48 protein-coding genes and 4 pseudogenes (2 of these 52 cut by a window edge) are annotated in these 57,113 nt (G+C 72.7%); 12 read left to right on the top strand and 40 right to left on the bottom strand.

The genetic code is table 11. The features are described 5' to 3' along the window. Positions 1-221, bottom strand: partial view of a hemolysin family protein gene (locus BBK14_RS24555; protein WP_071065604.1) — the 5' portion only. It extends 1,315 nt beyond the left edge of the window; only the first 221 of its 1,536 coding nucleotides appear in the window; it begins with the start codon at positions 219-221; its stop codon lies off the left edge, out of view. Positions 222-883: 662 nt separating this feature from the next. Between BBK14_RS24555 and BBK14_RS24550 the strand changes: the two genes are divergently transcribed. Further along, positions 884-1,675: a DUF4232 domain-containing protein gene (locus BBK14_RS24550; protein WP_241831816.1), complete on the top strand. Its 792-nt coding sequence runs from the start codon at positions 884-886 to the stop codon at positions 1,673-1,675. A 77-nt stretch (positions 1,676-1,752) separates the two neighbouring features. Here the strand turns inward: BBK14_RS24550 and BBK14_RS24545 are convergent, their stop codons facing one another. The 6 genes from BBK14_RS24545 to BBK14_RS24520 form a co-directional block, all read right to left on the bottom strand. Beyond that, positions 1,753-1,965: a hypothetical protein gene (locus BBK14_RS24545; RefSeq protein WP_020459561.1), complete on the bottom strand. Its 213-nt coding sequence runs from the start codon at positions 1,963-1,965 to the stop codon at positions 1,753-1,755. A gap of 167 nt (positions 1,966-2,132) precedes the next feature. Beyond that, the gene (locus BBK14_RS24540; RefSeq protein ID WP_083391216.1) at positions 2,133-2,927 is read right to left on the bottom strand and encodes a sulfite exporter TauE/SafE family protein; all 795 of its coding nucleotides are present in this window, start codon (positions 2,925-2,927) and stop codon (positions 2,133-2,135) included. A gap of 20 nt (positions 2,928-2,947) precedes the next feature. Further along, positions 2,948-3,709: a TetR/AcrR family transcriptional regulator gene (locus tag BBK14_RS24535; protein WP_083391215.1), complete on the bottom strand. Its 762-nt coding sequence runs from the start codon at positions 3,707-3,709 to the stop codon at positions 2,948-2,950. Continuing rightward, complete coding sequence (locus tag BBK14_RS24530) at positions 3,682-4,791, bottom strand: CaiB/BaiF CoA transferase family protein (protein ID WP_071065603.1); 1,110 nt, start codon at positions 4,789-4,791, stop codon at positions 3,682-3,684. The genes BBK14_RS24535 and BBK14_RS24530 overlap by 28 nt, the downstream gene beginning before the upstream one ends. A gap of 82 nt (positions 4,792-4,873) precedes the next feature. Next, positions 4,874-6,067 carry a thiolase family protein gene (locus BBK14_RS24525; RefSeq protein WP_071065602.1) on the bottom strand — a complete coding sequence of 398 codons (1,194 nt, stop codon included), beginning with the start codon at positions 6,065-6,067 and terminating at the stop codon, positions 4,874-4,876. Between the two features lie 145 nt (positions 6,068-6,212). Beyond that, complete coding sequence (locus tag BBK14_RS24520) at positions 6,213-6,800, bottom strand: pyridoxamine 5'-phosphate oxidase family protein (RefSeq protein ID WP_198541421.1); 588 nt, start codon at positions 6,798-6,800, stop codon at positions 6,213-6,215. Positions 6,801-6,879: 79 nt separating this feature from the next. On the opposite strand from BBK14_RS24520, the gene BBK14_RS24515 reads away from it, so the two are divergent. Both BBK14_RS24515 and BBK14_RS24510 read left to right on the top strand, forming a co-directional pair. After that, positions 6,880-7,728 carry a helix-turn-helix transcriptional regulator gene (locus BBK14_RS24515; RefSeq protein WP_198541420.1) on the top strand — a complete coding sequence of 283 codons (849 nt, stop codon included), beginning with the start codon at positions 6,880-6,882 and terminating at the stop codon, positions 7,726-7,728. 84 nt (positions 7,729-7,812) lie between these two features. Beyond that, entirely contained in the window at positions 7,813-8,175 is a 363-nt protein-coding gene (locus BBK14_RS24510) for a hypothetical protein (protein ID WP_071065600.1), read from the top strand. A 292-nt stretch (positions 8,176-8,467) separates the two neighbouring features. Here the strand turns inward: BBK14_RS24510 and BBK14_RS24505 are convergent, their stop codons facing one another. The 6 genes and pseudogenes from BBK14_RS24505 to BBK14_RS24480 form a co-directional block, all read right to left on the bottom strand. After that, complete coding sequence (locus tag BBK14_RS24505) at positions 8,468-8,755, bottom strand: FDXHR family putative zinc-binding protein (RefSeq protein ID WP_018503211.1); 288 nt, start codon at positions 8,753-8,755, stop codon at positions 8,468-8,470. A 269-nt stretch (positions 8,756-9,024) separates the two neighbouring features. After that, a complete protein-coding gene (locus BBK14_RS24500) occupies positions 9,025-9,582 on the bottom strand; it encodes an NUDIX hydrolase (RefSeq protein ID WP_071065599.1) in 558 nt (185 codons plus the stop codon). A 367-nt stretch (positions 9,583-9,949) separates the two neighbouring features. Next, positions 9,950-10,861, bottom strand: coding sequence for an ABC transporter permease (locus tag BBK14_RS24495; RefSeq protein WP_198541419.1), 912 nt, complete (start codon positions 10,859-10,861; stop codon positions 9,950-9,952). Continuing rightward, entirely contained in the window at positions 10,858-11,394 is a 537-nt protein-coding gene (locus tag BBK14_RS24490) for an ATP-binding cassette domain-containing protein (protein WP_083391214.1), read from the bottom strand. Before BBK14_RS24490 ends, BBK14_RS24495 begins: the two co-directional genes overlap by 4 nt. A 33-nt stretch (positions 11,395-11,427) precedes the next feature. Then, positions 11,428-12,845: pseudogene (gene tnpB, locus BBK14_RS24485) on the bottom strand (IS607 family element RNA-guided endonuclease TnpB). Next, positions 12,842-13,398 (bottom strand): annotated as a pseudogene (locus BBK14_RS24480) (IS607 family transposase). Before BBK14_RS24480 ends, tnpB begins: the two co-directional pseudogenes overlap by 4 nt. Before the next feature lie 675 nt (positions 13,399-14,073). Here BBK14_RS24480 and BBK14_RS24475 point away from each other — a divergent pair. Further along, a complete protein-coding gene (locus tag BBK14_RS24475; protein ID WP_420849190.1) occupies positions 14,074-15,780 on the top strand; it encodes a sensor histidine kinase in 1,707 nt (568 codons plus the stop codon). Between the two features lie 241 nt (positions 15,781-16,021). Then, a complete protein-coding gene (locus BBK14_RS24470; RefSeq protein ID WP_071065597.1) occupies positions 16,022-17,611 on the top strand; it encodes a bifunctional aminoglycoside phosphotransferase/ATP-binding protein in 1,590 nt (529 codons plus the stop codon). 43 nt (positions 17,612-17,654) lie between these two features. On the opposite strand, the gene BBK14_RS24465 is transcribed toward BBK14_RS24470, so the two are convergent. Then, complete coding sequence (locus tag BBK14_RS24465; protein ID WP_071065596.1) at positions 17,655-18,308, bottom strand: response regulator; 654 nt, start codon at positions 18,306-18,308, stop codon at positions 17,655-17,657. Between the two features lie 194 nt (positions 18,309-18,502). Between BBK14_RS24465 and BBK14_RS24460 the strand changes: the two genes are divergently transcribed. Continuing rightward, positions 18,503-19,567, top strand: coding sequence for an Acg family FMN-binding oxidoreductase (locus BBK14_RS24460; RefSeq protein WP_071065595.1), 1,065 nt, complete (start codon positions 18,503-18,505; stop codon positions 19,565-19,567). Positions 19,568-19,595: 28 nt separating this feature from the next. Next, positions 19,596-19,940, top strand: coding sequence for a GNAT family N-acetyltransferase (locus BBK14_RS24455; RefSeq protein ID WP_071065594.1), 345 nt, complete (start codon positions 19,596-19,598; stop codon positions 19,938-19,940). 151 nt (positions 19,941-20,091) lie between these two features. Here the strand turns inward: BBK14_RS24455 and BBK14_RS24450 are convergent, their stop codons facing one another. From BBK14_RS24450 to BBK14_RS40590, 5 genes are all read right to left on the bottom strand, one after another. Beyond that, positions 20,092-21,336, bottom strand: coding sequence for a DUF1501 domain-containing protein (locus tag BBK14_RS24450; protein WP_071065593.1), 1,245 nt, complete (start codon positions 21,334-21,336; stop codon positions 20,092-20,094). 11 nt (positions 21,337-21,347) lie between these two features. After that, complete coding sequence (locus tag BBK14_RS24445; RefSeq protein ID WP_071065649.1) at positions 21,348-23,303, bottom strand: DUF1800 domain-containing protein; 1,956 nt, start codon at positions 23,301-23,303, stop codon at positions 21,348-21,350. A gap of 484 nt (positions 23,304-23,787) precedes the next feature. Further along, complete coding sequence (locus BBK14_RS37315) at positions 23,788-24,906, bottom strand: hypothetical protein (RefSeq protein ID WP_071065592.1); 1,119 nt, start codon at positions 24,904-24,906, stop codon at positions 23,788-23,790. 639 nt (positions 24,907-25,545) lie between these two features. Next, a complete protein-coding gene (locus tag BBK14_RS24435) occupies positions 25,546-26,625 on the bottom strand; it encodes a class I SAM-dependent methyltransferase (RefSeq protein WP_071065591.1) in 1,080 nt (359 codons plus the stop codon). A 751-nt stretch (positions 26,626-27,376) separates the two neighbouring features. Then, complete coding sequence (locus BBK14_RS40590) at positions 27,377-27,838, bottom strand: hypothetical protein (protein WP_241831815.1); 462 nt, start codon at positions 27,836-27,838, stop codon at positions 27,377-27,379. A gap of 13 nt (positions 27,839-27,851) precedes the next feature. Between BBK14_RS40590 and BBK14_RS40585 the strand changes: the two genes are divergently transcribed. Continuing rightward, positions 27,852-28,538 carry a glycoside hydrolase family protein gene (locus BBK14_RS40585; RefSeq protein WP_235013872.1) on the top strand — a complete coding sequence of 229 codons (687 nt, stop codon included), beginning with the start codon at positions 27,852-27,854 and terminating at the stop codon, positions 28,536-28,538. 27 nt (positions 28,539-28,565) lie between these two features. Here BBK14_RS40585 and BBK14_RS24420 read toward each other — a convergent pair whose 3' ends face one another. Further along, the gene (locus tag BBK14_RS24420; RefSeq protein WP_071065648.1) at positions 28,566-29,330 is read right to left on the bottom strand and encodes a pirin family protein; all 765 of its coding nucleotides are present in this window, start codon (positions 29,328-29,330) and stop codon (positions 28,566-28,568) included. A 54-nt stretch (positions 29,331-29,384) separates the two neighbouring features. On the opposite strand from BBK14_RS24420, the gene BBK14_RS24415 reads away from it, so the two are divergent. Beyond that, positions 29,385-29,939: a MarR family winged helix-turn-helix transcriptional regulator gene (locus BBK14_RS24415; RefSeq protein ID WP_235013873.1), complete on the top strand. Its 555-nt coding sequence runs from the start codon at positions 29,385-29,387 to the stop codon at positions 29,937-29,939. 34 nt (positions 29,940-29,973) lie between these two features. Here BBK14_RS24415 and BBK14_RS40580 read toward each other — a convergent pair whose 3' ends face one another. The 18 genes and pseudogenes from BBK14_RS40580 to BBK14_RS24330 all read right to left on the bottom strand — a co-directional run bounded on the left by BBK14_RS40580 (position 29,974) and on the right by BBK14_RS24330 (position 49,297). Continuing rightward, a complete protein-coding gene (locus tag BBK14_RS40580; protein WP_071065588.1) occupies positions 29,974-30,213 on the bottom strand; it encodes an HNH endonuclease signature motif containing protein in 240 nt (79 codons plus the stop codon). Positions 30,214-30,286: 73 nt separating this feature from the next. Further along, positions 30,287-31,036 (bottom strand): annotated as a pseudogene (locus BBK14_RS35850) (DUF222 domain-containing protein); the annotation flags it as partial. Between the two features lie 483 nt (positions 31,037-31,519). Beyond that, positions 31,520-32,815 (bottom strand): FAD-dependent oxidoreductase, encoded by a 1,296-nt coding sequence (locus tag BBK14_RS24400; protein WP_071065586.1) that lies wholly within the window; start codon positions 32,813-32,815, stop codon positions 31,520-31,522. Next, on the bottom strand, positions 32,805-34,844 hold the full coding sequence (gene ftsH, locus BBK14_RS24395; protein WP_241831814.1) for an ATP-dependent zinc metalloprotease FtsH: 2,040 nt from the start codon (positions 34,842-34,844) through the stop codon (positions 32,805-32,807). The genes BBK14_RS24400 and ftsH overlap by 11 nt, the downstream gene beginning before the upstream one ends. A gap of 147 nt (positions 34,845-34,991) precedes the next feature. Further along, positions 34,992-35,888 carry a KPN_02809 family neutral zinc metallopeptidase gene (gene ypfJ / locus BBK14_RS24390; protein ID WP_071065585.1) on the bottom strand — a complete coding sequence of 299 codons (897 nt, stop codon included), beginning with the start codon at positions 35,886-35,888 and terminating at the stop codon, positions 34,992-34,994. 102 nt (positions 35,889-35,990) lie between these two features. Then, positions 35,991-36,254 carry a DUF2277 domain-containing protein gene (locus BBK14_RS24385; RefSeq protein ID WP_071065584.1) on the bottom strand — a complete coding sequence of 88 codons (264 nt, stop codon included), beginning with the start codon at positions 36,252-36,254 and terminating at the stop codon, positions 35,991-35,993. Positions 36,255-36,377: 123 nt separating this feature from the next. Beyond that, positions 36,378-37,208, bottom strand: coding sequence for a PhzF family phenazine biosynthesis protein (locus BBK14_RS24380; protein ID WP_071065583.1), 831 nt, complete (start codon positions 37,206-37,208; stop codon positions 36,378-36,380). Positions 37,209-37,214: 6 nt separating this feature from the next. Beyond that, positions 37,215-38,078 (bottom strand): prephenate dehydratase, encoded by an 864-nt coding sequence (locus BBK14_RS24375; protein ID WP_071065582.1) that lies wholly within the window; start codon positions 38,076-38,078, stop codon positions 37,215-37,217. A gap of 192 nt (positions 38,079-38,270) precedes the next feature. Beyond that, positions 38,271-42,323, bottom strand: coding sequence for an AAA family ATPase (locus BBK14_RS41410; protein ID WP_071065581.1), 4,053 nt, complete (start codon positions 42,321-42,323; stop codon positions 38,271-38,273). Further along, the gene (locus tag BBK14_RS24365) at positions 42,323-43,600 is read right to left on the bottom strand and encodes a metallophosphoesterase family protein (RefSeq protein ID WP_071065580.1); all 1,278 of its coding nucleotides are present in this window, start codon (positions 43,598-43,600) and stop codon (positions 42,323-42,325) included. Before BBK14_RS24365 ends, BBK14_RS41410 begins: the two co-directional genes overlap by 1 nt. A 258-nt stretch (positions 43,601-43,858) precedes the next feature. After that, on the bottom strand, positions 43,859-44,068 hold the full coding sequence (locus tag BBK14_RS24360) for a hypothetical protein (protein ID WP_071065579.1): 210 nt from the start codon (positions 44,066-44,068) through the stop codon (positions 43,859-43,861). A 177-nt stretch (positions 44,069-44,245) separates the two neighbouring features. Then, positions 44,246-45,034: an SDR family oxidoreductase gene (locus tag BBK14_RS24355; RefSeq protein WP_071065578.1), complete on the bottom strand. Its 789-nt coding sequence runs from the start codon at positions 45,032-45,034 to the stop codon at positions 44,246-44,248. Positions 45,035-45,252: 218 nt separating this feature from the next. Continuing rightward, complete coding sequence (locus BBK14_RS42400) at positions 45,253-45,603, bottom strand: amidohydrolase family protein (protein WP_368672065.1); 351 nt, start codon at positions 45,601-45,603, stop codon at positions 45,253-45,255. After that, entirely contained in the window at positions 45,533-45,886 is a 354-nt protein-coding gene (locus BBK14_RS35845) for an amidohydrolase family protein (protein WP_241831813.1), read from the bottom strand. Before BBK14_RS35845 ends, BBK14_RS42400 begins: the two co-directional genes overlap by 71 nt. A gap of 347 nt (positions 45,887-46,233) precedes the next feature. After that, on the bottom strand, positions 46,234-47,040 hold the full coding sequence (locus BBK14_RS24345) for a FadR/GntR family transcriptional regulator (RefSeq protein ID WP_071065576.1): 807 nt from the start codon (positions 47,038-47,040) through the stop codon (positions 46,234-46,236). A 77-nt stretch (positions 47,041-47,117) separates the two neighbouring features. After that, positions 47,118-47,792 (bottom strand): hypothetical protein, encoded by a 675-nt coding sequence (locus tag BBK14_RS40560; RefSeq protein ID WP_071065575.1) that lies wholly within the window; start codon positions 47,790-47,792, stop codon positions 47,118-47,120. Between the two features lie 253 nt (positions 47,793-48,045). Then, positions 48,046-48,279: pseudogene (locus BBK14_RS42395) on the bottom strand (DUF4180 domain-containing protein); the annotation flags it as partial. A 289-nt stretch (positions 48,280-48,568) separates the two neighbouring features. Beyond that, entirely contained in the window at positions 48,569-49,297 is a 729-nt protein-coding gene (locus BBK14_RS24330) for a TetR/AcrR family transcriptional regulator (RefSeq protein WP_071065573.1), read from the bottom strand. A 55-nt stretch (positions 49,298-49,352) separates the two neighbouring features. Here BBK14_RS24330 and BBK14_RS24325 point away from each other — a divergent pair, with 55 nt between their 5' ends. Both BBK14_RS24325 and BBK14_RS24320 read left to right on the top strand, forming a co-directional pair. Further along, positions 49,353-50,219 (top strand): alpha/beta hydrolase, encoded by an 867-nt coding sequence (locus BBK14_RS24325; protein WP_071065572.1) that lies wholly within the window; start codon positions 49,353-49,355, stop codon positions 50,217-50,219. A 5-nt stretch (positions 50,220-50,224) separates the two neighbouring features. Then, positions 50,225-51,214 (top strand): hypothetical protein, encoded by a 990-nt coding sequence (locus tag BBK14_RS24320; RefSeq protein ID WP_131802407.1) that lies wholly within the window; start codon positions 50,225-50,227, stop codon positions 51,212-51,214. A 156-nt stretch (positions 51,215-51,370) separates the two neighbouring features. Here BBK14_RS24320 and BBK14_RS24315 read toward each other — a convergent pair whose 3' ends face one another. Then, on the bottom strand, positions 51,371-54,133 hold the full coding sequence (locus BBK14_RS24315; RefSeq protein ID WP_071065570.1) for an acetate--CoA ligase family protein: 2,763 nt from the start codon (positions 54,131-54,133) through the stop codon (positions 51,371-51,373). Positions 54,134-54,375: 242 nt separating this feature from the next. Between BBK14_RS24315 and BBK14_RS24310 the strand changes: the two genes are divergently transcribed. After that, the gene (locus BBK14_RS24310) at positions 54,376-56,955 is read left to right on the top strand and encodes a helicase-associated domain-containing protein (protein ID WP_071065569.1); all 2,580 of its coding nucleotides are present in this window, start codon (positions 54,376-54,378) and stop codon (positions 56,953-56,955) included. A 5-nt stretch (positions 56,956-56,960) separates the two neighbouring features. Here BBK14_RS24310 and BBK14_RS24305 read toward each other — a convergent pair whose 3' ends face one another. Then, positions 56,961-57,113: the end of a serine/threonine-protein kinase gene (locus BBK14_RS24305; RefSeq protein ID WP_071065568.1), read on the bottom strand. The gene runs 1,602 nt beyond the window's last position; the window shows 153 of its 1,755 coding nt (coding positions 1,603-1,755); its start codon lies beyond the right edge, outside the window; its stop codon occupies positions 56,961-56,963.

Raw genomic sequence — 57,113 nt, 5'->3', positions numbered from 1 at the left:
ATCGCCAGGTTGGTGATGGTGATGCCCAGCTGTGCGCCGGAGAGCTGGGTGGAGAGGCTTCGCAGTGCGGTGAGGACGCCCGCCGAGCGGCTGTCGCCGTCCGCCGCGGAGCGCTCGACCGTGGGCCGGTCCACCGTCACGAACGCGAACTCGGCCGCGACGAAGATGCCACATGCGATGACTAGCGCAAAGCTGAGAAGCAGGAGGAGCGCCTCTGTCACCGATCGACCCCCGCGGGCGCTTCCCTACGCGTGGGTCGGCCGGAACTACATCCGGCGTCGTCGGAGCTTTTCATGATCCCTTCCGTCGGGTAAGGCGGCCGCCGGTCTTCGGTGGCCGCCCTGCGGACCTGCCTACCCCCGTCGAGCTGGTTCAACGCGCGCCGGAAGCGGACCGTTTCACCATGGCCTGTGGGATGTGTGTCGGTCCAGGGGCTACGCCGTGGTACGGCGTCGGGCGGGCGGGTGGGCAGTCCGGCGACGGCCGCCCGTCGGCCGCGACCGGGCCCACCTTCGGGGGCAGCGAAGCCCGGTTCGGACGGTTCCGCCCCGGCGCGGCGCGGCCGGGACCCCACCGGACGGGTGTGGCGCGGCCTCCGGCGGGGAACATGATCGGCACGCGGCGGCATGCCGGTGCGGAGCCCACAGATCGGGGGATCCGGGAGGGCGTCATGCGTCTTTCTTCATCCACCCACGGCCGTTTGGCGATGTGCCGGGCGGGGATCACCCCTCGACGGCTCCGGGCGGTTCTCCCGGCCCGGCCCACCGGATTTCCCGAGGCGACGGAATTCGCTGCGACCGGCGGATTCTCCGAGACCGGGGGATTCGCTGAGAAGGCCGGATTCGCCGCGGTGTCGGAATACGGGCCGGAAAAGGAATGCTCCGTGTCGGATCGGCCCGTCCGTGCCGCGATGTCGTCGAGACTGGTCGAATGTCGTCGGGTCACTTCCGGGTGCGCGGTCACCGGTGTGCTCGTCACCGGGCTCGCGGTCGGCCTCGCCGTCGGGCTCGGCGCTCCTGCCGCGGCGCTGGCCGTGGCTGCGGCCCGCCCGGTCGAAGCCGTGCCGGCCGACACCGGGCCCGCCGATGCCGGGCCGATCGAGGCCTGCTCACCGGGGGATCTGCTCGCGGAGCTGACCGGCGCGCAGGGCGGCGCGGGCCAGGTGTACGCGGACCTCGTGCTGGCCAACCAGGGCAACAGGGCATGCGCCCTCGCCGGGTATCCGGCGGTCTTCCAGGTGGATGCGACCGGCGCCGCCGTGGGGGCGCCGGCGGTGGCCGACGGGCCGCGTGGCCCGTCAGTGATCCTTTGGCCAGGGCAGCGGGCCGCCGCGGGCCTCAGCGGGACCAGCGCGGGTCTCGTGGCGGGCCGGTCGGCCGGGGCGGAGGCCGCCGGCATGTCGGTCATCCCGCCTGGCGGGGACGGTGTGCTCAAGGTCGCCGGGTTCACCGAGGCCGGCGGGTTCTCCGCGGGGGAGTGGGCCGCACTGCGCGTCACAGCGCTCCGGCCGTTCCCCGGCGACCCGATCCCTGACAACCCGATCCCCGACCACACGCTCACCGGGGCTCACCCCGTCCACCTGACGTCGTGCCCGGCCACCGGTCCGGCCTGCGATCGGGTGCGCGCGGGTGCGGCGACGGCGACGTCCGCGGGGTCACCACTCTGCTCGTGGTGACCCCGCGGACCTCCCACGGCCCTGGGTCGAACGTCCGCGGAGCCGCGGGCGGCCTCGTGCCGCCCGGACTCCCGGAATCACCGCGGGGTCAGGCCGAAGGTGTAGAAGATGGACAGCGGCCAGGCGAGCGTCGCCACCGCCGCGGTGAAGAAATGACGCAGCGTCGCGCCGTCCCAGTCGGTCACGTCCCAGTAGTCCTGGCTGATGGTGATGATGAGGCCGATGGCCAGGTAGACGAGAAATCCGAGACTCACGCTGCTGTAGGCACGGGTGCGGACCCGGGTTGCCATCGGGGGCTCCTTCTTCGGTGGGGCTGGTTGTCCGTTGCGCTGGCGAATACCCGGCCGCGTCCGCTCTAATCCTCATGTCCCGGTTGACGTCACCTGAGGCAGTTCCGTCGCGCATTCGCGTGATGGGCGGTTCCGGGTGAGCCGGGTCGCACGTCCGGCCGGTGCGTTCAGGTGTAGGCGTCGAGTGCCAGGGAGACGGCGAGTCCGGTCGCGGCCGCGGCGACGATCCAGCGCATCAGCGGCGCCGGCAGGACCCGGACGATCCGGGGCCCGATCGCTCCGCCGACCAGCAGCCCGGCGGCCAGCGGCACGGCGGCTCCCCACACGACCGATCCGAGCGCGGCGAAGAGGACGGCGGCCACCGCGTTCGAGAAGCCTGACGCGACGTTCTTCACAGCGTTGACCCGGGCGAGCGACTCCGGGATCGCGATCGCCATGATCGCCAGCAGCGCGACGCCCGCGCCCGCGCCGAAGTAACCGGTGTAGACCGCGACACCGAACACGGCGAGCAGCATTGCCGGGCGCTCGCCCCGGGCCGGGCCGCCGGCACCGCCATCCACGCCGGCACCGCCATCCACGCCGGCACCCACGGCCGTGCCGGCACCGCCGCCGGCCGCGCTCATGATGCGCGGCGAGAGCAGGAGGAGCACGGCCGCGCCGAGGATCAGCCAGGGCACGACGAGCTCGAAGGCCCGCGCGGGGGTGGTCAGCAGCAGGATCGCCCCGGCAGCCCCGCCCGCCAGCGTCGCCGCGCCGTAGCGGGCGACCCGCCGCGCCTGCCCGGCGAGCTCGGGACGTGAACCCGCGGCAGCGCCCAGCGCGACGCAGATGAGCGCGGCAGAGTTCGTCATGTTCGCGGCCTGCGGCTCGAGTCCCACCGCGAGCAGCGCCGGATAGGAGACGAGCGACGCCAGGCCCGCCACCGTGCTGGTGATCCCGGCGAGGACACCGGCCCCGAGCAACAGCGCGACGTCGGCCCCGGTCAGCGCGGCACCGCACCCACGGTCTGCAGCGCGATGCCGACATAGCGGGTGGCGATCTGCGTGGGGGACAGCTCGCCGGCCGGGTTGTACCAGCCGGCGATGGCCTGACACATCCCCAGCAGCGCGCGGGCAGTGTCCCGGGGGCTGTCGACCGTCATCTGACCGGTCGCCTTCCCGTCCGCGAGGATCTCGACGAGCAGGCTCTCGAGCTTCTTGCGCAGCGTCGCGTACCGGCGGCGGTTCACCGGCTCCAGGTAGCGCAGCTCGGTGTCCAGGTAGGCGAGGGCGAACCGGTTCGACATGAACAGGACGACGGCCTCGATGAGCCGCGCGAACCTGGGCACCGGCCCGTCGTCGGCCTCGGCGACGGCCGCGCCGGCCCGCTCGTTGACCTCGGTGACGGTGATCTCGAGGAGCGCGACGAGGATGCCCTGCTTGTTCGCGTAGTGGTAGTACAGCGCGGGGACGGTCACCCCGGCCCGGCGGGCGATGTCGCGCACGGTGGTCCCGTGATAGCCGTGCTCGTAGAAGGCGGCCAGCGCGCCGGCGAGGATGGGGTGCAGGTCCGGCGGGTCGTAACTGCGCCAGTCCACCGGCGATCCGTCGGCATGCTCCCGCCCCGGCGGGACCAGCTTGCGGGTACTTCCGCGGGCCGGCGCGGCCAGCGCGGCCTCGGCGAGCTCGGGACGCGCCCCCGCGCCCCGCCCCCCGGCTGCGTCCGGCCCGGCCCGGTTCAGCCCGCTGACGGTGGCTTCGCCCATTCGTCCAGGATCGCTGCCGGGTCGCCGACGACCGCGCGGCCCGGTAGCGCGGTGGCGCTGCGCGAGAAGCGCGGCGCGGGTGCCGCCTGGGCCATCCCGTCGGTGTGCACGACGGCGCCGCGGTCGGCCATGTGCGGGTGGTCCTGCACCTCGGCGAAGCTCAGCACCGGCGTGACGCAGGCGTCGGTGTCCGTGAAGATCTCCGTCCACTCGTCGCGGGTGCGGGCGGCGAAGGCCTTGGTGAAGGCGTCCCGCAGCACCGGCCACCCGGTCGGGTCGAACTGGTCGGGCAGGCCCGCGTCGGCGAGACCGAGCACCTCCAGCAGCCGGGCGTAGAACTGCGGCTCCAGCGGCCCGACGGCCACGAAACGGCCGTCGGCGCAGGTGTAGGTGTCGTAGAACGGCCGGCTGCCGTCGAGCAGGTTCACCCCGCGCTCATCGGACCAGTCCCCGAACCCGTGCCAGTCGCCCATGCCACGCCAGGCCCACATCATCTGCACCAGGACGTTGGTGCCGTCCACGATCGCCGCGTCGATCACCTGGCCCTCGCCGGACCGCTCGCGTTCCAGCAGCGCGGAGAGGATCCCCACCAGAAGGAACATCGAGCCGCCGCCGTAGTCCCCGACGAGGTTCAGCGGCACCGGCGGGCGCTGCCCGGCCTCGCCCATGGCATGCAGCGCACCGGTCAGCGAGATGTAGTTGATGTCGTGACCGGCGCGGTTGGCCAGCGGGCCGGTCTGCCCCCACCCGGTCATCCGCGCGTAGACCAGGCGGGGGTTGCGGGCCTGGCAGTCCGCCGGGCCGAGGCCGAGCCGCTCGGTCACGCCCGGCCGATAGCCCTCGATGAGCACGTCGGCCCGCTCGACCAGGCCCAGCACCTGCTCCCGTCCGTCGGCGGAGCGCAGGTCCACCCGGACGATGCGCCGGCCGCGCAGCTGGAGGTCGTCGGGCCCGTCGTCCAGCTCGGGACGTTGGATCCGCACGACGTCCGCGCCGAGGTCGGCGAGGATCATCGCGCCGTGCGGGCCGGGGCCGATGCCGGCGAGCTCGACAACCCGCAATCCGCTCAGCGGACCGGTCACGCTTCCTCCAGAGATGCCTGCGGAGATGCCTGCTGCGGGACGGCCGACACCGACGCCGACACCGACGCCAGTGTCAGCGTTGTCAGAGGCGTTCGATGATGGTGGCGTTGGCCATGCCGCCACCCTCACACATGGTCTGCAGGCCGTAGCGCCCGCCGGTGGCCTCCAGGTAGTTGACCATCGTCGCCATCAGGCGGACGCCCGAGCCGCCCAGCGGGTGGCCCAGCGCGATCGCACCACCGCGCGGGTTGAGCCTGGCCGGGTCGGCGTCGAACTCCTTCGCCCAGAACAGCGGGACGGACGCGAACGCCTCGTTGACCTCGTAGGCGTCGATGTCGTCGATCCGCAGGCCGGACCGGGCGAGGATCTTGCGGGTGGCCGGGGCCGGGCCGGTCAGCATGATCAGCGGCTCGCTACCGGCGAGGGCGAAGGCGTGGAAGCGGGCCCGCGGGCGCAGCCCGAGCTCGACGGCCTTCGACTCGCTCATGATCAGAGCGGCGGACGCGCCGTCGGTCAGCGGGGAGGAGTTGCCCGGGGTGATGTGCCAGCCGATCTCCGGGAACCGCTGCGCGAACTGCTCGGTGTAGAAGGACGGCTTGAGGGCCGCGAGACCCTCGGCCGTGGTGGTCGGCCGGACGGTCTGGTCGACGGTGTGCGTGAACGTGCTGCCGTCCGGCGCGAGCGCCTCGACGGGGACGATCTCGTTGTCGAAGCCGCCGGCCTCGGCCGTCGCCGCGGCCCGCTGGTGCGACAGCGCGGAGAACTCGTCGAGCTCCTCGCGGGTCAGCTTCCAGCGGGCGGCGATCAGCTCGGCGCCGATGCCCTGGTTGGCCAGGCCCTCGGGGTAGCGGGCGATCATGCCCGGCCCGCGCGGGTCCTTCCCCGCCGCCGCGAAGCGCATCGGGATCCGGCTCATCGACTCGACGCCGCAGGCCACCACGACGTCGTAGGCGCCGGCCATCACGCCCTGCGCGGCGAAGTGCAGCGCCTGCTGGCTGGAGCCGCACTGCCGGTCGACGGTGGTCGCCGGCACCGACTCGGGGTAGCCGGCGGAGAGCACCGCACTGCGGCCGATGTTCGCCGACTGCTCACCGGCCTGGCCGACGCACCCGGCGATGACGTCGTCGATGAGCGCCGGGTCGAAGTCGTTCCGGCTGGTCAGCGCCTTCAGTGTCGTGGCGAGAAGCTCCACGGGGTGGGTCTCGGACAGCGCGCCGCCCGGCTTGCCCCGCCCTGAGGGGGTGCGCACGACGTCGACGATGACTGCGTTCTCCATGGGACTCCCTCACCGGCCGCCGGCACGATGCTTCTCTAGCGCTCGCTCAGTGGGACTTCTCGGACGTTACGAGCGCCCCGTCTCCAGGGTCAAGGAGTACGCCAGCGGGCCGCCGACCACGTGGGGTGCGCGGCGTCGTCACCGCTCACGGGCCGGACTGCTCGCGGACCGGAGTGTCGTTGCCCCGGCGCAGCACCCGCAGGCCGCGGCCGTCGGGCCGCCAGGTCTCGATGACCATCTCCTGGTCGTCCATCCAGATACGGACGATCTCGGTGATCCGTACGCGGAACAGGTCGAACGGGGTCGGCGGATCAACCTCCTCGACGAAGCGCAGGCGCGTGTCCGGATCGTCCACCCACTCGGCCCGGCCGGCGATCCGGACGTCCCCGCCGTGCATGTCGGTTCCGGGGCCGGGGTTCGCGTGCAGCGCGAACCGCTGGTCGCGGAGCAGGTCGTCCGACTTGCGCGCGCCCGGCATCCCGCCCAGCCACAGCTCGCCCAGGCGGAACTCGGCCTCGAGCCCGCTGACCCGGGGCGAGCCGTCGGCCCGCAGTGTCGCCAGCACGTGATGACGGAAGGTTCCGAACCGCTCGCGTACCGTCCGGGTGAACTCGGGCTCGGTGGCCTCCACCTCGCCCCAGCTCACGCCCGCCGCATCCGTTCCCGGGCCGGCCGGCCGCTCCGTCGTCGTGCTCGTGCTCGGCTTCGTGGTTGTGCTCGTGTCCGTCGTCATGGGCCCATCGTCGCCGCGGACCCTGACATCTTCTGTCCGGGTCCGCGGTTACCTTCGGTCAATGCGCTCCAGCCGGCTGATGGCTCTGCTGCTCCATCTGCAGGCGCATGGCCGGGCCACGGCGGGGGAGCTCGCCGCCCAGTTCGAGGTGTCCGTCCGTACCGTGCGCCGGGACGTGGCCGCGCTCGCCGAAGCGGGTGTCCCACTGTGGTCTGAGCCCGGCCCGCACGGCRGGATCCGTCTCGTCGAGGGCTGGCGGACGAACCTGGACAGGCTGACCGGCGACGAGGCGTCCGCGCTGCTCCTCGCCGGGGCGGGCGGGGACGTGCTCGGCGGCCTCGGCCTCGAGACGGTCGCCGCGGCCGCGCAGACCAAGATCCTCGCGACGCTGCCGCCGGAGCTGCGGGCACGGGCGGGCCGGGTCCGGGAACGCTTCCACCTCGACGCGCCGGGCTGGTTCGGCTCCGAGGAGCCCGTGCCGCACCTCGTGGCCCGCGGCGGGTCCGCCGTCCGCAGCTACCGGATCGGCCGGATCATCGAGGCTGCGGTCCGAAGCGGGCCGGAGGGCCGCTTCACCCGGCCCGCCGACTTCCACCTGGCGCGGTGGTGGGCGTCGTCGAACGAGGACTTCGCGCGCTCGCTGCTGCGCTGGCCGGCGCGGCTGTCGCTGTCCCCGCGAGGCCTGCGGAGCCTGCCCGGAGTGCTCGGCCCGCTGGCCGGCCAGCGGGCGCTGGCCACGGCCGGCGAGCCCGACGCGGATGGCTGGCGGGAGGTGGAGGTCTGGTTCGAGGGCCCCGATGTCGCCGAGAGCCAGCTCTGGGCATTCGGCCCGCACGTGCGGGTACTCGCCCCCGACTCCCTGCGCGAGGCCCTCGCGCGGACGGCACAGCAGGCGGCGGCGAACAACGGCGCTCCGAAGTCCGGCTGAGCCGCCCGCCGCACCGGCCCCGCTCCGCGCCCGCGCTGCCCGGTCGCGCCGCGCTGCTCGCCCGCGCTGCACCTGCGGCCCGGGGTGCGGGAGTGGTACCTCGGCTGGCTCGGGGAGCATCACCCCGACCTCCTCCCGCTGTACCGATCCCTCTACGGCGGGGGCTCCTACGCGCCGCGGGCCTACAGCGAGCGGATCTCCGCCCTGGTCCGGGACCTGGCCCGCCGGTACGGCATCGCCGGTGCCGCCGCGCCGGCCGCCTCACCGGCCTCCTCTCGGTGGGCGCCGGCGGAGGCACGTGGGGTGCGTGGGACGAATGGGGTGCGGGGTGGGCGTGCGGCGGTCATCCGCCGTGGTCCGACACGTGCCGTTACGGCGGTGTCCGCAGCGGTGGCCGGCCGGGCGCCGCTGGAGGAGCAGCTCCTCCTGCCCGGCTTCGGTTCCTGACCGGGCCGCTCGTTCCCCACCGCGCGGGCTCGGGCCGCCCGCGTTCCACGCTGCGTGATTCTTCTGTCGAACTGCGGGTGCGGCACGTAATGCGGTGTCAGGCCTTACCCGCGCCGAATCCTGGCTTATGACTGATCGTCCTGCGCAACCGGTGGGGAATCACCTCTTGTGGGCAGGGATCGGCAGGAAACCCGGCCGGTGAGTGCCGAGAACCGACGTCCGAAGGTTCGGCGCCGGGGGTCGGCGGCGGCTGCCGGGCGGCTGGCACCAGCGTCGCCAGCACCTGCGAGGGTCACGCGGGACGGGCGACCGTGTCGGTCGTGACCTGGCGCGGGATCGTGACAAGTCGGCCCGGGGATCGCTCGTCCTCCCTGCGCCAGTAGCCGCCGTCCGAGCGCAAGCCGGCCTCGCCGGGAGCCAGGCATCGTCCGCTGTCGCGGTGCGCGTCGAAGCCGGCGTACCCGACGAAGGTCTCGTGGCAGGTCGGGCAGTGCGCCGCGGTCAGCGCCGTCCAACGCACATCGCAGCGACCGCATCCGATGAGCGTCGGACGGTCGTAGTCGATGTCGCGGCCGGCCAAGAGCCACCCCCCCTCGTGTTTGCGGACGAATCCGCACTTCGCGCGGCCCGTCGCCGTCGAGCCGATTCTTTACGCTTGCCCAGTACTCCGGGCCGCATATGCGGGATCGACCGTAACGATTTCGTCGGCCGGGCAACCATGCGGGGGGCTACCAGCGGGCGAGTCTGCCAAGAATGTTACCCTTCGTATCCGCATGGATCCAAATAGTGTGTGGTGTCGAGAGGGTCGCCGCGGGCCCGCCGCCGTGGCCGCGGCGCGCGTCGTGGGGGTCAGCGGGCGCGCAGCGCGTCGAGGGGCGAGAGCCCCCCGGGCGTCGGCGGTCGGACAGGATGCCACCCGGGTTCGGAGTACCGCTCGCCGCGCCGCCAGTGGACGAGCGCGGTGCGGTCGAGCGGGTCCAGGTCGATCTGGAGCTCGCCCAGCGGCCGCCAGCAGGTCTGGATCGCCTCCGGCACGCCCTCGCCGGACTCGCCCGCCGGCGCGGCCCCGGCCGCGCCCGGGCCGACGGCATCGTCCCAGCAGTGCGCGGTGAAGTACAGGGACACCCGCTCCTCGCCGGCGAGCCGGTGGTGCGCGGCATGGGCGAGGGTCAGCTCCGCCTCGTCGGCCCGGAGGCCGGCGACCTCCGCGGCCAGGCGCACGGCCGTCTCCCGTGCGGGTTCGCCCAGTCGTAGCGGCGCGCCGGGCAGGCGCCACACCAGCGCCGGCGGCTCCGGCCGGCGTGTGCCCGCCGACGACCGCGGCTGCCGGGGCGTGGTGTCACGGGCCGTCGTCGCGTCACACGCGGTCCTGGCGTCGCGGGTGGTGAGGAGCACCGCGTCGTCCATGACGATGATCAGGTGTAGGTCGACCGGGAGACAGAGAGAACGCGACGGATACAAGGCCAACTACCGGCGCGCACCGTGCCGGCCCCGCGAGTGGCGTACATGTCGGGCCCTCGCTGCCGGTCGTCCTTCAGCCGTGGCGGCTGCCCCGTGAACGGCGGCCTGCCCGCGGCGAACGACGGGCTGATCAAGGGTCAACACTGCCTCCACGGACGATCTCGCTCGGTTTCCAGCACTTCAGGCTGAGAACAGATCATCGAGGTCTGAACGTGCAGTTGCAAGACCGCGGATGCAAAAACCGATGCAAGGGGCCACTGCACGTGCGTCCGGGCACCTTCGTCCGGGCTGATCAGGCTGTCTCGGGAGCCGGTCAACTCCGGCCGCGATACATCCGCATCGTCAGGGGGCCGAACACGATGAGCAGAAGCGCGCACGACAGCGCGACCCATCCGAGCTGCTCAGCCGTGGCGACGCCGTGCATCAGCCCGCGGGAGGCGTTCGTCGTGTGGGTGATCGGGTTGACGTCGACGAAGGCCTGGAGCCACCCGGGCAGCGTCTCCTGCCGCACGAAGATGTTGCTGACGAAGGTCAGTGGAAAAAGAATCATCATGCTCACGCCCATCACCGAGTTCGGGGTGCGCAGCACCATCGCCAGCACCGTCCACACCCAGGTGAGGCTGAACGAGAAGGCGATGACGACGGCCACCGCGGCCAGGACGCCGAGCGCGCCCCCCTCCGGCCGGAAACCGATCGCCAGCCCCAGCGCGAGGATGAGGACGGCGGCGATCGAATAGCGGAACACGTCGCCCAGCAGCGCTCCGACGAATGCGGACGGCTGCCAGATCGGCAGTGACCGCAACCGGTCGAAGACGCCCTTGGTGATGTCGGTGTTGACGGTCACCCCGGTGTAGACCGTGATCATCACGATCGCCTGGACGAGGATTCCGGGCAGCAGGAACTGCACGTACTCCTGCGTCGACCCGGCGAGCGCGCCGCCGAACAGATAGGTGAACATCAGGGTCAACATGATCGGGAAGACGGTCACGTCGAAGAGCTGCTCGGGCACATGTCTGATCTTCAGCAGGGCCCGCCAGCCGAAGGTGAGCGAGGCCGCCAGCGGGGTGGGCCGCGCCGGGCGGGCACCGGTCGCGAGCACCGCGCGCAGATCCGGCGGCACGGCCGCCCCGGCCGCCGGCGGCCTTGTGCCCGCACCGGAGCCCGTGCCCGTGGCGCCTGTTCCGGCGGCGTCTGTTCCGGCGGTGGTCGTCTCGGCGGCGGTCATGCGACCCTCGCTCCGTTCGTGTCGGTGGTGGTCTCGGTGGGGGTGGGCGCGAACTCGGTCAGCTCGATGCCCGCGCGGTTCAGCCCCGCCAGCGCCTCCGCCACGGGCTCGCCGTCCGAGACCCGGGCGGAGAGCGCCACCTGGTCCGACTCGTACCGGACGGGGACGCCCAGTGCGCCGGTGAGCAGGCGCTCGGCGTCCGCCCGCCGCTCGGGCAGGCGGACGCGCACACGGAGGGTGCCCGAACCGACCGAGGACTTCAGTTCGCCCGGAGTGCCCTCGGCGATCACTCTTCCGTGGTCGATCACCGCGATCCGGTCGGCGAGCTGGTCGGCCTCGTCCAGGTACTGGGTGGTGAGGATGACGGTCGTGCCACCGGCGACCAGCGCCCGGACGATGTCCCACACCTGGGCACGGCTGCGCGGGTCGAGGCCGGTGGTCGGCTCGTCGAGGAACATCAGGTCGGGGGTGACGACGAGGCTCGCGGCGATGTCCAGCCGGCGGCGCATCCCGCCCGAGTAGGTCTTGGCCATGCGCCGTTGCACGAGAGCGCCGGGTAGCGCCGCTCATGCCGTCTCACCTTTCGGTGAGGCACCCCGGGTCTGACCAGCCTTGGCCGTGCCCGGTTCCCGCTTCACAGCCACCCGCCGCCGCGCCAGTGGTGCTGGCGCGTTGGTCTTACGGTCGGCTCCACGGGCTGTTTTAACGTCGCCGATGTACTCGCGGTCGACGAGCCGAGCCAGGTTGACCGCCGCGTTCTCGTCGCGGTCGATCACCAGCCCGCAGGACTTGCAGCGCAACGAGCGCTCCGACAGCGTCAGGCTTGGGTTTCGCCAGCCACAGCCGGAACAGGTCTTCGAGCTTGGGTACCAACGGTCCGCGACGTGCAGGTGCGCGCCATGCCAGCCGGGCACGTACACGTCCGTCCTGGTCTTCGGATCGCGAACCCACCGGCCGCACTTGTACTCCAACTGGCGGCGCAGTTCGCCCATGCCGACGTCGCAGACCGCCTTCGCCAGGCTGCGGTTGCGCACCATGCCGGCGACGTGCAGATCCTCGATGACCACCGTGTGGTGGGTCCGGGCGAGTTCGGTGGTGACCTTGTGCAGCCCGTCGCGCCGCTGGTTGGCGGTGTGGGCATGCTGTTTCGCCAGGTCGGCGGCGAGCTTCTGCCTGCCGCTGCTGCCCGGCCGCGACCTGGCGTAGGCGCGGGAGGTCTTGCGGAGCTTCTTCTCGGCCCGCGCGACGTGCTTGGGGTTCGGGACCTTCTCACCGGTCGACAGGACGGCGAGGTGCTTCACGCCCAGGTCGACACCGATCACGCCACCAGCACTCTGCCGGGCGGACGGCCCGTCGGGGATCTCCCGCTCGACCTGCACGGTGAACGACACGAACCAGCGCCCAGCCGTGCGGGACACGGCCGCACCGAGGAGGCGGGCACGGCCGTCGCCGAGCAGGGCGGTGAGCGTGCCCATCGGCTCGTGGACCTTCACCCGGCCGATCCGGGGCAGTTTCACATGCCGGTCCCCGTCCGGACCGTAGGAGCCGGTGGTGTACCGGAACGAGTCACGGGCCTTCCCGCGCTTCCTGAACCGGGGGAAACCGGCCGTGCGGCCTTTCCGCTTGCCCTTGCGGGAGTCGGAGAAGTTCTTCAACCCGGCGGCCAACTGCGCCAGCCCGGCGGAGAACGCCTCCTTCGAGCACTCCGCCCACCACGGCGCGATGTCGTTCTTCACCGTGTTCCAGGCCAGGCCAGGCCAGGCCAGGCCAGGCGCAGCGCGGGCAGCGTCCACGGAACCGCGGTGAGCAGGTCACCGGCCAGCCCGTGGGACTCCTCGGCCTCACGCTGCGCCAGCGCGGCCTTCACCCGAGCCAGGCCCCAGTTGAACGCGAACCTGCACGCGCCCGCGTGCCGGCGTAAGCCGGCACGCTGGACGTTGTTCGGGTCGAGCGCGAACCGGTACGCCTGCAGCGTTGTCTTCACGTGGCTGCCTCGGTGGCGGCCGCGACGGCGCGAGCGGCCCGGTTCGCGGTGCCGCGGCGGCCATAGAGCCGGGCGCACATCGACGTCAGGATCTCGGTGATGTCCCGTACCAGGTCGTCGTCGACCTCCGAGGGATCGACGACCAGCAGCCGCCGGCCGTTCGCGGCAAGTGCGGCCTCGACATACTCGGCGCCGAACCGGGCGAAGTGGTCCCAGTGCTCGACGACGATCGTCGTCACCTCCGGGTCACCCAGCAACGCGAGGAACTTCCGGCGGTGCCCGTTCAACGCGGAGCCGACCTCGGTCACGACCTTGCCGACGGCCAGGTTCTGACCGGCGGTCCAGACGACGATCCGGGCGACCTGCCGGTCAAGGTCCGGCTCCTGGTCGGCGGACGAGACACAGGCGTAGACCGCCACCGTCCCCGACGGGACCGATCGCGCGGGCTCGTCAACGAGGATCAGCCCGCCGACCCGACGGGCAGGGACCGGAAGCCTGCGTCAAGGAACCACTGGCGGGCGGTGGAGTTGCCGGCACCGTTCGGCCTGAGCACCCCGTAGACGCTGCCGGCCGCGACGTGCAGGTCGAGCCCGTCGACGGCGCGGGTGCCGCCGAAGGTCTTCACCAGGCCCACGGCCTCGACGGCGGGCGGGGAATGTGTGTTCATCACGCCTCCGGAACGTGTCGTCTGGCCGCAGCCGCAGCCGCAGCCGCAGCCGCAGCCGCAGCCGCAGCCGCAGCCGCCGAGCGACGGGCGGGCGCCAGGCGGCCACCGGCCAACTTGCTGAGCACGGTAGGCGCGACCTCCGACAGTTCGGCTCGGCCGCCGCCGGGGGTGCCGAAAGGCCCCACGCGGTGAGCCTGTGCGGTATCCGTCTCCGTGCTGGTCGTGGCCCGGTCGGCAGCGCGCCCACCTGGGACGGGACGCCTGGGCCCGGTCCGTCCGGCCGTCCCGGGGGCGAGCGATCGGGGCTGGCGGTGCGCTGGTATTCGATAGCGTCTGTAGACCATGGACCCGTGGCCCGAGGGTGTCGGCGGCGATCACCGTCTCGGCGGCGATTCCGGCGCCGCCGCCGGTGCCGCTGGTGCAGGCGGCGGTGCCGGCACCGGCGCCGGAATCGACGAGATCCGGGAGATCCACGAAATTCAGCAGATCCGGGAAATACGCGAGATCCAGGAGATCCTGACGGCTCGGGATGTCGAGGAGACCACTGAGAGCCTCAAGATCATGGACGTCCCGGACGCGTTCGACGAGTTCGGCGCGGAGCGCCCCGGCCGGCTCGAGCTGGACGAGCTGATGGCGCAGCTCGTCGAGCGCGCGCATGAGGTGATGACCACCCAGGGCCGGCTGCGCGGCCTGCTGCGGGCGCACCGCGCGGTCGCCGCCGACCTGAGCCTGGAGGTCGTCCTCCGGCGGATCGCGGAGGCCGCCTGCGAGCTGGTCGACGCCCGCTACGGCGCGCTCGGCGTGATCGCCCGCGACGGCCGGCTCGAACAGTTCATCCACGTCGGGATGGACGCCGATCTGGTCGGCCGGATCGGCCACCTGCCTCGCGGCGAGGGGGTGCTCGGGCTGCTGACCGCCGAGCCCCGGGCCGTCCGCCTCGACGACATCGCCGCGCACGAGCACGCGGTCGGCTTCCCGCCCGGCCACCCGCCGATGCGCACGTTCCTCGGCGTCCCGATCAAGGTCCGCAGCGAGGTCTTCGGGAACCTCTACCTGACCGAGAAGCGCGGCGGGCGTCGTTTCACCGCGCAGGACGAGGAGCTCGTCCTGGCCCTCGCCGCGAGCGCCGGCGTGGCGATCGAGAACGCCCGGCTGTTCGGTGCGGCGCAGCGCCGCCAGCAGTGGCTGCAGGCATCCGCGGACATCATGCGCCACCTGCTGGCGGACGGGCCGGAGCCGCTCACGCTGATCGTCGCGCGGGCCCGCGAGGTCGCCGACGCCGATCTGGCGTGCGTCCTGCTCGCCGCCGGGGCGACCGAGGAGCTGCTCGTCGACGCGGCCGACGGCCCGCAGGCCGACCGCCTCCTGGGCGAGTCCGTGCCGACGGCCGGAACCCTCGCCGGCCGGGCGGTCGCGGCCGGGCGGCCCCTGCTGGTCGACGACGCCGCGGCCGAGCCGGGCGTCACCGGCTTCGGCGGCCTCGACATCGGCCCGCTGATGGTCATCCCCCTGGTCGGGGCGCAGGTCGGGACGGGCGCGGTCGTGCTGGCCCGGGGGCCCGCGGGCCGGCCGTTCGCCGACGGCGATCTGGACATGGCGGCGACGTTCGCCGGGCATGTGCAGGTCGCCCTCGGCCTGGCCGCGTCCCGGGCCACCCGTGACCGGCTGCTCGTCCTGGAGGACCGCGACCGGATCGCCCGTGACCTGCACGACCACGTCATGCAGCGGCTCTACGCCGTCGCGCTGGGCCTGCAGGGGATGGCGGCCGCCGAGGACCGCCCGCAGTCCGCCGGCCGGCTCGCCACCTACGTCGACGACCTCGACGCGACCATCCGGGAGATCCGCTCGACGGTCTTCGAGCTGCGCGGGCGGCGCAGCACCGGCGGGCCGGGCGTGCGGGCCCGCCTCGGCGAGATCGTCGAGGAGGTCGCCGAGGCGCTCGGCTTCAGCCCGCGCCTGCGGGTGGACGGCCCGCTCGACACCGCGCTGGAGGGGAACATCGCCGACCATCTCCTCGCCGTCGCGCGGGAGAGCCTGTCGAACGTGGCGCGCCACGCCCGCGCCAGCCGGGTGGAGCTGTCGGTCACCGTCGGCCAGGGCTGGCTGTGCGCCGAGGTCACCGATGACGGGGTCGGGCTGGGCGACACCGGCCGGCGCAGCGGCCTGCACAACCTGCGCAGCCGCGCCGAGGAGCTCGGTGGGACCTTCGACATCGTCCCCGGCCCGTCCGGCGGCACCCAGCTGCGCTGGGCGGTCCCGCTGCCGTAGCCCGCCGGCCGCTCGAACCGGGCCCCGCGGTGGACGTCCGGCGCCGGACGTCCGGGCTGTCGTCGACGGGTCCGAGGACCATCGCGGGGGGTGCAAAGGACCTCCCGGTCCGTGCCCTCGGAGGGACCAACAGGGGGGTCGCGCGCGGCACGATGGTTCCCGGTGAGACGGACCATCGACAGGACAGCGGCGATCGGATCCCGGCGGCGGGGGCGGCGGTGTCCGGTGTGCAGGAGGTGCCATGCCGGCTGACCAGAAGACCGCGGCGTCAGTCCCGGCCGATCTGTGGTCTCGCCCGACCGGCGAGACGCGGGTCGTCGAGACGGGGAGCGCGGTCCTCTGCCTGCACGGTGATCGTGTCTACAAACGGAAGAAACCCGTTGAGCCGGGGCTCCTCGACCTGCGGAGCCGGGCGGCCCGGCTGGCGGCCTGCCGCGCCGAGGTGGAGCTGAACCGGCGGCTCGCTTCCGACGTGTACCTGGGGGTCGCCGACGTCCTCGGCGACGGCGGCGAGGTGTGCGACCATGCCGTCGTCCTGCGGCGAATGCCCGCCGGCCGCCGGCTCTCCGCGCTGGTGCGCCACTCGGACCGCGTCGACGACCAGCTCCGCGCCGTCGCGCGGGCGGTCGCCGCGTTCCACGAGCGGTGCGGGACGTCCGAGGTGATCGGCCGTTCCGGCGACGCCGAGGCTGTCGCGGGGCAGTGGAAGGAGGCGCTCGGCGGCCTCGAGCCCTTCCAGGGGAAGGTCATCGACGCCGACGTCGTCGACGAGATCGGGCGGCTGGCGCTGCGGTACCTGGCCGGCCGCGGCCCGCTGCTGGCCGAGCGCCGGCGCGCCGGGCGGATCCGCGACGGCCACGGCGACCTGCGGGCCGAGAACATCCACTGCCTCGACGACGGCCCGCGCATCCTGAACCGGGTCGAGTCCGACCCGCGGCTGCGGGCCGGGGACGTCCTCGGCGACGTCGCCGTTCTGGTGATGGACCTGGAGCGGCTCGGCTCGCCCGAGGACGCCGAGCGCCTGATGCGCTGGTACCGCGACTTCTCCGCGCAGGCCCATCCGCCTTCGCTCGAGCACTTCTACATCGCCTACCGGGCCTTCACCGAGGCCCGGGTGACCTGCCTGCGGTACCGGCGGATCCTGGCCGAGGCGGGGGCGGAGGCCGGCCCGGGCCCGGGCGCCGAGGCCGGCGAACGGGCCCGGCGGCTCGCCGACATCGCCTACCGGCACCTGCGCCGGGCCCGGGTACGGCTGGTCCTGGTCGGCGGCCTGCCTGGCACCGGGAAATCGACCCTCGCCCGTCGGCTCGCCGACGCGGACGACGGCCGCCTGCTGCTGCGCTCCGACGCCGTGCGGGCGGAGCTCGCCGCCGACGGCCACGCCGATCCGGACACTCCCGGTAGCGGGCCTGCCATCCCGGAGCGGCCCGCCGTGCCCGCGGACCTCGGCGCGTCCTTCATCTGGCCGTTGTCCTCGGAGATCACCGCGCGGACCTACACGGTGCTGCTGTCCCGTGCCCGCCGGGCACTGGAACGCGGCGAGACGGTGATCATCGACGCCTCCTGGTCGGACGGCCGCCACCGCGCGGCGGCCGCGCGGCTGGCGCGCGAGACGGCCGCGGAGTTCCTCGAGCTGCGCTGCGTGACCTCACCGGAGGTCGCGGCCACGCGGCTGACCCGCCGGGACTCCGCCAGCGACCCAGCTGGCGCCACGTCCGCGGTACACCGCGCGATGAGCTCGTGGGCGGAGCCGTGGCCGACCGCCAGGGTGATCCAGACGACCGTGCCGGTCGCCGAGGTGTTCCACGCCGCCGAGCGCTGCATTGCCTGACGGGCGTCCGGCGGGCCTGACGGCCGCTTTCTAGGCGCTGCCGTCAGGCGTGGCGACGCGCGGCGTACACGGCGGCCTGCGTGCGGCTGCTCAGGCCCAGCTTGTCGAGGATCGACGAGACGTAGTTCTTCACGGTCTTCTCGGAGAGGTGCAGCCGGCCGGCGATCTGGCGGTTGGTCAGGCCCTCGGCGATCAGGACCAGGATCTCCCGCTCCCGGGTGCCCAACACCGCCGAGGCCCGGCCCACGTCGCTTCCCTCCCGGAGCCGGGCGAGGACCCTGGCGGTCACGGCCGGGTCGAGCAGGGAGCCGCCGGCCGCGATGGTCCGGATCGCGCCAACGAGGTCGGTGCCGCGGATCTGCTTGAGCAGGTAGCCCGCCGCCCCTGCCATGATCGCGGCGAAGAGCGCGTCATCGTCGTCGTAGGACGTGAGGATCAGACAGCCGACCTCGGGGCAGGCCGCGCGGATGTCCCGGCAGACGTCGATGCCGCTGCCGTCCTCCAGCCGGGCGTCGAGCAGCGCGACGTCCGGCCGCAGGCGGGGGACGAGGGCGGCCGCCTCGGCCCCGGTCGACGCCTCGCCCACGACCTCGATGCCGCCGGCGTCACTGAGCACCTCGCGGACCCCACGGCGGACGATCTCGTGGTCGTCAAGGAGGAAGACCCGTACCGTGGGTAGCTCTCGTACTGCGTCCATCTCTCGTGCCGTGTGAATCCCCCGTACCGTGTGCGTCCCCGCAGCGTCCATTCGGGCAACAATAGCCGCGGTGCGGCGCTTTCCGGTCACCGAGCGACGGCGGACCGCAACGAGACACGCGTCCGCCCCGGGGCCGGGGGAGCCGGCGCCCGGGCAGGCATAAGGATGCTCGGAGCAGACAGACGGGAGAGGTCATGGTCGACACCGCGGTACGCCTGACGGAGGACGACGCCCGCGCGATCGTGGCGCAGGCCACGCTCGCGCCGTCGATCCACAACACCCAGCCCTGGCGGTGGCGCTTCGACGCCGACGGTCTGCACCTGTTCGCCGATCCCGAGCGGTTGCTGCACGTCGCCGACCCGGAGGGACGCCAGCTCCTGGTCAGCTGCGGGGCCGCCCTGACCTTCGCCCGGCTCGCCGCGCGCTCGCGAGGCCTGCTCCCCGTCGTGGCCCTCGGCCCGCTCGACGACGGCGCCCCGCCGTCCGCGGACGTCCCGCTGGCCACGATCGCCGTAGCGGACCGCCGCCCGCCCGCGCCGGCCGAGGCGGAGCTGGCGGCTGCGATGTCCAACCGGCACACCGACCGCCGTCCGTTCCTGACAGGGGAGCGGGGGCGGCTCGGGGCCGACGACCTCGCCGCGCTGCGCCGCGCTGCCGAGGCGGAGTCGGCCTGGGTGCGGTTCGTGGAGAGCGCGGACGCCCGGGTCGAGACGTCGGTCCTGCTCTCCCGCGCGGACTGGCAGGAGGCCCACGATCCCGCCTACACCGAGGAACTGAGGCACTGGAGCCGCACCTCGCCGCAGGCACGCGACGGCATCCCCCGCGAGGCCGTCGTCGGTGGCGCGGCGACGCGCCAGTCCGAGTTCGTCCTGCGGGACTTCGACGTGGTCGGCGGCCTCGAACCGGCCGGCGCGGCCGGTTCGTCCGAGCCGGCGGTGGAGCAGCCGGCGGTGGAGCGGCTGGAGGTGGAGCGGCCGACGGTCGTCGCCATCGGCACCGACTCGGATCGGCCCACCGACCGGCTGCTCGCCGGCGGCGCGACGGGCCGGGTGCTGCTCACGGCGACGGCGCGCGGGCTCGCCGCCTCACCGCTGGGGCAGGTGCTGGACGTCTCCGCCATCCGCGAGCTGATGCGTTCGGCGACCGGGGGCATCGGTCACGTGCAGATGCTGCTGCGGCTGGGCCGCCCCGACCCCGAGCAGCCGCCGCTGGCGGCCACCCCCCGGCGGCCGGTCGAGGAGATCCTCGACATCGCCTGATCCGCGCGGACCGGCAAGGATGGGCGCCATGGACGTGACAGTCGTCGACAACCCCCCGGCCGGCCGGTTCGAGGCCAGAACTCCGACCGGGGAGGTCGCGGGGTTCGCCGAGTACACGCGGTCGAGCTCGCGAATCATCTTCACCCACACCGAGGTCGATCCGGCCTACAAGGGCACCGGCGTGGGCTCCGCGTTGGCTGCTGGGGCGCTCGATTCGGCGCGCGCCCAGGGCTTGGCCGTCATCCCCCGGTGCCCGTTCATCAAGGCCTACATAGATCGGCATCCCGCGTACGCGGACCTGGTACGACGGCCCTCCACCTCCTCACCCGCCCACGAGCCGGCACCAGGAGCCGGGCCGACAGCGGGGCCCTGACCAGCGCTGAGGCCCTGACCAGCGCTGAGGGGCTGACCAGCATCGGGCGTCGGGCCAGCGCCGGGGCCCCGGCGGACACCGGGGCCCCAGCTGCCTTCTCGAGGAGGGGACGTCCACCGCGCGTCGGGGATACAGCGCGCAGGAGATCGCGTCAGGCCGAGGTGACCCCGACCGGGGCGTGGGTCAGCCCGGGGAAGACCGTCCCGAGCTGCTCCTGGGACATCCCGAGCCAGCGGATCACGTCGCCCAGGACGTTGCGGTAGTCGTTCAGGACGGGCACCGCGCCGTCGTCCAGCTGGTCGGGCGCGAGGCCCGTCCACTTGCCGTGCACCCCGCCGACCGCGCCGCCGCCGATCACGAACATGACGCCGCCGCCGCCGTGGTCGGTCCCGCCGTTTCCGTTGGTGTCCGCGCGCCGGCCGAACTCCTGGATGGTGACCAGGGTGACGTCGGCGGCCTGCGGGCCGAGGTCGGCGAAGAACGCCGCGATCGAGTCGCCCTGCCGCTTCTGCAGCGTCGCCAGGCTGCCGGTCACCCCGCCCTGGCCGACATGGGTGTCGTAGCCCCCGGTCTCCATCGCCGCGACCCGGAGCCCGGTCCCGGATTTGATCAGGCGGGCGACGTCCCGTAGCGCTCGGCCCAGGCCCTCGTCGGGGTAGGTCACGCCGTCGGCCGGGGTGTAGGGCTTGGCCGCGATCTGCTTGCCCTCGGCTAGCGCGGCCAGGGTCGTCGCGACGCCGCGGGCGTAGGGGCGGCCGGCGTCGGGGCCGGCGAAGAGCGCGCCGAGCGCGGTGGCCGTCGCGGTCTCCTCGGCACCCTGGCCCCAGCCGTTCGCCTTGAAGTTGTCGATGCCGTTGAGGGTCAGGGCCTCGGCGGAGCCGAGGTAGGAGGTCGGCAGCGAGCCGCCCTCCTGGATCCCGCGGAACGCCGAACCCGGGCTCAGGACGCTCAGCAGGCGGGCAAGATAACCGCTGTTCTGGCCGGCACCGCCGATCTCGAGGTTGAACGTGTCCTGAAAGTGGCTGCGTGAGTTGTCGAGCAGCCCCGCGGCGGGAACCGCCGCCACCTTCCCGGCATCCAGCAGCGGCTTCAGCGACGCGTACGCGGGATGCAGGCCGAACGTCCGATCCATCGGGATGAGCTGGCCCGTCGGGATGGCGATGTCGGCGCGCAGGCCCGCGTAGTTCGGGTCCGCGCCCGGCACCAGTGCGTTCAGGCCGTCCATCCCGCCGCGCAGCGAGATCACGACCAGGGTTCGGCCGGGGGCGTCGGCGAAGGCCACGCGGATCGGCAGCACGGAGGCGACGCCGGCCGTGATGCCGACGGCGCCGGCCGCCGCGAGAACTCCGCGCCGGCTGAGCGTGCACTGGTCGGCCGCAGGCAGATTCTTTACCATCGGTCGGCCGCCTATCCGTAGACGTGGTAGGGGGAATCGAGAATGAGCGAGCCGAGCTGGCCGACGAGATACTCGTTTTCCGCCGGCTTCCGCGACCCGCGGTCACCGAGGAATGTCGCCAGTGCCGCGCCGTGCTCGGGCGCGAGCGGCTGGAACACGAGCCGCCGGGCCAGCACGTCCACCACCTCGGCCATGGCGGCCGGTGGCGCGTCCCCGAGCAGGCTGTTCACCGCCGGGGTTCCCAGACCCTTCGGATACCACCCGTTGAGAAGGTTCCGGTGCATGTTCCACCGGCCGATCGTGGCTGACGCCGAAACCCATCGCTCCGCCCGCAGTGGATATCCGTCCGGAGCCGGCCACGCCAGCGGTGCCATTCCCATGTCGTTGGCCATCCAGTACAGCGCGACGACGGGTTCGGTGCCCGAGGCCGGCGGRCCGATCCCGAGAACGCGCAGCGTGGCGACGATGTCCTCCAGCGGCCGGCGGGTGCGCAGGCCCACTGCCTGGCCGAACTCGGCGGAGGTGAACAACGCCTTCAGTACCGGTGCGATCGCGGTGTCGTTCGCCAGGTAGGTCTGCGCCAGCATGTCGCAGAGGGACTGCGGCGGATCGTCCGCGACGAAATAGGTCGCCAGCTTGCGGGTGAGGTACGCGGCGGTCGCCGGGTGATGCGCCAGATGGTCCAGGTAGGCCTTCATCACGGCCTCCCCACCCTCGGCGGAGCCGTTCGGCGAGGAGAAGTCCAGCACCTGGACCGGGCCGACGTAGTGGTCTTTCGACTTGAACGCGTACTTCTTCGACTCGGCTTCGATGGAGATCCCGGTCAGGATGCGGGCGCTGTTCAGGACCCCGTCCTGGCCGTAACCGGCACCCACGCCGACGGTGTGCAGTTCGAGCAGTTCCCGTCCGAGATTCTCGTTGAGCGCCCGCACGGTGGACCGGTCGGCGTTCAGCCGACGGATCATCGCCGGGCTCGTCGTCTCCGCGAGCAGCAGATCCGCGAACCGGCCCAGTGCGTTCGGTCGGATGACCTCCCGGTCGTCCGGGAACGAGTCCCGCCACAGGTTGTCGTTCGGGTAGCCCTTGTTGAACACGTGTGACTGCCAGAAGTCGACCATCCGCTCCAGCAGTTGGCGGTTCGACCAGGTCATTCGCGCGATCGAGGCCACCGCGAGCCCGATCACGTCCTTGTAGTCGATGTCGCCCTCGATGGCGTGGAGCTCGCGGCCGGTCTTGGCCAGGAACGGGAAACGACCGAGGACCGCGTCGACCGTCCCGTCGCCAATCGAGGCCGGATCGAGCTGTCGGTCCAGCCATGCTCCGACACCCGCAGCCTTCACCTCTGCCACCAGCTCCGGTGTCGGCCCGAACGTGGCCCGGTTCAGCAGGTGCACCACCGGGTCGCGCCCGCGCAGGAAGGCCGGTGTCGCGGCACCGGCACCGCCCCCGGCGGGCGGGGGAGGCGATGCCGTCGGGGACGGACCGGGTGTGCCCGGTGCACCCGGCGTGCCCGGTGTCGTAGGCATGGTGGTCGGCGTGCCGGTGGCCGTCGGCGCCGTGGTGGGCCCGCCGGTCATCGGAGGTCGCGTGGTCGGTGCGACGGCCGTCGCCGTGGCCGTCGGTATCGCTCCGCCGCCACCGCCGGGGCCGCCGAACGAGCAGCCTGCGGCGGTCAGCCCGAAGGCCGCCAGCGAGCCGAACAGTCCGCGTCGGCTCGCTGTGCCGGCCGTCGTCCGAGATCCGTCGTGCGGGGCTGCGTCGTGCGGAGTGCGCGGGTCCACGTCGTGAGGGGCGGCGTCCTGCGGGTTGCGTTGGTCCGTGTCGTGCGGGGTGCGTGGGGTGTTCGGGTTGCGTGGGCCGTTCGGTTTGTGCGGCCGGGCGCGGTACCGGAGTCCCGTGAGTCCCGCGACGCCGCCCCGCGGCGGTGAGCCGACCGGCGTCCGGTCGGCTTCGTGCCTGCCTGCCATGCAGACCATCCCTGTTGGAGTCGAGCCCTGAGACCCCCCCAAGGGCCCGTTCGGTTACTCGACGGCGTCACAGTAATGCGGCGCCCGGACCCTGCCCGGGGAGGTCCGTCTCGTTTTTCAGGGTTTGACGTGGTGTAGCGCAACGATCCGGCGATGGGAGTTCGTCGGGAGCCGGTTACCGCGGGTGGTCTCCTCAAATGATCGCCAGGATGGTGGAGATGTGCTGTGCTACAGGCGATGTCGGGTGCTGGTCGGGAGCGCCCCAGGTGGGGGCCATGCATTCGTCTCGCCGGTGGAACCCTTGGAATGCCATGGGAAGACCTATGGACGACCTTGTTGCGGCTGGGCCGATGGCCAGGAGTGCACGTTCGGTGCCCGGAAAGACACGTGGCGAAGTGTCCTGTGGGTCACTCCGGCGCTCGGTCGGCGACGCCCATGGAGCGCCCGTAGTGCTGGTTGTGGACCGTCGCGGCGGCCGGCCTGCTTACGGCCGGCCGTACTCCCGGCTGTGCTGCCGGACGTCGTCGAGCGCGGGGAACTGATCCGGCCCGGTCGCGGCGGCGGGCACGAGCGCGAGATCGGATCGGCGGCTTCGCTCCTGAAACGACCGGCGCCTCAGCCCGCCGGCGAGGGGAGCGCCTGCCAGCCCGGCCACCGCGAGGCCGACTGCCAGCGTGTTCATCCCGGTGAGCAACGCCTGCTCCGCACCGGAGCGCGGCACCGCCATACGCGTACCTGGCCGTGGCCCTGCTCTACCGCCCGTGCTTCCGCCGGTGGCACTGTCACCGGCAGTGCTGTCATCGGTGATGCTGCCTCCGGTGCCGGCACGGACGGAGCCGGGACCATCGCCGCCCGCCGGCCCGTTCGCCACGCCACCGCTCGTCGCGGAGCCGGCCGAGGTGCCGTCGGGGGGAGCGTCGCCGGTCGGTGCTCCGCCGGCCGCGGTGCCCTGTTGGACGGGGGCGTCGCCTCCCGGGCTGGCACCGTCCGTTCCGGTCCCGCCTCCCGTGCCGGCGCCGATGCTGCCTGCCGTGTCCGTCCCGCTTCCTGCGCCCGTGCCGGTTCCTGCCGGTGAACCGGGACCGGAGCTCGTTGTCCCGCCGCTGGACCCCGTCCCGGCGGCGGGCGCGGGCCGCTGCCGGGTTACCGGCGGACCAGGCGGAGCCTGCGTAGGTGCGGGTGCCGAGTTGCCGCGGGCCGCGGCCTGGCGGGAGAACTCGGCGATCGCCTCCGCCGCCTCCTGGAATCGGCGGATGCTCTCGGACTCCTCGTCGGGCCCCAGATCAACGTCGACGTCGATCTGCCCGAGCACGTCCTCGGCCTCGAACGCGATGAGGGCGGCCCGAGCCGGTGCGGTGACCTCCCGGCTCGGCGTGCCGGCCTGCGCTGCGGCGGTCGGCATGAGGAGAGCCACGGTGAGTACCGAGGGCAGCGCCGAGATCAGCAGCGTGCCCGGCAGCAGGCGACCGCGTGCCGTCGACGGTGTCGCACGGCTCCCACCGGAAGCCGCTCGCGTCCGGTGGGAATCGGCTCCCGGACGCTGGGGATTCGAGCCCGGCCACCACGCCGACCGCCGCGTCGACGTCCCCCGCACCGTACGCATATTCAGTCCTTTCGCTTCCGCCAGTCCGATTCTGGCGGTTTACCGCGGGTCGACGGCGGTTTGCCGGGCGTCTCATTCGCGACAACGTGGCACTTTGTCGTTGTTTGCGGCCCTACGTCCGGTCCGGGTCGGGTCGCCGGCCGACCGCAGCGCGCTGCGGGCACCCCGATGAGCGCCATGAGAGTGCTATGAGCCATACGAGACCTACGTGCCCCACGAGACCGTCGGGCACGTGCGACGAGCCGCCGGTGTCCGGGGCGGCTCCAGGTGCGGTGCCCCGGGCGAGTACCGGCAGAAGACGTCCAGGTCCTGGCGCCTACCGGCTCGGTGGGCACGTGGCGGCGGTCCCCTGTGGGGTGGCCGTCACGGCAGTCTCCGGCGCGGCGCTCCGGCGGGCAACGCCCCACGCCGGACGGGCGACGGCAGGGTTCGAGGGGCCGCCGCCGAACGCCCGTACGCCGCAGAACATGAAATGGCAGCTAAAAATTAGCTCGGTATCCGCGGGCGCGAAAACGTTTTCGCGGACGGTGCGGCGCAGCCGTTGCGGGAATCATCCCCGACGGACGTCGAAACCGCCGGAATCCTCGCCTGCTGGAATTTTCGGCCGGCGCTCGTCAGGCCGGCGGATCTACCTCGCGCCTATTCGTGCGCCGGCACGCGGCAGTGCCACGTGAAGTACATGTAGCCCGGGCTGATCCCGAGCCGGTGCTCGGCCGCTCGGTCGGCGATTACCTTCAGGTCCGCGGCGATCACCCCGTCGAGCATTCCGGGGACGTCGAACTCCCGGGACCAGTCGGGCCACAGGTTCTCCCCGGTCAGCGCGGCCTCGAGCATCGACGCGGTGCACAGCAGGTCCGCCTCGAACCCGGATTTGCGTAGCCGCTCGGTCAGATCGAACCCGAAGCGCCAGAAGACCGGGGTCCAGTCCATGTGGAACTCGGGTTCCGTCGGCGGCGCGGTCACCCCCTGGCCGACCGGGACCTGCAGGATGAGGTGCCCGCCCGGGGCGATCACCCGGCGAAGCTCCGCCAGCGCACTGTCCGTGTCCGGAACGTGCTCGAGCACGTGCGAGCACAGCATGACGTCCAGCGACGCGTCCGGCAGGTCAATCGCCTGCAGATCGAGCCGGATGCTGCCGCGGTGCGCGCGCATGTCCAGATCGGACGTCCGGTAGAAGAACCAACTGGACATCGCCGAACGGTAGTCCTCGCCGAGACGCGGACTGCACTCGATGACCCGGAGCGCGGGGTTGAGATCCACCGACTGGGCCAGGCACCAGTGCATGAACCGGTCACGCCCGTTGGCACCACAGGACGGGCACAGCGACATCTCGACATGGCCGGCAAGATCGAACTCCTCGCCGTGCCACCGGCAGATGTTACAGATCACCGGGCCCTCGTCGCCGAGCGGAACCCACGGTGGGACCTCCGGGTCCGGCGCCGGGCGGCGCTCGCCGCCGAGGTCGTCCGAGCCGTCGAGACCGTCGGTTCCGGCTTCCGGCGCGGCCGTGTCCGTCAGCACCTCGCCGAGGTCCTGTGTCTCCGGCGGACGCAGCGCGGCTCGTCCGGCCCGGCCGGCCACCCGGTAGGCCGCGCCGGCCGCGCGTCGCATAACCGCCCGCGGGTCCTCTGCGAGCAGGCCGTTCACGCGCCTGGCCACGAAGTCCGCCGGTCCCCGGCCGCTGCCGGCCCGGTACATGCCGGCCACCCCATGTTCCATGTCCGTGTGCCCCCTGTCGGCGTTGCCGCTGCGTCTCCGTCCGGGCAGGCGACGGCCCCCTCACCCTCGAGGGGATGCCATGTCCCGCGCCGCCCGCCCCGGAATCCGCGTGCGCCCGGTCGAGACCCGGCGGCCCGATCGGCGCCCGTCCACACGCCGGCGCCTCCCTCGGCCTCCACCTGCTGTTTTCCCTGGTCACTGTCAGTGGGGAACGTGGGGGAGGAGTGGGGGTCACGCGGACATGTGTTCCGGGTTGGCGGCAAGACACCCACATCATCGCTCTTTGGGTCGAGACCCCTCGAAACTGGTCGGCGTCCTGGCCCGAATGTGTCATCCGCGTAGTCGGGACGATCGCCGTCCGCGGGACGTCCGACGGGATGCCCGCGGGCTGTCTACGGGCTGTCTACGGGGTGTCCGGTGGCCATTCGCCGAGCCTTCGCCGGTTGTCTGCTGGCCGTTCGCTGGTCTGTTCGCCAGCTGTGGTCCAGCCCGCTGGTCGCTCCTGCTTCGCGGCACCGCCGCGGTGTTTGCCCGTGGTCCGCTCGGACCGACACCCTGGCGTACCCACGCTTGCTGTGGCAAAGTGATCGCCGCTGTGCCTTTTGTCAGATTTTGCGGCAGTCCGTCGGCCAGCCACGACTGCCGGCCGGCCGGATCTCCGGCACGGCGCGGCCGGCGGAACAGCAGTTCATGGAAGGGCATTCAGGGGGCGAGGCAAGGAGAGATCCATGCGCAGGGTCGGCGTGACCGATTACGACGCCGGGGAACGGCGACGCACCGCGAACAGCGCGGCAACCGCGTTCGCGTCCGGGGCACGGACGCATCGGGCGGGTTCGAAGACGATCATGCGTCGCACGCCGAGCATGCTAAGGCTGCTGTCGGTGGCGTTGCTCGCGATGGTGGCGCTCGCGGGCTGCGTTACCCCCATCGGGGGTGGAGGCGGTCCCGCTCCGACGACCAGTGCGGCCCCCAGCCCCGCCGGCCCGACGGGCTCGCCGTCCGCCGGCCCCACCCAGGCTCCGGACCCGAGCTCGGGTCCGAACCCCGGCGTCACTCCGGTGCCGACCCTCACCTCGGCGCCGGTGACCACTGCTCCGGTGACCACTGCCCCGGGGGCCACGCCGAGCGCCGCGCCAGTGCCCACGCCACCCGGGTCGACCGATCCGCCTGTCGGGACGGTTGCGAAGGGCGCGAGCACCTGGTACTTCGACAAGATCGCTCCGTCGATGACGGATGCGGGAGTCTCGTGGTTCTACACCTGGGGAGCCGCGCCGGAGCGGATCGCGGCGCCGGCGGGAGTCGAGTTCGTCCCGATGATCTGGGGGCCGGGCTCGGTCACTCCGCAGACCCTCGCGACGGTGAAGGCCAACGGCCGCACCCTGCTCGGCTTCAACGAGCCTGACCTCCGCGGCCAGGCGGACATGCCGGTTCAGACCGCTCTCGATCTGTGGCCGCAGCTGGAAGCCACCGGAATGCGTCTGGGTAGCCCGGCGCCCGCCGCCGGCGCCGCGGACCCGAACAGCTGGTTCGGCCAGTTCATGGCCGGCGCGGCCCAGCGGGGCTACAAGGTCGACTTCATCGCGCTGCACTGGTACGGCAGCGACTTCGACCCCACCCGGGCGACCAGTCAGCTCCGTGCCTACATCCAGGACGTGTACGACCGATACCACCTGCCGATCTGGCTGACCGAGTACAGCCTGATGAACTTCTCAACCTCACCCGCGACGGTTCCGAGCGCTGAGGGCCAGGCGGCGTTCGTGACCGCCTCCACCGCGATGCTCGAGAGCCTTCCGTTCGTTGAGCGCTACGCCTGGTTCGCGTTTCCCGCCAATCCCGACAGCCGGACCGGCCTGTATGACGAGTCCGGCCAGCCGACCCCGGCTGGTGTCGCCTACCGGGCGGCCGGCCGCTGATCTCCGGCCGGCCGGTGACACAAGGCGTCAGGCGGACAGGCTGGCGTGCATCTCCCACACCATGACCTCGGCCGGCTCGACGGCGGTGATCCGCTGACCGCCCACCGCGGTGAACCTGACGGCGTCGCCCTCGTGCAGCTGCCCCGCGCCTTCGAGCGTCACCTCGCCCCGTGCGACGAACAGGTGCAGGTAAGGCGCGTCGGGCAGCTCGACGCTCTGCCCCACACCGAGCCTGGCGACGTGCAGAGCCGCGTACCGGTTCCTGATACGGATGGCGGCAGCGCCGTCGTGCCGTTCCATCCCGGACGCGACCGTGACGAGGCCATCCCGGAGCAACTCGTTGTCGATCTCGAGCTGCTCGTAGCCGGGTGCGATCCCGTTCTCGTCCGGCGCAACCCACATCTGAACGAAGTGAACGGGTTCGTCGTGCGGCTCGCCGCCGTCGGGCAGCCGCCACGAGTCGTTCTTCTCGGAGTGCAGGATGCCTCGGCCGGCGCTCATCCGCTGGGCCAGCCCGGGGTAGATCACGCCCGAGTTGCCGGTCGAGTCCTGGTGGACGAGCGAACCCCGCAGTACCCAGGTGACGATCTCCATGTCGCGGTGCGGGTGGGTCTCGAAGCCTGCGCCTGCGCGCACGGTGTCGTCGTTGTTGACCAGTAGCAGTCCGTGATGAGTGTTGGACGGATCGTAGTGGTGGCCGAATGAGAAGGAGTGCTTGGAGTCGAGCCAGTTGATCTTTGTCTTGGGGCGGTCGTCTGCGCGGCGGATGTCGACCTTCGACCGCTGTGTCATGTCGGCCACGATGGCCCCTTCCCATCTCCATGACGCATCATTAAGGTGCATGACGTGTCAATCAGATCCCGGGGTGACGCATTCCCGACCCCGCCACCCGAGGTCCCGCCGCCTGCCGCACCCGCGGTCGCGGGCGCCGCGGTGTCCTGGCTGACTCGGCGGGAGCAGCGCGTATGGCGGCGCTACCTGCTCATGACCAGCCAGCTCACCGTGTGGATGAACCGCCAACTCGCGGCGGAGGCGGGGATCTCACTCGCCGACTACGACGTTCTCGTCCGCCTCACCGACACCCCCGAAGGGCGCCTGCGGGTGACCAAGCTGGCCAGGGAGCTCTCGTGGGAGCAGAGCAGGCTCTCCCATCACGTCGCCCGGATGCAGCGGCGTGGCCTCGTGGCGCGCGAGGAGTGCGCCGACGACGGCCGCGGCGCCCTTGTCGTGCTCACGGAGCGCGGCCGCGCCATGATCGAACAGGCCGCTCCCGCTCATGTCGCTTTCGTCCGTGAGCATGTGTTCGACATGCTCACGGAAGCCCAGGTCGACGCCCTTGACGCGATCGCCACGTCAGTACTGACCCGGCTCGCCGCGGACGACCACCCGTCATCCGCCTGATTCGCCACCCGTGCCCCGGGACTTGTCGTCAAGATCATGAGGTCTCGGGCTCGAGATAGGGCGGCGGGGTGACCGTGATCCTTCTGCCCAGTGTCGTGGTCCACTCGAAGACACCCTCACGTGGCTGGCTGATCTGCCAGCCACTGCGGTGGCGCATGCGGTGATGTCGTCGACACAGAAGGCCCAGATTGTCCAGCGCTGTCCGGCCACCCACGGCGTCGGGGACGGTGTGGTCGAGCTCGCAGTGGACCGCGCGCCGGGCGCACCCGGGCATGCGGCAGGTGCGGTCGCGCGCGCACGTGACGTACCTGCGCCGGGGTGGGGTGCCGGCGGTCGGAGACGTCGAGGAGGACGCCGCGCTGGTCGGTCAGGAGTCGCCGCCAGGTCGACCCTGGCCGAGCGGCCATCTCGCGGGCGACAGCTCCGGGGATGGTGCCGACACCTGGGATCTCACCGGGCTCCGACGATATGCCGAGCAGTGTGGTCACGGGCACGACCACCTGGACGTCGCAGGAGAACGGCCGGCCGTGCTCGGCTCGTCCGGTGAGCAGGTCGACGACGACGTCGGCCCGGATCTGGTCCGTCGTCCGTTCGTCGTGGGTATCCCGGGCGGCGACGATCTCGCGGGTCACCTGGTCGACTCGCCGGTAGCAGGCGTCTGCCTCCTCCGCCGGGAGCAACGCGGACAGCGTGCTGCTGCCCTCCTCGCCGGGACGAACCCAGACCCGTCGCGCGGCTCTTCGTGAACGGGCCCGCTCCGCCGAGCCGTCGGGGTCGATCCGCTGGACCGTGCGTCGGCACGCATCGGCGAAGGCTCCCTGAGTGGGACGTGGCCCGCCTTCCAGCACGCGCCTCTCCACGGCGGCCGCCAGTTCGTCATCCAACGGGCGAACGGCGCGTTCCAGGGATCTCAACCGAGATAGATCAATTGCCCCGTTTTTCAGTGCCGTCAACGCGCGGGGGAGCCGATCCGTGATCGTGCGCGCGAAGGTCATGTCTCGCGCCACCGAGGTGGCGGAGGCGCCGACCTCGATCGCCACGTCCTCCGGAGCAAGCTCGTCAAAAGTCCCGGTCGCCGCCTCGCGCGGTGGATTCATATGAGTGATGGCCGATAGATCCTCCATCATTCCTGCCTGAAGCCAGCCGAGCACCTTTAACTTGGTGCGATACCTGTCGACACGATGACAGAATCGCCGCAAGAAGGGCGTGGCCTGATCCAGGTCGCTCCTCGCGGTTCCGGCGCCGGTTGCCGCGATTGCCTCGGCCAGGACCGTGTGGAGCGCGTCCACCAGGTCGAACGAGACGTCTGATCGCTGCGGTTCGGAATCCATACCCGCTGCCGTCGACGCCCAGGTCATGGAGCTGTCGAACTGATCCATCAGGTTCACCGCCCACCGTCAGTGAAATTCTTCGAACATGCGTTCGATCCTAGGGTAGGGTCGGCTCTGCTGGCAAGGGTTCGGGCGAGTCGTCCCGAGGGTGACCTGATCTGTGGGTGGGTCGTTTCGTGGGTGAATGGAAATAAGTAGATGAATTATACGGATTACAAAGACAGGCAAATTCTTTTGCTTCTTCAGTGGCTAACGATCACTCTCGTTGGTGGCTGCACGGGAGACGTTCTCCGCCGCGGTGTGTGGTGCGGCCTGTCCGACCGCCTCGGGTCGGAGCCCGACGCCGACCGCACGGGCGAGCACGCGCTGGGCGGCCGGTATCCGGGCGAGGAGCCGGACCGGCATGGGCGCCGTGACCGRCTTGTCGCCGGCCTCCAGCACCGGGCGCAGCAACCCTCGTTGGGCGACCCGCTGCGCAAGCTGGGTGAGGATGGTCGGTGGCGTGCGGCGACGCTGTACCGCGGCCAGCCGCCCGGGCGGTGGTGCGGTTCCGGTGCCCCGGCCGGCGCGCAGGGGCGCACGGAGGATACGTGCCGCGGCGACCGCGTCCTGGATCGCCAGATTGATCCCGACCCCGCCGATCGGCGACATCGCGTGAGCGGCGTCCCCTATGAGCAGTGCGCCGGGAGCGTGCCAGCGCCGCACCCGGTCGACCTGCACCCTCAGCAGGTGGACGTCCTCCCAGCTTCTGATCTCATCGACCCGGTCGGCGAGGTCCGGAGCGAGCGTCGCGACGTTGTCGCGGAGGCGGTCGAGTCCCGCCGCGTGCACGGCGTCGTATCCGCCCTTGCGGATCAGATAGGCGGTCTGCCAGTAGCTGCCCCGATCGATGCGGATGAGCATCCGTCCCGGGCCGACCAGGCCGCCGAGGCCATCCCCGTCACTCGCCCGGCGTGGGAGCCGGAACCACAACACATCCATCGGAGCGCCGAAACGTCGCAGTGGCAGGCCAAGCGACGCGCGGACGACAGATCCGCGGCCGTCGGCACCGACCGTGAGACGCGCCCGCACCACCCGGCGGCCCTGGGCGGTCCGAGCCTCGGCGCCCACCACCCGATCGCCATCCCGGACAAGGCCGGTCACCTCGTGCTCACGCAGCAGCGTGAAGGTCGGAATGTCGGCGCCGGCCTGCGCGAGCATCTCCAGCAGGTCCCACTGCGGGACGAAGTAAATGTAGGGATGACTCACCCGCAGCCGGGAGAAGTCGGCGACCTGGTAGGTCCCGTCCGCGAAGCTGAATCTCAGCCCGGTGACCTGGCGTCCGGGCAGGTCGCGCACGCGTTCGCCAAGGCCGATCGAATCCAGCAGATCGAGCGTGGACGGGTGCACGGTGTCCCCGCGGAAGTCGCGCAGGAAGTCGGCGTGCTTCTCCAACACGCAGGTCTCGAGGCCGTCGCGGGCGAGCAACAGGCCGAGCATCATCCCGGCCGGGCCTGCGCCCACCACACACACGTCGAACGCGGGGCCTGCGGCGTCAGGCATCATGCAGATGCAGTACCCACTGCCTCGGGACCCGAGCGCGGTCCAGGGGGATCAGGTCTGCAGGGAGATCTGCGGTGGGATGCCGCCGTCCGGACCTTCCCCCCGAGCCGTCTCCGTTCGGGCTGCGCGTGAAGCTCGCCATCGACGCGGCGGCGAGCTCCTCTACCACTGTGCCGTCGATGGTCTCCCGTTCCAGCAGGCGCGCGGTCAGGGCGTCGAGTGCGTTCCGATGCATGCGCAGCAGGTCGATGGCTCGCGCCTGAGCCTCCCGCAGCAGCCGTGCCACCTCRGCGTCGATCACTCGTTGCGTCTGCTCCGAGTAGGGGCGGGCCATGAGGTCGTCCCCGCCGAGGAAGTTGGGCCCGTCGGACGAGTAGCCCACCGGTCCGATCTCCTCCGACAGCCCGAACTCACGCACCATCCGGGTGGCGAGTTGGGTTGCGCCGGCCAGGTCGTTCGAGGCACCGGTGGAGCCGTGGCCGAACACCACCAGCTCGGCCGCCCGACCGCCGAGCCGCACGGCCAGGCTGTCCAGCAGATAGGCCTCGGAGTAGAGGTGCCGCTCGGCCTCGGGGAGCTGCTGGGTGACGCCGAGCGCCATGCCTGCGGGAAGGATGGTCACCTTCGAGACCGGGTCGGCGTCGTCGCAGAGCGCCGCCACCAGGGCATGGCCCGACTCGTGCACGGCGACGGACCGCTTCTCGTCCGGGAGCAGGGCGTTCGAGGCATCGCGTCGTCCGAGGAGAATGCGGTCACGCGCGGCGTCGAGATCGGCGGCGCTGACCACCGAACGTCCGTCGCGGACGGCGTTGATCGCCGCCTCGTTGACGAGGCTGGCCAGGTCCGCGCCGGAGAATCCGGGCGTGCCCCGGGCGATCCGGGTGAGGTCGGCGTCATCGGTGAGTGCCTTGCCACGGGTGTGCACGGCGAGGATCTCGGCCCGTTCGGACTGGGTCGGCAGCGGCACCGTGACCTGGCGGTCGAACCGACCGGGGCGCAGCAGCGCGTGGTCAAGGGTCTCGGGGCGGTTCGTGGCGGCGAGGACGACCACGCCCGACGTGGACTCGAACCCGTCCATCTCGGCGAGGAGCTGGTTCAGCGTCTGCTCGCGCTCGTCGTTGGACCCGCCGAACGCGCTGGAGCCGCGCCGGCCGCCGATGGCGTCGATCTCGTCGATGAAGATGATGGACGGCGCCCGCTTGCGAGCCTCGGTGAAGAGGTCCCGCACCCGGGATGCGCCGACACCGACGAACATCTCGACGAAGCCCGAGCCGGTGATCGAGAGGAACGGCACCTCGGCCTCGCCGGCGACGGCGCGCGCGAGCAGGGTCTTGCCGGTGCCGGGCGGGCCGACCATCAGCACGCCGCGCGGGCCGTGTGCGCCGACCTCAAGATACTGGTCGGGATTGCGCAGGAAGTCGACGACCTCGCTGATCTCCTGCTTCGCACCCTCGTAGCCGGCAACGTCACTGAAGCGGGTCTCCGGCCGGTCCGCCTCGGTGATCTTCGCTCGGGAGCGGCTGAACATTCCGAGCGCGCCGCCGCCGGAGAGCTGGCGCCGGGCCATGCGGCCGGACCACACGAAGAAACCGATCAGGAGCAGCAGCGGCAGGAAGCTCAGCACCACCGACCAGAACGACGTGCCCGTCCTGGTGGCCGTGATCTGCACCTTCTTGGCGGCGAGCTGACGTTCGAGCGCGGTTGTGTCGAGTGCGGTGGGGATCTGGGTGGTGAAGTCAGTGCCGTCGGTCAGCGTGCCGTCGACACCACCGCGGTCGTCGATGGTGACCGAGCGCACCACGCCGCTGTCGACCCGACCCACGAAATCGGAGTAGGTCAGCGAATCCGGCTGGGTGGCGAACAGGCTCGGAGCGATCAGCAGCATCACCGTGACGAGCAGCCCGACCGGGATGAGGAACCTGCGCCAGCCCGGCATCGGCGGCGGCGCGGGTTTCGGGGGAGTGTCCTTCGGCGGCCCGGATTTCGCCGGCGCGGAGGCATGAATATGGCCGATGCTCACACGGGAGATCACGATCTTCTCCTGGCGTCCACAGATCGGTCCGGATACCGGCTGCTGGCAGCCGGTGAATTGACGCCCATTCGCCCTTTCTATCAGCGATTTCTGCTGCGATGTATCGGGTCGGGCGGACGTCCCGTCGCGGGGACGCGCCGTGCCGACTCAGACCGGGACGGTGTCGCACGCCGCCATCGAGGCGCCCCGGTATCCGTTCAGGAAGGCCTCACTTCGCTGCTCCGCCGAGCCGTGGGTCCACGACTCCGGGTCGACGCGGCCGCCGGCCGAGGCCTGGATCCGGTCATCGCCCACGGCCTCGGCCGCCCGGAGCGCCTCGTCGAGCTCAGCTTCGTTGATCGTGACGTTGCCGGCGGAGTTCGCCAGCGTGCTCCACACCCCGGCGTAGCAGTCGGCCTGCAGTTCGAGCTGCACCGACAGCGCGTTGCGGCGGGACGGGTCGGCGTTCTGCGCCTCGCGCAGCCGCTGCTCGGTTCCGGTGATCGTCTGGATGTGGTGCCCGACCTCGTGAGCGACGATGTAGGCCTGCGCGTACCGGCCCTGCGCCCCGAAGTCCCGCTGGAGCTGCTCGAGGAACCCGAGATCGATGAAGACCCGTCGGTCGGGTGGGCAGTAGAAGGGCCCAACCTGCGCGGACGCCGTTCCGCATCCGGTCGAGACCGCGTCGGAGAAGTAGACCAGCCGCGGGTCGGAGTACTGCTGGCCGGCCCGGGCGAACTGGGCCGTCCAGACCTCGTTCACCTCGTTGAAGACCTTGAGGACGAAGCAGTCCTCGTACTGGTCCAGGGCGCCGGCAGTGTTGCAACGGGTGGCGATGTCGCTGCCCGTCGTGCCCTGTTCGGTGCCCGGCTGCGCACCCCCCGACCCGTCGATGCCCGTTCCGTTCGCGCCCGTTCCGTCGCCGCCGCCGAGCACGGCCACCACCAGGTAGATGAGCAGGCCGACCAGGCCGGCACCACCGCCGCCGATGGCGGCACCGCGGCCCAGGCCGCCGCGTCTGTCCTCGAGCTGGGACGTGTCGACCGACGAATCGTCGAACCGCATGGCCTGCCTCTCGACGCGCCTCGTGGATACCGTCCGGGAGTAGACGTCATGCGGGATACGTCCATGATKTGGCAAGGGCGAACATCGGGCGGGCCTGGGGGTTCAGCGCTCGAGACGGGCCCGTACCTCTGGTCGGCGCAGCGGCGGCACTGTCCCGGGCGGCTGGCGGCGCGCGGGCAGCTCCCTGAGCAGGCGGTGGACGCTCGCGGACACCTCGGCCACCGCCGCCTCGAAGGCCCCGGCCGCGGCGGGCGGTGGCTGGCGCAGGCCGCTCACCTTCCGGACAAACTGCCGGGCAGCCGCCTCGATCTCCTCGTCGGTCGCGGGAGGCTCGAGTCCGCGCAGCTCAGTGATGTTGCGACACATGACTCCACGGTAGGCCGGCTCCCGTGCCGTCTCGGCGGCGTGCCCGTGGCTCGCGGGTCCGTAACTTGCGTCGCCGTGGCTCGCGAGCAGGTGCCTCCCGGGCAGGCCGGGGGTCGGCGCCTGTCAGAGGTCCACGGTCCCCGAGATACAGGTGACAGTGTCGCCACCGACCCACACCGACCCGTCCGGATCACGGGAGAGACGGACCCTGCCCTCCCGCCCGAGCAGCGTCCCCTGGCTGACGACATACGCCCCGTCCGCCTTGCCGATGTCGAACAGCCAGGTCGCGAGGGAGGCGTTGAGGCTGCCGGTCACCGGGTCCTCGACAGTGGTGATCTGGGGCGTGAAGGCGCGGACTTCGAAGGCGCCCGGCCCGCCGGGCGGGTGTGGCCCGACAACCCCCACGGCCAGGTCGACGGCGCCCGGGCGGATCGCGAGCACGGCCGCGGCGGAGTCGAGCAGCACGCCGACCCAGCCCGGGCCGTTGTCCACCCACTGCGCGGCGAGGATGTCCGCCGGGTCGAGACGGAGCATCTCGGCGAGGTGCCGCACGAGTTCGGCGTCGGCGGGCTCGTAACGCAGCAGCGGCGGTCCCGAGAAGGCCAGTCCCGAGGCGTCGTCGCGACGGACGGTGATCAGCCCCGCCTCACATTCCTGCACGATCCGGTCGGGATCGCGCGGCGTGTGGCCGGATGTCAGCCAGGCGTGGCATGTCCCCAGAGTGGGATGACCCGCGAACGGAAGCTCGGCCGTCGGCGTGAAGATGCGCACCCGGTAGTCGGCCCCGGGTGCCGTCGGGGCCTGGACGAACGTTGTCTCGGAAAGGTTCGTCCAGGCGGCGAAGCGGCGCATCGCCGCACTGGGCAGCCCCTCGGCGTCGAGGACGACCGCGACGGGATTGCCCAGGCAACTGCCGGACGTGAAGACGTCCACCTGCTGGAACGCTCGCCGCATGACCGGTTACGAGCTCAGTCGCAGGGGGTCGAACCGCTCGCGGTATCGGCTGGCGCGGTAGACACCGAGGATGCGGTAGTCGGCGAAGAAGCCGAGTTCGGCGAAGGCGCGTTCCACCGCGGGATCCTCCGGGCTGCCCTCGATGTCGGCGAGGAACTGCGTCGCCACGAACTCGCCGCTGATCATGCAGCTTTCGAGCTTCGTCATGTTGATGCCGTTGGTGGCGAAACCGCCGAGAGCCTTGTACAGCGCGGCCGGCATGTTTCGCACCTTGAACACGAAGGTGGTCACGATCGGTCCGACGCCGGCCGCGGCCCGCAGGCGCTCGTTCGACAGGATGAGGAAGCGGGTCGTGTTGTGATCCTCGTCCTCGAGGTCGGGCCGGAGCACCTGCAGGCCGTATTCCTCGGCTGCCAGCCGCGAGGCGACGGCAGCCTTCGTCACGTCACCCCACTCGGCGACCTCGCGGGCGCTGCCCGCGGTGTCTGCGGCGGGCACGGCGGTGAGYCCGAGCCCGCGGATCGCGTTGCGGCACTGGGCCAGGGCCTGCGGATGGCTGTRCACGGTCTTCAGATCGTCCATGGTCGCCCGCGGCAGTCCGAGAAGCTGATGGCGTATGGGCAGGAAGAACTCACCGATGATGTGTACGGAGGAGTTCGGCAGCAGATGGTGGATGTCGGCGACCCGGCCCGCGGTCGAGTTCTCCACCGGGATCATCGCCAGACCGACCGTGCCGTCCTCCAGCGCGGTGAAGCACTCCTCAAAGGTCTGGAACGGTACCGCCTCGAAGTCGGGGTAGACGTCGCGGCAGGCGATGTGGGAGTTGGCTCCCGGCTCGCCCTGATATGCGATCTTCTGACTCCCGGTCATCGCGGGTTCCTGCCTCCGGTCTGTGGTTCTGCTGCAAAGCCGTCGCACGGGCGGTCCCGCCGGGCCCGCCGTGGCTGGCTGGTCGGCGCACGGCCTGGACGTCCGGCCGTCGTATCCGACGGTACCGGGCCGCCACCCCGGCACCCCCGGCCGCCGGGTCTGCTGGTGCCGGTCCGGGCGTCCGGGCGGGGATCAGACGGAGTGCGCGTCGGCGAACGCGTCGAGGATCTCCCGGGGAATGCGGCCGCGGTCGCCGACCTCGAATCCGTTCTGGCGGGCCCAGGCGCGGATCCTCCCGGAGTCCCGGCCGGCGGCCGCGCTTCCGTTCCCACCCCCGCTCGCTGCCGTCACAGTGAGAGCCGGGGCTCCGCCGGACTCACCGGCGCCGGGGTCGGGCGGGACGACGTGCGTGGCCAGCGTTCGGATCTGCTCCGCATCTCTGGTGGGCGTGAGCACGTTCGCCCCCGGCAGATAGCTGATCGTGACCAGCTCGGCGTCGCCAGGTGGGGTCAAGGCGCCGTCCGCCTGTCCTGGTCCGTCGGCGCGCAGCTGCGCACCCACCGCTCGTGCCAGGTCGGTGAGATGCTCGTGATGCGTCAGCAGAATGATCTGCCAGCGCCCGGAGATCTCGGCCAGCACGCGAAGTGCCGCCTCGGCGCGCGTGTCGTCGAACGTCATCAGGACGTCGTCGAGCACGACCGGCAGCGTGGGTTCGCCGCGGCTGGTCCGCTCCCGCTGGAGCTGGTCGATCGCTGCCAGGCGCAGGGCCAGGAACACCTGGTCGGCCGTGCCCTCGGAAAGCTCGCCCGGGCCGAGCTCGTCCTCGTCGGCGCGGACGACCCGCAGCGTCCGGGCGCCGTCGCCGCGATCGATGGCCCGCAGGGCGACGTAGCGGCCCTCGGTGAGCCGTTCGAGCAGGCGTCCCGCGTCCGCGAGCAGGGGGGACGCGTGACGGCGCTCGTAGGACTCCAGCTCACGGCCAAGCGTCTCGTACTGGATGCGCGCGATGACGTAGCGCTCCGCCGTCTCGGCTACGAGCGCCAGGGACTCCTGCGCACGGGCGTGCAGCTCGCCGGTGGCCGCGCCGCTCTCGAGATCCCGCAGATGCCGTTCGACCGTCCCGACGGCCGTCCACGCCTCTGTCTGCGCGGCCGTGCGGCGCTCGTGCTCGTCGCGCGCGGCGGTGAGGTCGGCGGCGAGGTCCTCGTCGGTGCTCGCGGCCAGCGCGCCGACGACGGCTTCGAGCTCGTCGCCGGGTGCCGCGGCGCGCAGCAGGCCTTCGGTGGCGGTCATCGCCGCCGTGATCCCGGCGAGGTCCCGGCCGCGGTCCGCCGCGTCGGCCAGTTGCTGACCGGGCGCGAGGACGACCTGCGTGCGCAACTCGTCGAGGCGGCCGACGGCGCTGTCCCGCAGCAGCGTCGCGGCGGCGACCCGGGTGTTCAGGGTGGCGACCGCCTGGTCGATCTCCGCGCGGCGGGTACGGCTCTCGATGCTCGCCTGGTGCCGTGCGCTGAGCTGATCGAGCAGATCGGCCAGCTCGTCGGCCTCATCGCCCGGCCTGTCGGGCGCGACTGGGCCCGCCGCGAGACGTTCGCCGCCAGTTCCGGTTTCACTCCCGGCCCCACTCCCGGCCCCGGCCCCGGCGCTGGCGCTGGCGTCGGTGTCGGTGTCGGGGCGCTGGCCGCGCGAGCGGTGCAGGAGGCCATGACGGGCCGAGAGCTCGCGGACGTCCGCGGCGAACGCCCGATGGCGGCCGGCGGCACGCTCGGCGTCCCGCGCGGCGCGGTCGGCCTGCTCGTGCAGAGCCACCGCCTGCGCGAGCACGCCCCGCCGTTCGGTCCAGCCCCGCGGGTCGGTGACCGAAGCCAGCCCGGCCGCCCGGACGAGGTTGTCCCAGTCGTCCTCGGCGCCGAGCAGCTCCTCGCGCCGCTTGTCCCGTTCGCGTTCGGCCTCCTCGACGGCCCGCCCGAAGTGGGCGGCGTCAGCCCGGCGGACCTGTGCGAGGTCGTCGTCCGCGAGTACGGTCTGCGCGCAGGTGAGAAGACTGTCGAGGTCGGCGTCCACCCGGGCGAGGCCGACCTCGGCGAGGGCCTGGGCGAGCGCGGTCCGCTGGGTGTCGGCCTGGGCACCCAGCCGGGCGATGCGGGTCTCCGCGGCGAGCAGCTCCGCGTGCGCCCGGTGCGCCTCGTCAACAGCCCGCTGGACGTCGTCCGCGTCCGCCCGAGAGGGCACGGCCAGGCCTGGCTCGTGCCAGTGGCCCTCCCACGCCGCGCGGGCTTGATCGGCTGCCTCGGCGGCGGCCGTGGTGGCGGCGAGCGCCGCGGTGGCCCGTTCGTGCGCGAGGTCGGCGTCCCGGTGGAGCTGGGCCCGCCGGGCGGCCAGATCGGCGTGGCGGATGAGCTGATCCGCGACCTCGTCGGCGCGGGCGATTCCGGCGGCGATGACCGGGAGCAGCTCGCGAGCCCGCTCCGGCGTCAGCCGGCCGCCGACTGGTGGCACCCCGCCAACGGCCGGGGCGGGGGTCCGGCCGTCGGTCGCGGGCGGCAGGCCGCCGGCCGCGTCGACCAGCAGGTTCCAGAGCTCCTCGCGGGTCGCGCGGGCCCGGTCGAGCGTGGCCTGGTCCGGGAGGTCGCGGCCGTCGGCGTCGGCGACCCGGCTCTGCGTGAGCTCGAGGTCCCGGGTGGCGCCGACGAGCTCCTCCTCGCGGCGGGCGAGGGCCATTTCTGCGGCGTCGAGCCGGTCGCGCGCCAGCCGGATCTCGTCGCGCCCGGGCATCCCGGGCGGCGGGCCGTCCGGGTCGCGGGCGCCGGCGCGGCGCAGCGCCTCCCGGCGGTCGCGGACAGCGCGGGCCGCCTCGTCGACAGCCGCCCTGGTCAGCGCGGTCGCCGAGCCCTCGCCGGCTATCGCGCCGAGTACCGCCTTCAGCTGGCTGATCGACGCCGGGTCGTGGCCCGGGGACTGGTCGGTGCCGTCGCGGCGCAGGCGGGCGGCGGCGAGCGCGTCCTCGGCGCGGCGCAGCTCGTCGGTCAGCTCGCCGACCGTCACGGCGAGCGCGTCGAGCTGGACCGCGAGGTCACGCGGCACGTGCAGGTCGGCCAGGAGCTCGGCGGCGGTGCGCGGGTCGCCCGGACCAGCCAGGTCGAGCAGGAGCGCACGGGCGGAGTCCGCGTGGCGCGCGGCCTCGTTCTCGAGCGCGCGGGCGTCGGCGCCGTCGCCGAGCCGCGCCACACGGGACTGCTCCAGCCGGGTGATCATCTCGCCGTCGGCGAGCACGGACTCGTCGGTCGTCAGCGCCTCCCGCGCGGCCCGGCGGTCGAGCAGATCGGCGGTCAGCCGGTCGAGGTCGGCCTCGGCCGTCGCGGCCTCCCGCACGCTGGCGTCGAACAGCGCCGTCTCCTCGGCGGTGAGGGCCACACCCGCGGCGAGCAGCGCGGCATGGCGTTCCCGGAGCACGACCAGCTCCCGGGCATGTGGGGCTGCGCGCACCCACCGTTCCAGGCGGGAGCGGCGGTCGGCGGCGGCTCGGGTCGCCACCGCGGCCGCCTGCGCGTCGCGGCGGCGCAGCGCCTGCTCCCGGCGGGCATCGTCGACATGGGCCGCGCGGGTCATGGCGGACGCCGCCTGCTCGGCCAGCCGCTCGTAGTCCGCCAGCGCGGTGCGGACCCGGACGCTTTTGTTGTTGCGGTGGGCCTTGTACAGGGAGTCCATCTCCGCGGCGAGCGTGTCGAGCAGGCCGCGGACGGCCCGCCCGCTGCGCGCGGTGAAGACGAGCTCGGCCAGGTCGCCGGTGCCCTCGAAGACACTTGCGCCACCTGCCCGCAGCTCGGCGTGGGACAGCCCGAACGCCTGCCGCCAGCGCCGACGCGCGTCGGCGCCACCGGAACCCCACGGGGGAAGGAAGACCGCGCCGTCGTCAACGGTCTGCAGACCGCTGTTGCGCCGCCTGACCTCGACCCTGGCCGGCGGCGCCTGCCGGGCCGGCCCCGTCTCCTGGGACAACGGCGGGAGCTCGGCCGGATGCGTCGCGGGCAGTTCGAGGTCGGCCGTCAGACTCAGCGCGCCCTGGCCGAACTGGAAGCTCCGCCGGGTGCCGCGGAAGGTCCACAGCAGGTCCGACAGGGCGTCGAGCGTCGTCGACTTGCCGGCCTCGTTCGCGCCGAGGACCACCGTCAGCCCACGGCCGAACTCGATCCGCCGGTCCTCGAAAGCACCGTAGCGATCCAGGCCGAGCGCGCGGACCCGCATCAGGCGTCGTCTCCGGAGAGGCGCGCGAGCAGGCCGTCCCCGGCGCGCCGGGCGAGGTCGGCGAATGTGCGGGGATCGCCCAGGTCGAGCAGGTCGGCTCCGCGCAGCAGCCGTCCGACCTCGCGGTCCAGGGGGCCGATCCACTGCGCGAGGTCCTCGGGGCGGGTGCCCAGATCGTCGCAGGCCGCGCGTACGGCGGAGACCAGCTCGGGGTCGACGGCGCCGGCCGGCCGCGGGTCGGTCACCCGGTTGACGATCTTCTCCAGACAGACCTGCAGGCCGTCGGCGACCGTGCGGAGCTCCTCGCGCAGCCGTTCGGCGTCGGCAAGACCCGCGGCGGCCCGCGACGCGCCGGTGAGCACGGTGCGCGCGACGACCGGACGGTCTCCCGCGGAGTCCCGCGCCGCCCGCAGTTCGTCCGTGACCCGGCCCAGGACGTCGTCGAGGGTGTCGGCGCCGGCGGTGTCGACGGTGAGGACAGCCCAGCGGGCCACGTCGCAGGGGACGTGCTCGATGCGGGCGGGGCCGTCCTGGGGGATCTCGACGACGAGGGCGCCCTTTGGCCCGCTCTCCCGCGGGGTGCGGCCCTGGAGATTGCCGCTGAACGCGGCGACCTGGCGGCCCCCGGGCCCGTCCCCGCGGGTCGCCGTGCCGCCGGGAAGTGGGCCGCCGTGAACGACGCGATGGGAGTGGACATGGCCGAGGGCGAAGTAGTCGTAGCCCGTGCGGGCCAGGTCGTCCTCCGAGCACGGGGCGTAGTTGGCATGGCCTTCGGCGCCGTCGGCGGCAGTGTGCAGCAGGCCGACGTTCACCAGCCCGGCCAGGGCGTCCGGGTAGCGCTGGACGAGGTTGTCGTGGACGGCGGCGGTCGCGTAGCTCTGCCCGTGCACGGCCAGCCCGAGGTCGTCCGCCACATGCGTGCCCGGCCGGTCCGAGGCGAACACCCGGACGTTCGGGGGCAGGGTCAGCGACCGGGTGATCTCGCTCTCGGCGTCGTGGTTGCCGGAGATCATGTAGACGGGGATGTCGGCGTCGCGCAGGCGGCCCATCTGCTCGACGAAGAACCGGCCGGTCGCGTAGTCCCGCCAGGTTCCGTCGTAGACGTCCCCGGCGAGCAGGAGCGCGTCCGCCGCCCGGTCGACGCTGAGGTCGACGAGGTTCGCCAGGGCCCGCCGGGTCGCCTGCCGCAGCAGGTGGGCCAGGTCGCCGTCACCCAGCCGGGTCAGTCCCCGAAGGGGGCTGTCGAGATGGATGTCCGCGGCGTGGACGAGGCGCATCTTCCCCCTGGCGTCGGGCCGCCACAGGCCAGGGAGGGCATGTGGTTCCGGGCGGTCGGCGCGTCCCGCGGGCGGTTGCCGTGAGACGCGGACGGCCCGTCGGAAGGAGGGAGCAGGCCGAACGACCAGAACCTAGTACCGCAATCGGACATCTCGAACTGTCCACGCCGGAGGATCCAGTGATCTCGTCAAATTTTTGGTGCTTTGTCCCTGTTTTTTTGGGAGTGTTGTCGTCGTAGGGGCGGAGCTTCGGGCGGTTCAGCGCCCGGACTTGGAACGGGAGCCGGAGCGCGATCCGCCGCCGGAGCGACGGGCCCGCGAGCGCGTGCCGACGTCCACCTGCCGGGCGGGGCCGGCGCCGGCGGCGACGTTCTCCAGGTCGGCGGTGATGCTGCTGTTGATGAGCCCGACGGTCCGGTCACGGTCGCCGTCGTCGAGGCCTTCGAGCAGGCTGTGTATCAGGCTCACGATGTTCCTCCACGCTGCGGGGCGATCTCGGGGTTCGTACGTCTGCTGCCCGGACCGAGCGTGTTAAAGCGTGCAATCGCCGCTTTTTCCTGGCGACAAGGATCCCGGCGACAAGGATCCCGGCGACAAGGATCCCGGTGGCCAGGACCCTGGTGGCCAGGACCCTGGCGACGAGGATCAGGGCGCCGGCGAGAGGCCCCCGTCGAGGTTGATGCCGACGCCGGTCAGATAACCGGCGCGGGGGGAGAGCAGGAAGGCCGCGAGGTCCGCGAAGTCCTGGGCGCGGCCGACCCGTCCGAGGGGGATGTCGGAGCCCCGGCTCAGCTCGGCGTACAGCTCGTCCACGCCGATGCCTCGCTCGGCTGCGCGGCGGTCCCACTGGCCGCTCTCCAGCAGCCCGATCAGCACCGCGTTCACCCGGATTCCGTCCGGGCCGAGTTCCTTGGACAGCGCCTTGGTGAGGGCGAGCCCGGCCGCCCGGGAGACCGAGGTGGGGGTCGATCCGGCGCCGGGGGTCTTCGCGGCAATGGCCAGCGTGTTGATCACGGAGCCGCCACCGGCCGCGCGCAGGTGCGGCAGCGCCAACCGGGTCAGCCGGACGGTGCTGTGCACCTTGAGCTGCAGGTCGGCGTCCCAGACCTCGTCGGTGTGCGACGCGAACGGCCCGGCGGCGCTGCGCCCGGCGTTGTTCACCAGGCCGTCGATCCGCCCCCAGCGGCCGACGGCCTGCTCGACGAACCGCTCGAGGTCGGCCAGGCGGGTGACGTCCGCGGGGACGGGCAGGAACTCCGCGCCGGCCGCGGCGGTCGGTGCCACCTCGGCAGCGAGGCGGTTGAGGCGGTCCGCGTCGCGGGCGCAGAACGCGACACGCGCCCCCTCCGCGGCGAGGGTGCGCACCAACGCGGCGCCGAGCCCGTCCGAGCCGCCGGTGATCAGGACGACCTTGCCCGCCAGCTCGAGATCCACACCGTCTCCTCTGCCACCCGCGCTCCGCCCAGTCCAGCCCAGCGCGCCCGCTCCGCCACTGCCCGCAACCCTATTCGGACCCGCGACCTCCGCGGACCCGAAGCCCTGTGCGGTGGGCCGGACAAGCACGCCGGGATAAGCGCCGTCGACGTCCGTGCCGTCGCAGGAGATCGCCATGCCGTTGACCCAGACTCCGGCGATGCCGTGGGTCCCGGCGATCAGCCGGTCGCCGCGGGCGGGGAGGTCCCAGACCCGGACGGGATCGTCGTCGCCGACGGTGCCGGGGCAAACGCGACCAGGTCGGCCGCGTAGCGGGGCCTGATCAGGCCGCGGTCGGTGAGGCCGAAGACCTCGGCGGGCTGGCCGGTGAGGCGCCAGACCGCCTCGGCGAGACCGAGCGCGCCCTTCTCCCGGACCCAGCACGAACATCCGCAGCGGGGTGTGGGTGATGAACGTGCCGACGTTGAGCCGCTTGCGCCGCCGGTCGATGGCGGCGACTTACTCGGGGAACGTCTCGAACGACCACTCGATCCCGGCGTCGGGCATTTCGCGGGACATGCCCTCGACATTCTCCAGGGTGGAGCCCATCGTGCCGCGCTGGTCCGGGCGCAGCGGGGCGACGCCGAGCCCGCAGTTGCCGTAGATGACCGTCGTGATGCTGTGCCAGGAGGTCGGGGTGAGCTCGCCGTCCCAGAGGATCTGCGCGTTGTAGTGCGTGTGCGGGTCGATGAAGCCGGGCGCCAGTACGAGGCCGGTGAGGTCCACGACCTCGGCGCCGTCTCCTTGCTCCTCATGTTCGCCCGGGTCGTCCCAGTGCTCGATACAAATTAAGTCGGATAATAAGTCTTCCACTCCATTTTGCCGTCCAAGATGCTATTACATAACAGATAAGGGTCGAAATCTGGTCGCGACATATAAGTCAGACATTAGTGGTCTGCGAGTTCGGCCGGGGTCGTCCGGGCTGGCGGAGCTCGCCCCCGGGCTGCCCGTCCAGATCGTCTGGGGCGCGAAGAACGGGCCCTTCCCCGTCTCGATGGCGCACGCCGCCCATGCGGCCCTGCCGGGCTCGGAGCTGGTGGTCGTGGACCGGGCCCGCCCACGTTCCCTACCTGGAACGTCCCGTGGTCTTCAACGAGGCGTTTCTCGACTTCGTGACCCGCCGTGTCCTGACGACCGGCCGCGCCGCGACCTGAACCCGATCAGACGGTGGCCGAGCCCGCGGCAGCCGGCGATTCGGTGGCCGCGGCGATCGCACTCGCGGCCTCAACTGATCCGGTGCCGACGGTCCGCCGTCGCACGGCCTCCACCCCGCCGGGAACGAGAACGCGCAACTCGTCTATGTGGGCGCGCATCAGAACTCCGGCCTGTTCGGCGTCGCCGCGTTCGATGGCCTCGTAGATCTCGTGGTGCTGCCGGGCGGAGCGTTCCCAGAATGTGGCGTCGACGCTCGAACGCTGGAAGCGGGTCCGCAGAACGCTGAAGACCGGTGTCGCCACCAGATTCAGCAGGGGATTGCCGCAGGCGGCCAGGATCGAGGCGTGGAATCCGTTGCTGCCCTCGTACCGTTCGACCGGATCCTCGATCCGTTCGGTGGCCGTGGTCGCTTTCCGGATCATCTCGAGCTGGGCGGGCGTCCGCCGGACGGCGGCCAGCCGGGCGGCCGGAACCTCGAGCAGGTCACAGGCCTCGATCAGCTGATCCACACTGACCAGGTCGGCGCCCGAGAGCAGGCCGAGGCCGGTCTCGAGGAAATCGCCCATCAGGCCGGTGTCCGGCGCCGCGACGAAGGTGCCGCCGTGGACTCCCCGCCGCGTCTCGACCAGGTGCTGGGACGACAGCAGCCGCAGCGCCTCGCGGACCGTGGACCGGCTGACGCCGAACATCGTCGACAGCTCGGCCTCGACGGGCAGGCGCTGACCGGCGGTCAGATCGCCGCGCACGATCAGCTCCTGTAGCTGAGCCGCAACCTGGACGTAGGCGGGGCGCACCCGCTCCACGCTGAGCATCCCAGTCCACCCGTCTCGCGGCCGCCACAGCGGATGTCGAAGCAACGACCGTCTCGAAGAACAGCCGCCAGAAGTTGTCAGTCAGCGAGGTCACTATACATCAGACGATTTAGGTGGGGTAGCTGGACCGTGAGTCTGTCGAGGCTCGTCCGGGCAGAGGTTGTCTTGTGTGACATCTGCCGGGGGAGCGCGCCGAGAAAGCGGCGCCTTATCTCTCGCAGGATCCGTCGCTTCTCCCGTGAGGCGCCCGGCACCCGGCGCATTCTCCACGGAAAGTGACGGTGGACGTCCTGCCCGCCGCGGTGGGGGCGCCCACGGGCCGGGCCGCCGCCGTCCGAACAAGCGCCCGAACGCGCGTCCAGCCGGGCGGCCGAATCGCGGCTGGATCCGGGGGCGAGCGCGGCCGCTATCCCGGTCAGGCACAGCAGGCCCAGCGCCGCGAACGCGAGCCGGAAGCCGTCGAGGAGCAGTGAGAGCTCCGACGTGCTCAGCTCGGCGGGCCGGTCCGCGTACGCCGCCGCCTTCTGCGCCGCCGCCTTCTGCGCCGGCGGCAGCTGTGCCGGCGGCAGCTGTGCGGTGACCACTCCGGGTGACAGCCCGGTGCTCACGGTCAGCCCCGTGTTCTGCAGGGCGGAGCGCAGGCCGTTCGCGACCTCGATCCGCCCGGGCACCACGACCGAGGTGGTCTTCGGGGAGAGCGTCGAGCAGGCCCGGGAGAGCCGGATCGGTGTCGGTACCGCCTGGCTGACCATGGGCAGCCTCGACGGCAAGCAGGTCCCCCCTTGGCGTCCGGCTCGTCCGCGGTGACCCCGGCACCCCGGCACCCTGGGCCGAGGCGGGGCTCGCGCTTTGGCATCCGGCTCGCCCTGCGGGCGGGCACGTGAGGAGACTGGTCAGGAGCCGTTCCTGTCGGGCGGGGCGGGGCGAGTCGGGAGCGGGCGAGTGGTGCACTCCCTGGTTGGACTCGCGCACCAGGTCCCGCAGGGCGCCGCTAGCCGCCGTGAACGCCGAGATGTCCCCCACCACGGCCAGCCCGACCTGGTAGTTGACGAACTTCTGCAGGATCTGACCGGCCAGGCCGCTGCGGAGCTCGAAGAACTCCGGTGTGAGCCGCGTGACCGGGACCACCGCCCACGCGGCCCGCAGATACATCGCGGTGCCGATGATGTCCAGAGCGTTCTGCTCGACACGGACCAGAGGACCCTCCGGCGAGCAGACGAGGACGGATACGGCGCCCACCTGTTCGAGCTCGTCGGGTATCACCCCGTTGGAAATCGTGAGGTCCTCCGCCACGGTTTCTTCCTCTTCTCGTGAGTGCGCGCCGGCGAGGAGCGCGTCGAAACTCACGGTGGCGACCCGGATACTGCCCGTTGTCCGCGGTAATCCTCGCCCACCGGGCCTCGGCCTGCGGCATCCCTATGTTTCTTTATTGATGCCGACTTCACAGCATGACTGACCCCTTTATGGAAGTTTAGGGAAGGATAGCGCGCGTCGCCGGTGCGCGTTGACCGGCTCGTCGGTGCTGGCGTCAGTCGAACTCTGCCCGTGAAGTTGATCGTGGCTCCGTGGCGGGCGGCTGGGTGGCGGGCGGCCGGGTGGCGGGCGGCCGGTCGGGGGTCAGCGCGCCGAGCGCGGCGTCTGTCACCCACTCGCGGTAGGCGTCGTGGGACCACCCGCGCTCGCGGACCAGTAGGCCGTAGACATCCGGGGAGAAGATCGTCCAGAGCGTGTCGCGGATGCGCTCGACGTCGTCCGCGGCGGCTGTGCCCAGGCGATCGGCGACGGTCGCCGCGACGATGCCCGCTCCGGTCAGGCGCTGGTGTTCGAGGTCGCGCGCGAGCTCGCCGGCCTGCGGATCGACGTCCGCGGCCCGGCGCAGTGCCGACAGCAGCGGGAAGGCGCGCTGCGCGATCTCCGTCGCGGCCACCGCGAACGCGCCGAGCACCTCGTCGGCCGTGGCGCCGTCGTGGACGGCCCGCATGGCCGGCCGCTCGTGCAGGGCGACCGGTTCGTCGTCGCCCGCGACCGCCTCGTCGACGGCCACCCTGAGGAGGTTGATCTTCGAGGAGAAGTAGGCGAAGACGGTCGGCGTGGAGACTCCGGCAGCAGCGGCTATCTGGGCCATCGAGGTCGCCGCGAAGCCCTGCCGGACGAACAGCTCGGTGGCCGCACCGATCGCCCGGGCGCGGTTCTCCCGGGCCTGGGCCTGGCGGCCGGTGGCGTCGTACCGGCGTCGCGGCTGTCGGCTGACCGTCATTCGCTTACTCTAGCCAGTATTGGATATAGCTTCGATAAAACCAAATGAGGCGGCTGTGATAAGCCTGGCCTACGAGATCTTCGGGGACGGCCCGACGATCCTGCTCGTGCACGGCGGGGCCGAAGACGCGGCGATGCTCGCCCCACAGGCCCTGGCGCTGGCGGCCACCGGGTGGCGTGCGGTCGTGTACGACCGCCGGGGAACTGGTGCCAGCACCCGGGACGGCTGGCCGGGCGGCGGCGTCGACCAGCACGCCGATGACGCCGCCGACCTGATCCGTGAGCTCGCCCGCGTTCCCAGCGCTTTCGGTGGTTCCGGTTCTGCCAGCGGTTCCGGTTCTCCCAGCGCTCCCAGCGCTCCCGGCCGTTCCGGGCCGGTGACAGTTCTCGGGTTCAGCTCGGGCGGGGTCGTCGCGATGGCGCTCGCGGGCCGGCATCCGGACCTGGTTGCCGAGGCGATCGCCTGGGAGCCGGCGGCGATCGGTGTACTGCCGGACGGCGCCGCCGCCCACGCGGAGATCATGAAGCCGATCGAGGAGTACACGGCGCGCCGCCCGGGGGACTGGACGGGCGCCTACCACCGGGCGCTCGAGGTGCTCTCCGGGGGCACGGCCGATCTGACGGATCCGGCTGTGATCCGCTCGGCGGTCAACGCCGAGGCGTTTGTGCGTGACGACGCCCGGCTGATCACGTCGCACCCCTTCGCCGCGGCGGACCTCCCGCCCGACCGGATCACCGTGGCCGTCGGGGCGGGGACGAGTCCGCTCCACCGGCTGATCGCCGATCGGCTGGCCGAATGGGCCGATCTGCCCGTGACCACCGTGGCGGGCGCCGACGATCACGAGGTCTACCTGTCGCGCCCCGAGGTGCTCGCGACCCACCTTGCGGAGCGGGCTGCGCGCGCCGGCGGTCCGGTGTCGTGACGGTCATGAGGACCACCCGCGCGCCGTGGACCGGGGATGCCGCGAACAGCCTGGCCGCCGGGGACACCCGCACGACACGTCCCCACCCTGGTGGACCGGCCGGCCCGGGACGGGTGCTGTGGGTGCTGTGGCCGCTGGGGCTGGCGTTGACCGGGGCACATGCCGGGGCCGGCGCGCTCGCCACGCCGCTGTTCGTCCCGCTCGACGCGGCCTATCTCGTGCTCGCGGCGGTGCTGGTCGGACGGGCGCTGCGCGCGCGTGCCGGCGCCCACGGCGGGGGACCGGACGCCCCGGCGGTACTGCTGCTCGCGGCCGGTGTCTCGGTCTTCGCCCTGGCCGCCCTCACCGGCATACCGACCGCACACCATCCCGGCGCGATGCTGGCGAACACCGCCGTCCTCATGCTTGCCGCGGCCCTGATCACGGTGGGTGTCGTGCTGGCGGCGGCCCGGCTGTGGGATGGGCCCGGGCGCGCGCCGGCCGCGATGGCCTGCGCCGTGCTCCTCCTCGGTGGCGCCGGCTACCTCGCCAACCTGGTCGCGCGGGTGGGGGTGGTGCTGGCCGGGGCGGCACCCGCTCAGGCCCGGGTCGAGACGAGCGCCTGGGAGGCCCGGTCCTACCTGCTGGGACTGCCGGCCGAGCCGTCCGCGGTCGTGCTGCTGCTGGTCTGGCTCGACCTGCTGCAGCTTGGCTACGTCGTGCTCACCCAGGTGGCGGTGGTGCTGCTCGCCGTCAGTCTGGGCCGGCACGGGTGGCTGGACGCGTCGATCGCGCGGGTCGCGGCCGTCGGGGGCTCGGCTCTGGCCGGGGTGACGGTCCTCGCCGTGGGGCTCGCGGTGTCAGGTGGCGCGTTCGACGTGCCGGGCCTGGAACGGGTGAGCGCGCCAGCGGCCTGGACGGCCTATCTCCTGACCGTTCCGTTCATGTCGACGCTACCGGCGTTCCTGGTCGGGGCCGGCCTGCTTGCTCCGAGCCGGGCACCGGAGGCGCGCTAGGTTCGGTGGCGCGACGATGCTGTGCGCGGCGAGCTCCATGACCTCCTTGTCGAGGCTGGTCCAGGTGGTCAGCTCGTTCTAAGAGCGCCCGTCGACGAAACTGAAGCGGCCGTCGCCGACCGTCGCCGCACCCGGGTACAAAATGCCATGGCGGTACTAGCGGAAGTACTCGACGCCGGAGCCCGTCATCCGCCGGGGCAGTGACTCGGGATCGGTTCCCGGCGGGAGCAGGCGGACGCCGGCATGCAGTAGGACCACGCCGGGCCGGCCGACGAGCACCGGATCCAGGAGCACCTCGGCGACCGCCGGCACCTCCTCGGCGAGCCGGGCCAGCCGGTGCAGCACGTCCTCCAGAGCGGCCGTGTCCGCCGCCGGGGTGCCGGCGCCGCCGACCAGCAGCACCGCGCCGCGGATGCCCCGCACCATCTCGGCGGCGTCCCGGTCGGTGATCGGCAGCGCCCGGGCCAGCGGGTCGACCAACAGGTCCGCGACGGCCCCGCCGAGGCGCAGCGACAACAGCGGCCCGATCGCCGGGTCCTGGGTCATCCGGATCACGGTCGACACCCCGGCCGGCGCCATCGGCTGGACGACCATGTCGCCCGGCCCGACCGCGGCGCGGATCGTGCGCCAGGCCTCCGCGAGCGCGCCGGGCCCTTCGACGCCCAGCCGGACGGCTCCGACGTCCAGCCGCCCGCGGAAGCGTTCGTCGGCGATCTTCAGGGCGACGGGCCAGCCGAGCCGTTCGGCCGTGTCCAGGGCCTGGGCAGCGGTCGTCACCGGCTCACTGGGCCAGACCGCCAGCCCCACCCCGCCCAGGATGTCGCCGACCAGCTCCTGGGGCAGCCACGTCCCGTCCGTCGGGCCGGCGGCCGCCGCGCGGCGCGCGCGGTCCAGGTCGAGCCGGTCGAGAGTGGGGACGGCGCCCTGCTCGCGGCTGCGCCACGCCGCGTGGCCCGCCGCCCGGGCGAGCGCGAGCGCGGCCGACTCCGGGGAGGCGAACGACGGCACGGAGCCGGGTGCGGGCGTCACGGTGCCGTCGCCCGGGGCGGCCAGCGCGGACGGCATCCCGTCGTACCCGAGGTAGGAGGCCACCACGGGCACCCGGCCGGAGCCCGCCACGGCCCGCACGGCCCGCGCGAGCTCCTCGACGGCCGGGTGCGGGGTGATCAGCGCCAGCACGGCGTCGACATCCGCGCTGGCGGCGACCGCGCGCAGCGCGCGCTCGAACCGTTCGGGTGCGGCCATCGCGCCCAGGTCCACCGGGTTGGCCGGCTCCGGGCGGCCGGGCGTGTCGCTCAACGCCTCCGCCGTGGCGGTGGAGAAGGGCGGTACCTCCAGGCCGGCCGTCCGGCAGGCGTCCGTGGCCAGGGCGGCGAGCGCGCTGGACGTCCCCACGACGCCGACGCGTCGCCCGGCGGGCAGCGGCTGGGACGCCAGCAGCGCGGCCAGGTCGAACAGTTGGCTCAACGTGTCCACCCGGATGACCCCGGCGCTGGTGAACAGGGCGTCCAGGGTCGGGTCGGCGGCGCTGCGCCCGCTCTTCAGCGCGATCACCGGCTTGCGTCGACCCACCCGCCGGGCGATCCGGGCGAACTTGCGCGGGTTGCCGAACCCCTGCAGGTGCAGCATGATCACATCGGTGCGCGGGTCCGACTGCCAGTACTGCAGCACGTCGTTGGCCGAGACGTCCGAGCGGTCACCGGTGGAGACGAACGTGGACAGGCCGATCGCGCGCCGCGACGCCTCGGTGAGGAACGTCCCGGCCAGCGCCCCCGACTGGGTGAACGCGCCGACCCGTCCCACCGGCGGGTCGCCGGCCGCGAAGGTGGCGTGCAGGCGGACGGCCGGGTCCGTGTTGATCAGGCCCATCGCGTTCGGGCCGATCAGCCGCATGCCGGACTCCCGGGCCAGCCGGGTGACCTCGGCGAGCCGGGCCCGCCCGTCGGGCCCGGCCTCCGCGAACCCGGCCGAGACGACGATCAGGCCACGGACGTCCTTCTCCGCGCAGGCCCGCACCGCGTCGGCCACGGCCGGCGCCGGGACGGCGATCACGGCGAGGTCGACCGCGTCCGGGATCTCGCGGACGTCCGGGTAGGCGTAGACCGAGGCGACCTGGCGCGCCGCCGGGTTGACCGGGTAGACCGGGCCATGGAAATCGCTGGCCAGCAGCCGGCGGAAGACCTCGTGGCCGGCGCTGCCGGGCTGCCGGCTCGCGCCGACGACCGCGACCGCGCGCGGTGTGAGCAGCCGCGCGATGCTCCGCGCCTCCGCCCGCTGTTCCAGCGCCCGGGAGATGCCCCGGGTGTGCGGAGTCTGCGCCGTCGGGAACACCACCCGCACGCCACCAGCACCGTCCTGACCGGCGCCGTCCTGCCGGGGGGTGTGCGGGCAGGTCTCGGCGCCGGCGAAGCCCGCGGCGTGGAAGACCCGCAGCGCCCGGTCGTCGCCCGCGCGCAGATCGGCGACGAGGTGGCTCACCCCGCGCTCGCGGGCGGCGGCGATCAGGTGCTCGAGCAGCAGCAGTCCGAGCCCACGGCCGCGGTGCGCAGCCTCGACGACCAGGGCGACCACCGCGTCGTCGGAGCCGGCGATCCGTTCGTAGTCCGCCGTGCCGACCAGACGTCCGCGCAGCACGGCCGCGACGGCGAGCCGCCCGCTGTCACCGGTGGTGGGGTGACCGGTGATGGTGGGGTGACCTGCGGCGGCCGGGTCGCCGGCCGCGGTCAGGTGCCCGGCGAGCTCTTCCGGGGAGCGCTGCGCCCACCGCGCGGGCAGGCGCGCGACGTCCGCCGCGGACAGGCCGGAGCGCAGCTCGGCCAGACCCGGCGCGTCGGTGCCCAGCACGGGGCGCAGCTGAACGGGCGCGCCGTCGGCGAGAACGCCGTCCGCCGCCCAGTGCGCCGGGTAGCGAGATATCACCCCGTGGACGCTATTCCGCGCCGGCCCGCGCCGCCTCCGTCGCCCGCCGCGGGCCTGTCGCTCGACCCCGTGTCGGTAACCGTCCGGCATTGGATTGCACAATGGCGCAGACCAGGCGGCGGCCGGCGGATGCCGCGGGGGATGTCCGACGAGCCGGTCGCCGACACATCTGACGGTCGCGGCGGGGCGAGTCCGACGCGCCGCACCCGGCATGGTCGAACCGACGACGACGGGAGCGTCACATGGCTGGACGGCGGGCGGCGGCCCTGCGGGAACCGCGCAGGTCGGCTGACAGCTACCTCGACTTCGTCCAGGGTCTGGACGAGGCAGCCCTCACCGCCGTCCTGCGGGCCCGCCCGGACGTCCTCGAGGACCCGCCGCGCGGAGTCGGTGAGCTCGTGCGCCGGCTCGGGGACGCGGACTCGATGCTCGCCGCCGTCAACGACCTGGACCGCGACGGGCTCCTGCTGTGCGACGCGGTCATGATGCTGGGCCCGCCCGTCCCGCTGGACCGGCTGGTGATGCTGCTCGGCGGGTCCAGGGACGGGATCCGCGCGGCGCTGCGCCCGGTCACCCGGCGGGCGCTGCTCTGGGAGAGCGACGGCGTCGTCCACGCCTTCGAGCCGTTCCGGCGGCTGTGGGACGACGAGGTCGCGGTGTGGCATCCGGCTGCGGAGCTCATCCCGGCCATCGCCGTCACCGACCTGCGCCGTGCCGCCCGCGGGCTCGTTCCCGGGGCCCGGGTCACCTCGTCCACGACCTGGGAGCGGTCCGCCCGCGTCGTCGGGGAGCTGATGGCCGACCCGGACGGCGTCGCCGCCGCGGTGCAACGGCTGCCCCGGCCGGCCCGCGACCTGCTGGCCGAACTGGTCCGCGACCCGACGGGTCTGATGACCGGCGACGAGCCCGACGACGCCCTCGGTACAGGTACAGGTGCCTTCGGTACGAACGGCTTCGATGGCGGGGCCCGTGGGCGGCTCCCGGCCGGGTCGAACCGGGAGGAAGCGGCCGGGGTGCTCGTCGAGTCCGGGCTGCTCCTGCTCGTCGGCGGTGAGATCGAGGTGCCCCGGGAGGTCGTGACCGTCCTGTGGGCGGCAGACCCGGAGGTCCGGCTGACCGGGCCGCCGAGCCTCGGCCCGGCGGGTGCGGACCGCGCGGACGAGACGTTCGCCGCCGGGATCCAGGCCGCCGCCGGGCACGCCCTGCGGTCGGTGGCGGCGCTGCTCGCCGAGGCGGAGCGGGCGCCCCTCGCCGCGCTGAAGAAGGGCGGCATCGGCACCCGGGAACGCGCCCGGCTGGCCCGGACCCTCGCGCTCGCGGAGGACGAGCTCCCGCTCTGGATCGACGTCGCCCACGCCGCGGGGCTGCTGGCCCGCGAGGAGGGCGGCTACGCGCCGACCGGCGAGTACCCCGGCTGGCGCGGGTCGGACGTCGGACGTCGCTGGGCGGTGCTCGCCCTGGCCTGGTTCCTCCTCGACCAGTCCCCGACACATCGTGAGATCGACAGCGGCCGGGACCAGCCGCCGCCGCTCCCGCTCGCCTCCGGCGCGGGCCGGGTGCGCCGGACGCTGCTCACCACGGCCAGCCCCGGCCGGTCGCTGGCCGCCGCGGGCAGCCACCTCGAGTGGTTCCTGCCGCTGCACGGCTACGACCGGCCCCAGCTGGCGAACAAGCGCCAGGCCGCCGTCCGGGAGGCCGAGCTGCTCGGCGTCGCCGCCGAGGACACCGTCTCCGATCTCGGTGTCGCGGTCTGCGAGGTCCTCGCGGCGGCGCCGCTCGACCCGACCGGGCAGATGCGGGCCCACCAGTACGGTTTCCCGACGCCCACGCTGGCCGGGTTCGTCACCGAAACCCTCGGGCCGCTGGTGGACGAGCTGGCCCGCCGGTGCGGCCGCGCCCTGCCGGGCGACGCGTCCACCATGATCCTGCAGTCCGACCTGACCGCGACCGTGGCTGGCCAGCCCAACCACGCGATCGCCCGCCTGCTCGCCGACGCGGCCGTGTCGGAGTCGCGCGGCGCCGCCGGGATGTGGCGGTTCACCTCCGCGAGCATCCGCGGCGCGCTGGACGTCGGCTGGAGCGCGCAGGAGCTGCTCGACGAGCTGCGCGCCGGCGCGGCGCACGAGGTGCCCCAAGGGCTCGAGTACCTCGTGGCGGACGTCGCCCGCCGCCACGGCCACATCCGCGCGCGGGCGGTGCGGGCCGCGGTCGTCGCGGACGAGGCGACGATCAACGAGATCCTGGCGACCCGGGCGCTGCGGTCGCTGGACCTGCGGCGACTGGCACCGACCGTCGCGGCGTGCGGCGCGGACGCCGAGAACGTGGCCGAACGCCTGCGCGCCGCGGGCATGGCTCCGGTGGTCGAGGACGAGCACGGCACCGTCGTCATCCGCGGGCGGCCGGGCGGCCCGCCGGCCTCGGGCCGCGACGCCGCCGCGGGGGCGGCTTCGGAGCGTGGCAGCGTGGGGAGCGTGGGGAGCACGGGCGAGTCCGGAACGTGGGCGGCTCCGGCGGATGTGGCGCGGCGCATCCTCGCGAACCGGGCCGGCGCCGGCGACGCCGCCCGGGCCGACCCGCGCGTCGTACGCCAGCTCGGCCGGCTGAACCCGCGGCTCACCCTCGCCGAGCGCCAGCTCCTCGCCGCCGCGCTCGACCACGGCGAGATCGTGACGATCATCTACCGGGACCGGTTCGAACGGCGGACCAGCCGTCTGATCGCCCCGGTGGAGCTGCTCGGCGGGCGTCTCGACTCCTGGTGCCACCTCCGCGAGGCGCGGCGCGAGTTCGCCGTCGCCCGCATCGAGGGGGTCACAACCGGCTGAGCGGGTCAGGGGCGGTGGCGCAGGCTTCCCGCCGGGCGCCCGCCGGCCTCGTCCTCGGACTGGTAGTCGAGGGCGCCGTCCGCCGCGAGGCGCAGCCTCGTCGTGCCGCCGCTCGTGCACACCGGCAGACCCAGCAGGGTGGGGTTGTCGCCCGAGCC

It is taken from the genome of Parafrankia soli, from assembly GCF_001854695.1.
Lineage (GTDB): Bacteria > Actinomycetota > Actinomycetes > Frankiales > Frankiaceae > Parafrankia > Parafrankia soli.
This window is presented reverse-complemented; position numbering and strand designations above follow the sequence as displayed.

Bases quoted from the DNA above. Each gene is read 5' to 3' on its own strand.
- BBK14_RS24535 (WP_083391215.1), bottom strand. From the start codon at position 3,709: ATGGGCGAAGCCACCGTCAGCGGGCTGAACCGGGCCGGGCCGGACGCA.
- BBK14_RS24455 (WP_071065594.1), top strand. From the start codon at position 19,596: ATGGACGTGACAGTCGTCGACAACCCCCCGGCCGGCCGGTTCGAGGCC.
- BBK14_RS40585 (WP_235013872.1), top strand. From the start codon at position 27,852: ATGACGGATGCGGGAGTCTCGTGGTTCTACACCTGGGGAGCCGCGCCG.
- BBK14_RS24490 (WP_083391214.1), bottom strand. From the start codon at position 11,394: ATGGCCAAGACCTACTCGGGCGGGATGCGCCGCCGGCTGGACATCGCC.
- BBK14_RS24525 (WP_071065602.1), bottom strand. From the start codon at position 6,067: ATGGAGAACGCAGTCATCGTCGACGTCGTGCGCACCCCCTCAGGGCGG.
- BBK14_RS24320 (WP_131802407.1), top strand. From the start codon at position 50,225: ATGAGGACCACCCGCGCGCCGTGGACCGGGGATGCCGCGAACAGCCTG.
- BBK14_RS37315 (WP_071065592.1), bottom strand. From the start codon at position 24,906: ATGCGTACGGTGCGGGGGACGTCGACGCGGCGGTCGGCGTGGTGGCCG.
- BBK14_RS24310 (WP_071065569.1), top strand. From the start codon at position 54,376: ATGGCTGGACGGCGGGCGGCGGCCCTGCGGGAACCGCGCAGGTCGGCT.
- BBK14_RS42400 (WP_368672065.1), bottom strand. From the start codon at position 45,603: ATGTCGAGGGCATGTCCCGCGAAATGCCCGACGCCGGGATCGAGTGGT.
- BBK14_RS24380 (WP_071065583.1), bottom strand. From the start codon at position 37,208: ATGCGGCGAGCGTTCCAGCAGGTGGACGTCTTCACGTCCGGCAGTTGC.
- BBK14_RS40580 (WP_071065588.1), bottom strand. From the start codon at position 30,213: ATGCCCGGGTGCGCCCGGCGCGCGGTCCACTGCGAGCTCGACCACACC.
- BBK14_RS24470 (WP_071065597.1), top strand. From the start codon at position 16,022: ATGCCGGCTGACCAGAAGACCGCGGCGTCAGTCCCGGCCGATCTGTGG.
- BBK14_RS24420 (WP_071065648.1), bottom strand. From the start codon at position 29,330: ATGACACAGCGGTCGAAGGTCGACATCCGCCGCGCAGACGACCGCCCC.
- BBK14_RS24475 (WP_420849190.1), top strand. From the start codon at position 14,074: ATGGACGTCCCGGACGCGTTCGACGAGTTCGGCGCGGAGCGCCCCGGC.
- BBK14_RS24385 (WP_071065584.1), bottom strand. From the start codon at position 36,254: ATGTGTCGCAACATCACTGAGCTGCGCGGACTCGAGCCTCCCGCGACC.
- BBK14_RS24460 (WP_071065595.1), top strand. From the start codon at position 18,503: ATGGTCGACACCGCGGTACGCCTGACGGAGGACGACGCCCGCGCGATC.
- BBK14_RS24435 (WP_071065591.1), bottom strand. From the start codon at position 26,625: ATGGAACATGGGGTGGCCGGCATGTACCGGGCCGGCAGCGGCCGGGGA.
- BBK14_RS24330 (WP_071065573.1), bottom strand. From the start codon at position 49,297: ATGACGGTCAGCCGACAGCCGCGACGCCGGTACGACGCCACCGGCCGC.
- BBK14_RS24520 (WP_198541421.1), bottom strand. From the start codon at position 6,800: ATGACGACGGACACGAGCACAACCACGAAGCCGAGCACGAGCACGACG.
- ypfJ (WP_071065585.1), bottom strand. From the start codon at position 35,888: ATGCGGTTCGACGATTCGTCGGTCGACACGTCCCAGCTCGAGGACAGA.
- BBK14_RS24450 (WP_071065593.1), bottom strand. From the start codon at position 21,336: ATGGTAAAGAATCTGCCTGCGGCCGACCAGTGCACGCTCAGCCGGCGC.
- BBK14_RS24465 (WP_071065596.1), bottom strand. From the start codon at position 18,308: ATGGACGCAGTACGAGAGCTACCCACGGTACGGGTCTTCCTCCTTGAC.
- BBK14_RS24545 (WP_020459561.1), bottom strand. From the start codon at position 1,965: ATGGCAACCCGGGTCCGCACCCGTGCCTACAGCAGCGTGAGTCTCGGA.
- BBK14_RS24345 (WP_071065576.1), bottom strand. From the start codon at position 47,040: ATGCTCAGCGTGGAGCGGGTGCGCCCCGCCTACGTCCAGGTTGCGGCT.
- BBK14_RS41410 (WP_071065581.1), bottom strand. From the start codon at position 42,323: ATGCGGGTCCGCGCGCTCGGCCTGGATCGCTACGGTGCTTTCGAGGAC.
- BBK14_RS24500 (WP_071065599.1), bottom strand. From the start codon at position 9,582: ATGGACGACGCGGTGCTCCTCACCACCCGCGACGCCAGGACCGCGTGT.
- BBK14_RS40560 (WP_071065575.1), bottom strand. From the start codon at position 47,792: ATGGTCAGCCAGGCGGTACCGACACCGATCCGGCTCTCCCGGGCCTGC.
- BBK14_RS24495 (WP_198541419.1), bottom strand. From the start codon at position 10,861: ATGACCGCCGCCGAGACGACCACCGCCGGAACAGACGCCGCCGGAACA.
- BBK14_RS24365 (WP_071065580.1), bottom strand. From the start codon at position 43,600: ATGCGCCTCGTCCACGCCGCGGACATCCATCTCGACAGCCCCCTTCGG.